The sequence below is a fragment of the Pseudomonas sp. MCal1 genome (assembly GCF_026341415.1).
Taxonomy (GTDB): domain Bacteria; phylum Pseudomonadota; class Gammaproteobacteria; order Pseudomonadales; family Pseudomonadaceae; genus Aquipseudomonas.
The window spans coordinates 167,372-222,930 of the sequence record NZ_JAKUMP010000004.1; the positions used below are offsets into that span (position 1 = coordinate 167,372).

The 55,559-nt window shown below is 61.3% G+C and carries 55 protein-coding genes and 1 pseudogene (2 of these 56 running past the window's edge); 32 read left to right on the top strand and 24 right to left on the bottom strand.

What is annotated here, in order from left to right; translation table 11 throughout:
- Positions 1–479, bottom strand: partial view of a cation diffusion facilitator family transporter gene (locus MKZ87_RS09045; RefSeq protein WP_266200671.1) — the 5' portion only. The gene continues 418 nt to the left of window position 1, outside the view; the window shows 479 of its 897 coding nt (coding positions 1–479); its start codon is at positions 477–479; the stop codon falls past the left edge of the window.
- Between the two features lie 15 nt (positions 480–494).
- On the bottom strand, positions 495–914 hold the full coding sequence (locus tag MKZ87_RS09050) for a polyribonucleotide nucleotidyltransferase (RefSeq protein WP_227233622.1): 420 nt from the start codon (positions 912–914) through the stop codon (positions 495–497).
- A gap of 108 nt (positions 915–1,022) precedes the next feature.
- Between MKZ87_RS09050 and hrpB the strand changes: the two genes are divergently transcribed.
- Positions 1,023–3,542, top strand: coding sequence for an ATP-dependent helicase HrpB (gene hrpB, locus MKZ87_RS09055; protein ID WP_266200672.1), 2,520 nt, complete (start codon positions 1,023–1,025; stop codon positions 3,540–3,542).
- Between the two features lie 3 nt (positions 3,543–3,545).
- Here the strand turns inward: hrpB and MKZ87_RS09060 are convergent, their stop codons facing one another.
- Positions 3,546–4,460, bottom strand: a complete 915-nt coding sequence (locus MKZ87_RS09060; RefSeq protein ID WP_085697589.1) for a LysR family transcriptional regulator — start codon at positions 4,458–4,460, stop codon at positions 3,546–3,548.
- Positions 4,461–4,700: 240 nt separating this feature from the next.
- Here MKZ87_RS09060 and MKZ87_RS09065 point away from each other — a divergent pair, with 240 nt between their 5' ends.
- The 5 genes from MKZ87_RS09065 (at position 4,701) to MKZ87_RS09085 (ending at position 10,614) form a co-directional block, all read left to right on the top strand.
- Positions 4,701–6,194 (top strand): aldehyde dehydrogenase, encoded by a 1,494-nt coding sequence (locus MKZ87_RS09065; RefSeq protein ID WP_266200673.1) that lies wholly within the window; start codon positions 4,701–4,703, stop codon positions 6,192–6,194.
- 32 nt (positions 6,195–6,226) lie between these two features.
- On the top strand, positions 6,227–7,597 hold the full coding sequence (locus MKZ87_RS09070; protein WP_266200674.1) for an aspartate aminotransferase family protein: 1,371 nt from the start codon (positions 6,227–6,229) through the stop codon (positions 7,595–7,597).
- 401 nt (positions 7,598–7,998) lie between these two features.
- Positions 7,999–8,976, top strand: coding sequence for an ABC transporter substrate-binding protein (locus tag MKZ87_RS09075; protein WP_085703124.1), 978 nt, complete (start codon positions 7,999–8,001; stop codon positions 8,974–8,976).
- A gap of 10 nt (positions 8,977–8,986) precedes the next feature.
- On the top strand, positions 8,987–9,790 hold the full coding sequence (locus MKZ87_RS09080; protein WP_227233617.1) for an ABC transporter permease: 804 nt from the start codon (positions 8,987–8,989) through the stop codon (positions 9,788–9,790).
- The gene (locus MKZ87_RS09085) at positions 9,778–10,614 is read left to right on the top strand and encodes an ABC transporter ATP-binding protein (RefSeq protein ID WP_085697584.1); all 837 of its coding nucleotides are present in this window, start codon (positions 9,778–9,780) and stop codon (positions 10,612–10,614) included. Before MKZ87_RS09080 ends, MKZ87_RS09085 begins: the two co-directional genes overlap by 13 nt.
- Positions 10,615–10,616: 2 nt before the next feature.
- Here MKZ87_RS09085 and MKZ87_RS09090 read toward each other — a convergent pair whose 3' ends face one another.
- Positions 10,617–11,693, bottom strand: a complete 1,077-nt coding sequence (locus MKZ87_RS09090) for an endonuclease/exonuclease/phosphatase family protein (protein ID WP_266200676.1) — start codon at positions 11,691–11,693, stop codon at positions 10,617–10,619.
- 74 nt (positions 11,694–11,767) lie between these two features.
- Positions 11,768–12,442: a YciC family protein gene (locus MKZ87_RS09095; protein WP_085697582.1), complete on the bottom strand. Its 675-nt coding sequence runs from the start codon at positions 12,440–12,442 to the stop codon at positions 11,768–11,770.
- 178 nt (positions 12,443–12,620) lie between these two features.
- Between MKZ87_RS09095 and MKZ87_RS09100 the strand changes: the two genes are divergently transcribed.
- The 3 genes from MKZ87_RS09100 (at position 12,621) to MKZ87_RS09110 (ending at position 14,771) form a co-directional block, all read left to right on the top strand.
- Complete coding sequence (locus MKZ87_RS09100; protein WP_085697581.1) at positions 12,621–13,379, top strand: DUF2076 domain-containing protein; 759 nt, start codon at positions 12,621–12,623, stop codon at positions 13,377–13,379.
- A gap of 266 nt (positions 13,380–13,645) precedes the next feature.
- On the top strand, positions 13,646–14,125 hold the full coding sequence (locus tag MKZ87_RS09105; protein WP_007958730.1) for an NYN domain-containing protein: 480 nt from the start codon (positions 13,646–13,648) through the stop codon (positions 14,123–14,125).
- Between the two features lie 40 nt (positions 14,126–14,165).
- Positions 14,166–14,771 carry a PolC-type DNA polymerase III gene (locus MKZ87_RS09110; RefSeq protein ID WP_085703127.1) on the top strand — a complete coding sequence of 202 codons (606 nt, stop codon included), beginning with the start codon at positions 14,166–14,168 and terminating at the stop codon, positions 14,769–14,771.
- Between the two features lie 149 nt (positions 14,772–14,920).
- Here the strand turns inward: MKZ87_RS09110 and MKZ87_RS09115 are convergent, their stop codons facing one another.
- Positions 14,921–15,373: an Lrp/AsnC family transcriptional regulator gene (locus MKZ87_RS09115; protein ID WP_085703128.1), complete on the bottom strand. Its 453-nt coding sequence runs from the start codon at positions 15,371–15,373 to the stop codon at positions 14,921–14,923.
- A 163-nt stretch (positions 15,374–15,536) separates the two neighbouring features.
- Between MKZ87_RS09115 and yedA the strand changes: the two genes are divergently transcribed.
- On the top strand, positions 15,537–16,487 hold the full coding sequence (gene yedA, locus MKZ87_RS09120) for a drug/metabolite exporter YedA (protein WP_085703129.1): 951 nt from the start codon (positions 15,537–15,539) through the stop codon (positions 16,485–16,487).
- A 65-nt stretch (positions 16,488–16,552) separates the two neighbouring features.
- Positions 16,553–17,893 carry a DEAD/DEAH box helicase gene (locus tag MKZ87_RS09125; RefSeq protein ID WP_085697577.1) on the top strand — a complete coding sequence of 447 codons (1,341 nt, stop codon included), beginning with the start codon at positions 16,553–16,555 and terminating at the stop codon, positions 17,891–17,893.
- 38 nt (positions 17,894–17,931) lie between these two features.
- On the opposite strand, the gene MKZ87_RS09130 is transcribed toward MKZ87_RS09125, so the two are convergent.
- Together MKZ87_RS09130 and MKZ87_RS09135 are read right to left on the bottom strand one after the other, a co-directional pair.
- A complete protein-coding gene (locus tag MKZ87_RS09130; protein ID WP_085703130.1) occupies positions 17,932–19,173 on the bottom strand; it encodes a TIGR03862 family flavoprotein in 1,242 nt (413 codons plus the stop codon).
- Positions 19,174–19,453: 280 nt separating this feature from the next.
- The gene (locus tag MKZ87_RS09135) at positions 19,454–20,374 is read right to left on the bottom strand and encodes a histone deacetylase (RefSeq protein WP_085703131.1); all 921 of its coding nucleotides are present in this window, start codon (positions 20,372–20,374) and stop codon (positions 19,454–19,456) included.
- Positions 20,375–20,456: 82 nt separating this feature from the next.
- On the opposite strand from MKZ87_RS09135, the gene MKZ87_RS09140 reads away from it, so the two are divergent.
- The 3 genes from MKZ87_RS09140 to MKZ87_RS09150 all read left to right on the top strand — a co-directional run bounded on the left by MKZ87_RS09140 (position 20,457) and on the right by MKZ87_RS09150 (position 22,595).
- Positions 20,457–21,026, top strand: a complete 570-nt coding sequence (locus tag MKZ87_RS09140; RefSeq protein ID WP_085703132.1) for a GNAT family N-acetyltransferase — start codon at positions 20,457–20,459, stop codon at positions 21,024–21,026.
- A gap of 109 nt (positions 21,027–21,135) precedes the next feature.
- The gene (gene tesB, locus MKZ87_RS09145; protein WP_039771793.1) at positions 21,136–22,005 is read left to right on the top strand and encodes an acyl-CoA thioesterase II; all 870 of its coding nucleotides are present in this window, start codon (positions 21,136–21,138) and stop codon (positions 22,003–22,005) included.
- The gene (locus MKZ87_RS09150) at positions 22,002–22,595 is read left to right on the top strand and encodes an HAD family hydrolase (protein ID WP_085703133.1); all 594 of its coding nucleotides are present in this window, start codon (positions 22,002–22,004) and stop codon (positions 22,593–22,595) included. Before tesB ends, MKZ87_RS09150 begins: the two co-directional genes overlap by 4 nt.
- Positions 22,596–22,664: 69 nt before the next feature.
- Here MKZ87_RS09150 and MKZ87_RS09155 read toward each other — a convergent pair whose 3' ends face one another.
- From MKZ87_RS09155 to MKZ87_RS09165, 3 genes are all read right to left on the bottom strand, one after another.
- Positions 22,665–23,618, bottom strand: coding sequence for a hypothetical protein (locus tag MKZ87_RS09155; RefSeq protein WP_085703134.1), 954 nt, complete (start codon positions 23,616–23,618; stop codon positions 22,665–22,667).
- Entirely contained in the window at positions 23,619–24,506 is an 888-nt protein-coding gene (locus MKZ87_RS09160; protein WP_207984009.1) for a neutral zinc metallopeptidase, read from the bottom strand.
- A 183-nt stretch (positions 24,507–24,689) separates the two neighbouring features.
- The gene (locus tag MKZ87_RS09165; protein WP_266200681.1) at positions 24,690–26,387 is read right to left on the bottom strand and encodes an FAD-dependent oxidoreductase; all 1,698 of its coding nucleotides are present in this window, start codon (positions 26,385–26,387) and stop codon (positions 24,690–24,692) included.
- 177 nt (positions 26,388–26,564) lie between these two features.
- Between MKZ87_RS09165 and MKZ87_RS09170 the strand changes: the two genes are divergently transcribed.
- The 3 genes from MKZ87_RS09170 to MKZ87_RS09180 all read left to right on the top strand — a co-directional run bounded on the left by MKZ87_RS09170 (position 26,565) and on the right by MKZ87_RS09180 (position 29,283).
- Positions 26,565–27,341 carry an IclR family transcriptional regulator gene (locus tag MKZ87_RS09170; RefSeq protein WP_085697569.1) on the top strand — a complete coding sequence of 259 codons (777 nt, stop codon included), beginning with the start codon at positions 26,565–26,567 and terminating at the stop codon, positions 27,339–27,341.
- 181 nt (positions 27,342–27,522) lie between these two features.
- The gene (locus tag MKZ87_RS09175) at positions 27,523–28,338 is read left to right on the top strand and encodes a sugar phosphate isomerase/epimerase family protein (protein WP_266200682.1); all 816 of its coding nucleotides are present in this window, start codon (positions 27,523–27,525) and stop codon (positions 28,336–28,338) included.
- Positions 28,339–28,404: 66 nt separating this feature from the next.
- Positions 28,405–29,283 carry a DMT family transporter gene (locus MKZ87_RS09180; RefSeq protein WP_085703138.1) on the top strand — a complete coding sequence of 293 codons (879 nt, stop codon included), beginning with the start codon at positions 28,405–28,407 and terminating at the stop codon, positions 29,281–29,283.
- 109 nt (positions 29,284–29,392) lie between these two features.
- On the opposite strand, the gene MKZ87_RS09185 is transcribed toward MKZ87_RS09180, so the two are convergent.
- Positions 29,393–30,730: an MFS transporter gene (locus MKZ87_RS09185; RefSeq protein ID WP_085687864.1), complete on the bottom strand. Its 1,338-nt coding sequence runs from the start codon at positions 30,728–30,730 to the stop codon at positions 29,393–29,395.
- A gap of 273 nt (positions 30,731–31,003) precedes the next feature.
- On the opposite strand from MKZ87_RS09185, the gene quiC reads away from it, so the two are divergent.
- Positions 31,004–32,905, top strand: a complete 1,902-nt coding sequence (quiC, locus tag MKZ87_RS09190) for a 3-dehydroshikimate dehydratase QuiC (protein WP_266200683.1) — start codon at positions 31,004–31,006, stop codon at positions 32,903–32,905.
- 102 nt (positions 32,906–33,007) lie between these two features.
- Positions 33,008–33,685 (top strand): TetR family transcriptional regulator, encoded by a 678-nt coding sequence (locus MKZ87_RS09195; protein ID WP_266200684.1) that lies wholly within the window; start codon positions 33,008–33,010, stop codon positions 33,683–33,685.
- Between the two features lie 117 nt (positions 33,686–33,802).
- Here the strand turns inward: MKZ87_RS09195 and MKZ87_RS09200 are convergent, their stop codons facing one another.
- From MKZ87_RS09200 to MKZ87_RS09210, 3 genes are all read right to left on the bottom strand, one after another.
- Positions 33,803–34,657 carry a shikimate dehydrogenase gene (locus tag MKZ87_RS09200; RefSeq protein WP_085703141.1) on the bottom strand — a complete coding sequence of 285 codons (855 nt, stop codon included), beginning with the start codon at positions 34,655–34,657 and terminating at the stop codon, positions 33,803–33,805.
- Positions 34,654–35,103, bottom strand: a complete 450-nt coding sequence (aroQ, locus tag MKZ87_RS09205) for a type II 3-dehydroquinate dehydratase (protein ID WP_064382130.1) — start codon at positions 35,101–35,103, stop codon at positions 34,654–34,656. Before aroQ ends, MKZ87_RS09200 begins: the two co-directional genes overlap by 4 nt.
- Before the next feature lie 138 nt (positions 35,104–35,241).
- Positions 35,242–36,153, bottom strand: coding sequence for a LysR family transcriptional regulator (locus MKZ87_RS09210; protein WP_085703142.1), 912 nt, complete (start codon positions 36,151–36,153; stop codon positions 35,242–35,244).
- Between the two features lie 202 nt (positions 36,154–36,355).
- Between MKZ87_RS09210 and MKZ87_RS09215 the strand changes: the two genes are divergently transcribed.
- The gene (locus MKZ87_RS09215; protein WP_085697562.1) at positions 36,356–36,784 is read left to right on the top strand and encodes a DUF4160 domain-containing protein; all 429 of its coding nucleotides are present in this window, start codon (positions 36,356–36,358) and stop codon (positions 36,782–36,784) included.
- A complete protein-coding gene (locus MKZ87_RS09220; RefSeq protein WP_085697561.1) occupies positions 36,781–37,227 on the top strand; it encodes a hypothetical protein in 447 nt (148 codons plus the stop codon). Before MKZ87_RS09215 ends, MKZ87_RS09220 begins: the two co-directional genes overlap by 4 nt.
- A 54-nt stretch (positions 37,228–37,281) precedes the next feature.
- Here MKZ87_RS09220 and trmA read toward each other — a convergent pair whose 3' ends face one another.
- Together trmA and MKZ87_RS09230 are read right to left on the bottom strand one after the other, a co-directional pair.
- Positions 37,282–38,361, bottom strand: a complete 1,080-nt coding sequence (gene trmA, locus MKZ87_RS09225; protein ID WP_266200687.1) for a tRNA (uridine(54)-C5)-methyltransferase TrmA — start codon at positions 38,359–38,361, stop codon at positions 37,282–37,284.
- Positions 38,358–39,653, bottom strand: a complete 1,296-nt coding sequence (locus tag MKZ87_RS09230) for an NCS2 family permease (RefSeq protein WP_085697559.1) — start codon at positions 39,651–39,653, stop codon at positions 38,358–38,360. The genes trmA and MKZ87_RS09230 overlap by 4 nt, the downstream gene beginning before the upstream one ends.
- A 220-nt stretch (positions 39,654–39,873) precedes the next feature.
- Between MKZ87_RS09230 and MKZ87_RS09235 the strand changes: the two genes are divergently transcribed.
- Both MKZ87_RS09235 and MKZ87_RS09240 read left to right on the top strand, forming a co-directional pair.
- Entirely contained in the window at positions 39,874–40,323 is a 450-nt protein-coding gene (locus tag MKZ87_RS09235; RefSeq protein WP_085732881.1) for a DUF4879 domain-containing protein, read from the top strand.
- 67 nt (positions 40,324–40,390) lie between these two features.
- The gene (locus MKZ87_RS09240) at positions 40,391–40,942 is read left to right on the top strand and encodes a DJ-1 family glyoxalase III (protein WP_266200690.1); all 552 of its coding nucleotides are present in this window, start codon (positions 40,391–40,393) and stop codon (positions 40,940–40,942) included.
- A gap of 5 nt (positions 40,943–40,947) precedes the next feature.
- Here the strand turns inward: MKZ87_RS09240 and MKZ87_RS09245 are convergent, their stop codons facing one another.
- The 3 genes from MKZ87_RS09245 to MKZ87_RS09255 form a co-directional block, all read right to left on the bottom strand.
- Positions 40,948–41,235: a HigA family addiction module antitoxin gene (locus MKZ87_RS09245; RefSeq protein ID WP_045121630.1), complete on the bottom strand. Its 288-nt coding sequence runs from the start codon at positions 41,233–41,235 to the stop codon at positions 40,948–40,950.
- Between the two features lie 14 nt (positions 41,236–41,249).
- A complete protein-coding gene (locus MKZ87_RS09250; RefSeq protein ID WP_085697557.1) occupies positions 41,250–41,528 on the bottom strand; it encodes a type II toxin-antitoxin system RelE/ParE family toxin in 279 nt (92 codons plus the stop codon).
- Between the two features lie 107 nt (positions 41,529–41,635).
- Positions 41,636–42,874 (bottom strand): MFS transporter, encoded by a 1,239-nt coding sequence (locus MKZ87_RS09255; RefSeq protein ID WP_085697556.1) that lies wholly within the window; start codon positions 42,872–42,874, stop codon positions 41,636–41,638.
- 389 nt (positions 42,875–43,263) lie between these two features.
- Between MKZ87_RS09255 and MKZ87_RS09260 the strand changes: the two genes are divergently transcribed.
- The 3 genes from MKZ87_RS09260 to MKZ87_RS09270 are packed head-to-tail and all read left to right on the top strand — an operon-like array spanning position 43,264 to position 45,937.
- On the top strand, positions 43,264–44,700 hold the full coding sequence (locus MKZ87_RS09260; protein ID WP_085697555.1) for a cytochrome ubiquinol oxidase subunit I: 1,437 nt from the start codon (positions 43,264–43,266) through the stop codon (positions 44,698–44,700).
- A 3-nt stretch (positions 44,701–44,703) separates the two neighbouring features.
- On the top strand, positions 44,704–45,711 hold the full coding sequence (gene cydB, locus MKZ87_RS09265) for a cytochrome d ubiquinol oxidase subunit II (protein WP_085697554.1): 1,008 nt from the start codon (positions 44,704–44,706) through the stop codon (positions 45,709–45,711).
- 58 nt (positions 45,712–45,769) lie between these two features.
- A complete protein-coding gene (locus tag MKZ87_RS09270; protein ID WP_007950992.1) occupies positions 45,770–45,937 on the top strand; it encodes a DUF2474 domain-containing protein in 168 nt (55 codons plus the stop codon).
- A gap of 69 nt (positions 45,938–46,006) precedes the next feature.
- Here MKZ87_RS09270 and MKZ87_RS09275 read toward each other — a convergent pair whose 3' ends face one another.
- Together MKZ87_RS09275 and MKZ87_RS09280 are read right to left on the bottom strand one after the other, a co-directional pair.
- Entirely contained in the window at positions 46,007–47,131 is a 1,125-nt protein-coding gene (locus MKZ87_RS09275; protein WP_227233596.1) for a methyltransferase, read from the bottom strand.
- Between the two features lie 176 nt (positions 47,132–47,307).
- Positions 47,308–48,015: an autoinducer binding domain-containing protein gene (locus MKZ87_RS09280; protein ID WP_266200693.1), complete on the bottom strand. Its 708-nt coding sequence runs from the start codon at positions 48,013–48,015 to the stop codon at positions 47,308–47,310.
- Between the two features lie 295 nt (positions 48,016–48,310).
- On the opposite strand from MKZ87_RS09280, the gene MKZ87_RS09285 reads away from it, so the two are divergent.
- Entirely contained in the window at positions 48,311–49,087 is a 777-nt protein-coding gene (locus MKZ87_RS09285) for a ferredoxin--NADP reductase (protein WP_266200695.1), read from the top strand.
- A gap of 32 nt (positions 49,088–49,119) precedes the next feature.
- On the opposite strand, the gene mscL is transcribed toward MKZ87_RS09285, so the two are convergent.
- Entirely contained in the window at positions 49,120–49,533 is a 414-nt protein-coding gene (gene mscL, locus MKZ87_RS09290; protein WP_266200752.1) for a large-conductance mechanosensitive channel protein MscL, read from the bottom strand.
- A 400-nt stretch (positions 49,534–49,933) separates the two neighbouring features.
- On the opposite strand from mscL, the pseudogene MKZ87_RS09295 reads away from it, so the two are divergent.
- Positions 49,934–50,261 (top strand): annotated as a pseudogene (locus tag MKZ87_RS09295) (catalase); the annotation flags it as partial.
- A 146-nt stretch (positions 50,262–50,407) separates the two neighbouring features.
- Positions 50,408–51,775 carry a DNA repair protein RadA gene (radA, locus tag MKZ87_RS09300; protein ID WP_085689697.1) on the top strand — a complete coding sequence of 456 codons (1,368 nt, stop codon included), beginning with the start codon at positions 50,408–50,410 and terminating at the stop codon, positions 51,773–51,775.
- Here radA and MKZ87_RS09305 read toward each other — a convergent pair whose 3' ends face one another.
- Positions 51,776–52,132 (bottom strand): PilZ domain-containing protein, encoded by a 357-nt coding sequence (locus tag MKZ87_RS09305; protein WP_085697549.1) that lies wholly within the window; start codon positions 52,130–52,132, stop codon positions 51,776–51,778. It abuts the gene before it with no gap.
- A 159-nt stretch (positions 52,133–52,291) separates the two neighbouring features.
- Between MKZ87_RS09305 and MKZ87_RS09310 the strand changes: the two genes are divergently transcribed.
- The 3 genes from MKZ87_RS09310 to yjiA form a co-directional block, all read left to right on the top strand.
- The gene (locus MKZ87_RS09310; protein ID WP_085697548.1) at positions 52,292–54,358 is read left to right on the top strand and encodes a carbon starvation CstA family protein; all 2,067 of its coding nucleotides are present in this window, start codon (positions 52,292–52,294) and stop codon (positions 54,356–54,358) included.
- A 15-nt stretch (positions 54,359–54,373) separates the two neighbouring features.
- A complete protein-coding gene (locus MKZ87_RS09315) occupies positions 54,374–54,571 on the top strand; it encodes a YbdD/YjiX family protein (RefSeq protein WP_003228401.1) in 198 nt (65 codons plus the stop codon).
- Between the two features lie 161 nt (positions 54,572–54,732).
- Positions 54,733–55,559 carry the 5' portion of a GTPase gene (gene yjiA, locus MKZ87_RS09320; RefSeq protein WP_176247737.1) on the top strand. Its footprint extends 148 nt past the window's final position, so 827 of the gene's 975 nt are visible here — the first part of the coding sequence; it begins with the start codon at positions 54,733–54,735; its stop codon lies beyond the right edge, outside the window.

The window sequence follows — 55,559 nt, forward strand, 5'->3', positions numbered from 1 at the left end:
AGGTCCGAACGATAATGCAGCGAGTCCGCCCGCACCGCGTTGGAGCCGGTCTGCTTGATTACCCGATGCTGCAACATCAACAGCGCCGCCGTCAGAAGCACGGAAAACAGGATCACGCCGATGCTTAACCACGGCGCGCCGAGCGGTTCAGGATTGTTCAAGCGCTCATAAGCCTGGAACGCGATCAGCACCGCACTGCCGCCGATGAACAGCGCTTGCGCCATGCCCGCCAAGGATTCGGCCTTGCCGTGGCCATAACGATGATCGTCATCCGCCGGGCGCAGCGCGTAATGCACTGCCAGCAGATTGAGCAACGAAGTGATGCCATCGAGGGCCGAGTCGGTGAGGCCGGCGAGCATGCTCACCGAACCGCTCAGCCACCAGGCGATGGCTTTGGCGATGATCAGCGTACAGGCCACCGCCACCGAGGCGCGGGTCGCCAGCCGCAGCAGGCGGGCGTGTTCGGTGCTTGTGGTCATGGGGGCGTCGATTCCTTATGCGGCAGGTTGCAGGCCGAACATCGCCAGTTGCTGGGTGCTGCCCTTGTGCCGGATCAGGCGCGGGTCGTCCAGCGGCAGGTTGCGGCCCAGTTCTGTTTCGAGAATAGCCTGCAACTTGAGGTTATCGACCTGGCCGTCCGGGCCGATGGCTTGCTTGAGTTTGGCCGGATCGACCTGCGCCGTGTGGCCCGGTTCGAAATAGATCGCGCCGGTGGCGAAGTCCACGGCAAACGCGATTACGCCGGGAAGGATATAGAACAGCAAGCCCACGGCATCGAGCACGGCAATCGCCGGGTCGATCTTGCCGTCGATCTGGCCGCGCCGGTCGGGATAGAAAATCGAACCGCACGCAGTGATCTGGGTGAGCAGGGTGGCAACCAGTACACCGCCGATCAGGCGAAAAGGTAAGCGCATGGGAATCTCCTGAGTCATCTGTTAACGAAGCGTCATCGTGTGAAGTTAAGACCCTGACGAACGCCTGGCAGTTCGCCGTTATACTCGGCCCTCTGTTTGGGAGCCAGCATGAATTTTTTGCCAATCGATGAAGTTTTACCCGCCCTGCGTGAAGCGTTGGCGACACGCCATGAAGCCGTGCTCGAAGCACCGCCCGGCGCAGGTAAAACCACCCGCGTACCTTTGGCCCTGCTCAATGAAGCGTGGTTGAACGGGCAGACCATTCTGATGCTCGAACCGCGTCGGCTGGCCGCCCGCGCAGCGGCGGAACGGCTGGCCAGCGAGCTGGGCGAGAAGGTCGGTGAAACCGTCGGTTATCGCATCCGCCTCGACAGCAAGGTCGGCCCCGACACGCGCATCGAAGTGGTCACCGAAGGCATCCTCACCCGGCGCTTGCAGGACGACCCGGCGCTGGAGGGCGTGGGTCTGCTGATCTTCGACGAATTCCACGAGCGCAGCCTCGACGCCGATCTGGCGCTGGCCCTCAGTCTGAACGGTCGCGAGCTGTTTCGAGCTGAACAGCCGCTGAAGATTCTGCTGATGTCCGCCACCCTTGAGGGCGAACGTCTTGCCGGCTTGCTCGACGACGCGCCGATCCTGCGCAGCGAAGGCCGGATGTTCCCGGTGACGATGCGCTGGGGCCGGCCGTTCCAGCCTGGCGAATACATCGATCAACGCGTTACGCAAACGGTGCTCGAAGCCCTGCACGATGAAACCGGCAGCCTGTTGGTGTTCCTGCCGGGGCAGGCGGAAATCCGGCGTGTTCATCAGCAACTGTCGGACGCCATCGGTGAGCGCAGCGACATCCTGCTCTGTCCGTTGCACGGCGAACTCGACCTGAATGCGCAACGCGCCGCCATCGACCCGGCGCCCGCTGGCCAGCGCAAAGTGGTGCTGGCCACCAACATCGCCGAGACCAGCCTGACCATCAACGGCGTGCGCGTGGTAATCGACGCCGGGCTGGCGCGGGTGCCGCGTTTCGATCCGGGCAGCGGCATGACTCGCCTCGACACTCAACGTATCTCCAAAGCCAGTGCCACCCAGCGCGCGGGCCGGGCCGGGCGTCTGGAGCCGGGCGTGTGTTATCGCCTGTGGTCGCAGGATCAGCACGAACAACTGGCGGCTTATGGCAGTGCGGAAATCCTCTCGGCGGATCTGGCCGGGCTGGCCTTGCAACTCGGACGCTGGGGCGTGGCGCCGAGTGATCTGATCTGGCTCGACGTACCGCCAGCCGCCGCGTATGCACAGGCTCAGGATTTGTTGCAGCGCCTCGGTGCGCTGGACGGCGAAAGTCTCAACCGTCATGGTCAGGCCATGGCTGAATTGCCGGCCCATCCGCGCATCGCCCATTTGCTGTTGCGCGGTCAGGCGCTGGGGCTGGCGGACATGGCGTGCGACGTTGCCGCGTTGCTCGGTGAGCGCGACATTTTGCGCGGCGCCGGAGCGGATCTGCACAGTCGTCTGGCGCTGCTGTCCGGCGAAGAACGTGCGGCGCGCGGTGCCCAGGGCGGCGTGCAGCGCGCCCGGCAACTGGCGCGGCAATATCGCGGCTACCTGCGCGGGCAACCGAGCAAACCGGTCAGCGATCCCGATCATCCACGCTGGCTCGGCGCCTTGCTGGCACTGGCCTACCCGGATCGCGTCGCCCAGCAGCGGCGTGCCGGAGGTGCCGAATATCGTCTGGCCAACGGCCGCGCGGCGTTGTTCGCCGAAGCCGACAGCCTTATGAAGGAGCCGTGGATCGTCATCGCCGACCTCGGCAGCCGCCAAGGTCAACGTGAAGAACGGATTTATCTGGCGGCGGATTTCGATCCGGTGCTGTTCGATTCGGTGCTGGCCGAACAGGTGCACACCGTCGATCAACTGGACTGGGACGAACGCGAAGGCGTGTTGCGCGCCGAGCGTCAGCGCAAGGTCGGCGAACTGATCCTCAGCCGTGAACCGCTGACCGGTCTCGACGAAAACGCCCGCAGCCAGGCGCTGGTCAATCTGGTGCGCCGCAAAGGTCTGGAACTGCTGCCGTGGACCCCGGAACTGCGCCAATGGCAGGCGCGAGTCGCGCTGTTGCGCCAGCTCGATCTGGACGCCAGGGGCGACAGCCAATGGCCGGATGTCAGCGACGCGACGCTGCTGAAAACCCTCGAAGACTGGCTGATGCCTTATCTGGGCAAAGTCTCGCGCCTCAGCCATTTCGCCAACCTCGACCTGTCGAGCATCGTGCGTAATCTGCTGCCATGGCCACTGCCGCAACAGCTCGACGAACAGGCACCGCATCACCTGAGCGTGCCGTCGGGCTCGTCGATTCGCCTCGACTACAGCGAGCAACCACCGATTCTCGCCGTGCGCTTGCAGGAGTTGTTCGGCCTCGCCGACACACCGCGCATTGCTGGCGGCCGGCAAGTGGTCAAGCTGCACCTGCTATCCCCGGCTCGGCGCCCGGTTCAGGTGACGCAGGATCTGGCCAACTTCTGGCGCAGCACCTATGCCGAGGTGAAGAAGGATTTGAAGGGGCGGTATCCAAAACACTATTGGCCGGATGACCCATTGGTGGCCGAAGCCACTGCACGAGCCAAACCGCGCGGTACGTGAGGGTCAGCGACCAGCCTTCGCCGTCAGCTGCTCCCGACAATAATCGGCAAACAACTGCGCCGGTTTGGTCAGTTGCCCGCGTTTGAGCCACGCCGCCACGAGGCCTGAACCGGTGACGTCTTCGACGATGTCGACGCACACGACTTTCTTGCCGTCGTAGGTGCATTCCGAATGCGGGCGGGTGACCAGGATCGAGAAGCCGAAGCCCTGGCCGACCATGCCGCGCACCATTTCGATCGAGGGCGAGCTGAACTCGATGCGTGGCGACAGGCCTAGTTCTTCGAACAGGCTGACGAAGTAGGTGCGGCTCGGTTGTACGTCGAGCAGGATCATCGGTTCCAGGCACAAGTCCCGCAGCGAAACCTGCTTGAGCTGGGCGAAGCGGTGATCTGCCGGGAGCAGCGCGTAAGGCCGCTGGGCCGGCATCAAGGGCTCGGTTTCGATGGTGGCGTCGAGGTCGTGCTTGTACAGGATTGCCAGGTCGAAGGTGCCCGAGGTCAGGCCCTGCACCAGTTCCTGTTGTTCGCCGTCGCGGATGCGGATTTTCACCCCCGGATAGAGCGCCGAGAAGCCGGCAATCAGTTGCGGCAAATACAGCGGCGCCACCGTTTCAAAACAGCCGATATCGATCTGCCCGGCCACCACATCGTTGTCGGCGAGGGCGTTCTGTTCGAACTCCTTGGCCATGCGCAGCAGTTCCTGGGCCTTGCGGAAAAAACGCGCGCCGCTCGGTGTCAGAGACACGCCCTGAGCGTGATGGCGGATCAGCAGTTGCACGCCGAAGCTGTCTTCCAGCCCCTTGATTGCCGTGGAAATCGCCGGTTGCGCGATGTACAGCTTGCGCGACGCTTCGGCGACGCTGCCGCATTCGACGGTAGTGATGAAGTATTTCAACTGACGCAGGTTGTAAGCGGCCACGGTGAACCTCAAAGCGAACGGATTTCACATCCAAGCAATTTGTAAGCCGCCGGCCTCCGTTCTGTCAGCGGTTTTTTTTGTCCCTGAACAATAGCCCCATACGCGCGCGAAGGGGCTGTCGGCTGGTTACCTTTTTTATTGTCTGCGAAGACATTTTTACTGGTTTTAGCGCGCGCGGGCCTGAGCGACTATCGATCCCGCACTGTTTACAAAAGAACAAAAGTCCAAGGAGCAACCACCGTGTTCGAGCTTGCAGACTGGCAGCGCAAGGCCGCTGCTTTGAGCTATCCGTACCAGGCCGTGATCGACGGCAAACTGCGTGCGGCGCAGTCGGGGCAGACCTTTGCCGCGATCAACCCGGCCACCGGCCAGTTTCTGGCAGACGTCGCCGCGTGCGGTGAAAAGGATGTCGACTCGGCGGTGCAGAATGCGCGACAGGTGTTCGAAGCTGGCACGTGGGCCGGGCGTTCACCGACCGAGCGCAAGCAGGTGCTGCTGCGGCTGGCGGATCTGATTCTGGCCCATCGCGAAGAGCTGGCCCTGCTCGATTCGCTGAACATGGGCAAACCGGTGACGGACGCTTACAACATCGACGTGCCGGGCGCCGCCGGGGTGTTCCGCTGGTACGCCGAAAGCCTCGACAAACTCTACGATCAGGTCGCTCCCAGTGCGTCGAACGTGCTGGCGACCATCACCCGCGAGGCGCTGGGCGTGGTCGCTGCGGTGGTGCCTTGGAATTTCCCGCTGGACATGGCCGCGTGGAAACTTGCACCGGCGCTGGCGGCGGGCAACTCGGTGATCCTCAAACCTGCCGAGCAATCGCCGTTCTCCGCCTTGCGTCTGGCCGAGCTGGCGCTGGAAGCCGGGCTACCGGCCGGCGTATTGAACGTGCTGCCGGGTCTCGGCGAACAGGCCGGCAAAGCGTTGGGCCTGCACCCAAATGTGGATTGTCTGGTGTTCACCGGCTCGACTCAGGTCGGCAAATATTTCATGCAGTACTCCGCGCAGTCGAACCTCAAGCAGGTGTGGCTGGAGTGCGGCGGCAAGAGTGCCAACCTGGTGTTTGCCGACTGCAAGGATCTGGATCTGGCGGCGCAGAAAGCCGCGTTCGGGATCTTCTTCAATCAGGGCGAAGTCTGCTCGGCCAACTCGCGATTGCTGGTGGAGCGCTCGATTCACGATGAGTTCGTCGAGCGACTGAAAGCTCAGGCCGAGCGCTGGCAGCCGGGCGATCCGCTGGACCCGGCGAGTGCGGCCGGGGCGATCGTCGATACCCGTCAGACCGAAAGCATTCTGCGCTTCATTCATCAGGCCGAGCGTGAAGGCGCGACCCGCGTCTGCGGCGGGCGGCAGCTGAGTTTCAACGGCTCGGACAACTTCGTTCAGCCGACGATTTTCACCGACGTGCAGCCGCACACGAGCCTGTTTCGCGAAGAAGTGTTCGGCCCGGTGTTGGCGGTGACTGCGTTCGATGACGAGGCCCACGCCTTGCAACTGGCCAACGACAGCGTCTACGGTCTGGCGGCGTCGCTGTGGACTGACGATCTGCACCGCGCCCATCGAGTGGCGCGGCAATTGCGAGCCGGTACGGTGTCGGTCAACAGCGTCGATGCGCTGGACGTGACCGTGCCGTTCGGCGGCGGCAAACAATCCGGTTTCGGCCGCGATCTGTCGCTGCACTCGTTCGACAAATACACCCAGTTGAAAACCACCTGGTTTCAACTGCGCTCATGACAGCCGCTCACAACAAAAAAGGAGATCCGGCGATGACCACCTCACGTGAAACCCGCGACTACCAGGCCGCCGATGCAGCGCACCACATTCATGCGTTCGTCGACCAGAAGGCCCTCAACGACGAAGGCCCACGGGTGATGGTGCGCGGTGATCGCCTGCACCTGTGGGACAACGACGGTCGGCGCTACCTCGACGGCATGTCCGGGCTGTGGTGCACCAACCTCGGTTACGGGCGAAAAGACCTGAACGCGGCGGCGAGCCGGCAGCTGGAGCAGTTGCCGTACTACAACATGTTTTTCCACACCACCCACCCGCAGGTGATCGAGCTCTCCGAGCTGTTGTTCAGCCTGCTGCCAGGGCACTACAGCCACGCGATCTACACCAACTCCGGCTCCGAGGCCAACGAGGTGCTGATCCGTACCGTGCGCCGTTACTGGCAGGTGCTGGGCAAGCCCGAGAAGAAAATCATGATCGGCCGCTGGAACGGCTACCACGGTTCGACCCTCGCGGCGACGGCCCTCGGCGGCATGAAGTTCATGCACGAAATGGGCGGGATGATTCCCGACATCGCGCACATCGACGAGCCGTACTTCTTCGCCCACGAAGGCAACCTGACCCCGGCGGAATTCGGCCTGCGGGCGGCGCAGCAGCTGGAAGCGAAGATCCTCGAACTGGGCGCCGACAAGGTCGCCGGCTTCATCGCCGAACCGTTCCAGGGCGCGGGCGGGATGATCTTCCCGCCGGAAAGCTACTGGCCGGAAATCCAGCGCATCTGCCGCAAGTACGACGTGCTGTTGTGCGCCGATGAAGTGATCGGCGGCTTCGGTCGTACCGGCGAATGGTTCGCTCACGAATACTTCGGTTTCGAGCCGGACACCCTGTCCATCGCCAAGGGTTTGACCTCCGGTTACATCCCGATGGGTGGCCTGATCCTGTCGAAGAAAATGGCCGACGTGCTGGTGGAGCAGGGCGGCGTGTTCGCCCACGGCCTGACCTATTCCGGGCACCCGGTGGCGGCAGCGGTGGCGATTGCCAACCTCAAGGCCTTGCGCGATGAAGGCGTGGTGACGCGGGTCAAGGATGACATCGGCCCGTACCTGCAGCAGTGCCTGCGCGAGGTGTTCGGCAATCATCCGCTGGTAGGTGACATTCAGGGCACTGGCATGGTCGCGGCGCTGCAACTGGCGCAAGACAAGGCCACGCGCAAACGCTTTGCCAATGAAAACGACATCGCCTGGCGCTGCCGCACGATCGGGTTTGAAGAGGGAGTGATCATTCGCTCGACCCTGGGGCGGATGATCATGGCGCCGGCGTTGATTGCCAGCCGTGAAGAGATTGACGAGCTGGTGGGCAAGACCTTGAAAGCGCTGGATCGTACGGCGCAGGAATACGGTCGCCTCTAACCCCCCGGATCGCTCGTTCCGTGTCCTGATCGTTCCCACGCTCTGCGTGGGAATGCCTCAAGGGACGCTCCGCGTTCCAGCTCTCGAATGGGACGCAGAGCGTCCTGGGCTGCATTCCCACGCAGAGCGTGGGAACGATCTCCGCCAGACTTTTTCCCAATCTGCACCCACCTCGGGCACCCCCGCCCGCCGCGCCCTTTCGCGGTGCGCACTACCCAGTTTTTTCATCGTTCGCGTCTAACTATTTCCTCGTTTTCCTGACGCCAAGCCTGGGTCAACATCGATTTCGCCAGCCAGGGCATTGCCCGCCAGAGTCCGACAGAGACCGCAGCGTGCAATCGCGACACCACGGCTGGCCGTACTGCCCATGACAACTAAATCAACAGCGTTGGGAGTGCTCCATGAACAAGTCCTTGTTTACCCGTCTTGCATGTCCTCTGGCGATTTCCGCCCTTTGTGTCACCGCCGCTCAGGCCGGCACCTTGTCGATCGGCCATACCACGTGGGTCGGTTACGGCACTCTGTACCTGGCTCAGGATCTGGGCTACTTCAAGGAAAACGGCCTGACCGTCGAATTGCCGGTGGTCGAAGAGGCGTCGATGTACATGGCCGCCCAGGCGTCCGGGCAATTGTCCGGCTCGGCTTCGACCATTGATGAAGTGCTCAAGTACCGTCCGCAGTTCTGCTTCAAGGCCGTGGCGGCGCTGGATGACAGTCATGGCGGCGATGGCGTGCTGGTCGGTAAAAACGTGAAGAGCCTGCAAGAGCTCAAGGGCCAGGCCGTGGCCGTCAACGAAGGGTCGACCTCGCAGTTCTGGCTCTCGTACCTGCTGAAAAAGAACGGCATGAGCATGAGCGACATCACCGTGCAGAACATGACCGCCGACGATGCCGCCACCGCATTCATCGCCGGTCGCGTGCCGGCCGCCGTGACCTGGGAGCCGCATCTGTCGATGGTGCGCGACAAGCAGCAGGGCAAAGTGCTGATCGACAGCAGCAGTACGCCGGGCGTGATCGTCGATGTGGTGGCGCTCAACTGCACGGTGATCGAGAAGCAGCCTGAGGACGTCAAGGCGCTGGTCGCCGGTCTCTACAAAGCCGTGCAGTACACCAAGGATCATCCACAGAAAGCCTACGAAATCATGGCCAAGGGCGTCGGTGGTTACCTGTCCGATCCGAAGGAACTGGCCGCCGCCGCGCAAGGCGTGCGCTTCTACGATCAGGCCATGAGCGAGAAGTTGCTGGGCAAACCGGGCGCGCCGGGTGACAGCGCACCGCTGATCAAACTGGCCAACGAAACCGCCAGCGAATTGCAGGGCAAGCCCTACAACGTCAGCAACGACGATCTGGTGGATAACCGTTTCGTCAGCCCGCTCTAGGAGACTGGTCATGTTCAAGCGCAATTCATGGCTGAGCCGCTGCATCACGCCGAAGACCGGATTGCCGGTGCCGGTGGTGTGGAGCGCCAGCGGTCTGGCCTGGGTGTTGCTGGTCGGCCTGTGGGCCGGGTTGTCCTACGGCGGCATCGTGCCGGGGATGTTCCTGCCCACGCCCGGCGGGGTGGTTGAGGCCGCCGTGCGCCTCAGCCGCGACGGCACTCTTGGCCAGCATGTCTGGGCCAGTGTCGAAGTGGTGATGGTCGGTTTCATCGTGTCGTCGCTGGTGGCTGTGCCGCTGGGCTTGCTGATGGGCAGCTTCCGCATCGTCCAGGCGTTCCTCGAACCGCTGGTCAACTTCATCCGCTACCTGCCGGTGACCTCGTTCGTGCCGCTGTTCATCCTGTGGATCGGCATCGGTCTGGAGCAACGGGTGTCGGTGATCATCTTCGGCGTGTTCTTCCAGCAACTGGTGATGATCGCCGACGTGTCCAAAGGCATCTCCAAGGACTTGATCAACGCCTCCTACACCCTCGGCTCCAACCGGCGTGACGCGGTGCTGCATGTGATCGCCCCGGCGTCGTTACCCGGCGTGCTCGACACCTTGCGGGTGACCATGGGCTGGGCCTGGACCTATCTGGTGGTCGCCGAACTGGTCGCCGCGTCCAGCGGCCTCGGCTACTTGAGTCTCAAGGCCATGCGCGGCTTTCAGGTGGATGTGATTTTTCTCGCCATCGCGATCATCGGCCTGCTCGGCCTGGTCACCGATCAACTGTTTCGCTTCTTGCGTTTGAGGATTGCCGCATGGGCTCAGTAACCGCTGCCAACCGTCGTTTCATCGAGCCGGTCGCTGTACCGGCACACGCTGCGCCAAGGTTGCAGGTGGACAAGGTCAGCCTGCGCTACACCAAGCCCGGCGGCGGAACCTTCACCGCGCTTGAAGAAGTGTCGTTCGAAGTGCCGGATCAGCAGTTCGCGGTGCTGGTCGGGCCATCGGGCTGCGGCAAGTCGAGCCTGCTGTACCTCACCGCCGGCCTGGCCGAGCCAACCTCTGGCGAGATTTATGTCGGCGGCCAGCAAGTGCAGGGCCCCGGCGCGGATCGCGGGATGGTGTTCCAGAGCTACACGCTGTTCCCGTGGCTGACCGTGCGGCAGAACGTCGAGTTCGGCCTCAAGCGCCGGGGCATGCCGGCAGCGAAACGCAAGGAGATCGTCGATCACTATGTGCACGAAGTCGGCCTGTCGGGATTTGCCGACAACTACGCCAAGCAGTTGTCCGGCGGCATGATGCAGCGGGTGGCGATTGCCCGGGCCCTGGCCAACGACCCGCAGATCCTGCTGATGGACGAACCCTTCGGTGCCCTCGACAGCCAGACCCGTCTGCAAATGCAGCAACTGTTATTGCGGGTGTGGGGCAACAGCAAGAAGACCGTGCTGTTCGTCACCCACGACATCGACGAAGCGATCCTGCTGGGCGACCGGGTGTATGTGATGGGCGCCAGGCCTGGGCGGATCAAGCAGATTCTCGATGTGCCGATCGAACGTCCGCGCACGCTGGACATGGTGATGGAGCGCTCGTTCATCGACATGAAACGGCAGATCTTCGGGTTGTTGCACGACGATCTCGAAGAGGCTCATTGAGGTCAGTTGGGTGGCAGGAGGAACTTCGCAATCACCGGCAAATGATCGGAAATGCGCAAGGTATCGTCTTGCCGCACCGTGGCTTCGACCCGTTTGATCTTCGGGCTGTAGAACAGGTAATCGACCGTGCGATCCGGACCATTCAAGCCGGGATCGTTGGGGTAGTGGGTCAACCATTTGGCGCGGTCGATGCCGCCGGCTTCATTGTTGGTCGGGATCATCGGGTATCTGTCCCACAACAGGTGCAGCGCACTGTCCACGGAGTAGGGCGTGCGCTGTTCGACCGGCAGACGCCGGTACTGGCCGAGCGGCAACAGGTTGAAGTCGCCACCGATCAGCCACGGCGTGCCTTGGCTTTCGTGTTTGTCGAGGACCTTGGCCACCGCTGTCACCTGTGCCTGCAAGGTGTCGTCCGGCTGCGTGGCGCGATCCAGATGGGTGTTGAACACCACCAGTTGCCCGCCATCGCTGAGCGGCAGAGTGGTGGCGAGCAAGGCGTCTTTCGGCTGGAACTGACGGCTGATGATGTTCGCCGGCTGCACCGGCAATTGCAGGCGTTCGGCGTGTTCGATGCGGTAGCGGCTGAGGGTGGCGAGTTGCCGGCCGACGCTGCCGAAAATGTGCGGATCCGGGACGAAATCGGCCTTCCAGTCAAAGGCGTGAGCGCTGCACGGGTAGAGGTCGGTCAGGCGCTCCTGCAGCAGCTTGAGCTGGTTCTGATAGTCGCTGGCCTTGGCGCCGTCATCGAGTTCCTGCAACAGCACCACGTCGGGCTGTTCGTCGCGGATAACCCGCGCCACTTCATCGAGGCTGAACGCCATGTCTTCCGGGGTCGGGGCTTCGTCGTCGCCTTGCGCCAGATCATTCCAGAACACGTAGCGCTTGCCGGCCAGGTATTGCACGTTCCAGGTCATGACCTTCAAAGCCTGGCCGGGCACCAGCGTCGGCGGTTGCCCGGTGCAGCTGACCGGCAGGGTTTCCCGGGCGTCCGGGCGCCAGGTCAGGCTGTAAATCAGCGTGCCGATCAGGGCGAAGGCGAGCAATAGGGGCAACAGGATGTAGCGCAGTAGACGGGTCATGGCTCGGCTTGTAGCGATACGGAAGTGGTCCCGAGCATACCCGAGACCTGCCGCGTCACCCAAGCGCCGAGCGGTCAGACCATTCCGTCACGTTTGTCGGGCAATTCGCTGATCAGCATGAACAGGCGGAACAGCACCACGCTGGTGAACAGTTGCAGGAAGCTGTGGCCACTGTCGATCAGCACCGCGATCAACGGATTCTGCGGATCGGGATAGACCTGCAGGGTCAGGCCCTTGAGCAGCCACAACGGCCCCATCACACACAGGATGCACACCAGAATCCGCAGAAAATGCCCACGGCTCAGACGCAGGCTTTCCTTCATCGCCTGCAACGGACCATAGCCGCGCAGCACCAGCAGGTATTCACCGAAAGCCAGAGTGACCATCAGCCACAGCCCCGGCAGGAAATACAGCGACAGTCCGAGCAGGATCAGCAACGTGTTCAGCGCGGTAAGAACGGCAAAGCGCGGCCACAGGCGAGCGGCCATCGCCAGCAAATCGCGGGTTTGCGGGGATTCGCCGCGGGTGCGGGCATCGAGAAACAGGATCAGCGCGGCGGTGTACAACGGATACACCAGCAGGCCGACGATCACGCTGATGGCCGAGTAACCGTCCGGGTCGCTGGCATGGTCGACCACCTGTTGCAGCGCGGCTTCGAAAATCACCAGCGGCAGACACAACTGGACGATCCGGCCCAGATTGCGTTTGAAGAAATACAGGGAGTCGCGCAGCACATCGAAGGCATTCATCAGTCGGTATCGCAGGTCAAAAACAGTGGCTCACTTTAACCGATGATCCGTTTCGCTGCGCAAACGTAAACGTTCGGTAAAGGTTATTGAAACATTCTGTTGCTGCCTCCATTACAGAGGGGCGCCTCCTCCGACGTGGACGAGGGCAACGTTATCCCCGGCAATCTACGAGGTCGCCATGAACAGCGAAGAACAAACCCTGATCGATGGACTGTTTTCCCGGCTGCAGCAGGCCGAAACGGAGGCAGCCCCGCGCGACGCCCAGGCTGAGGCGCGGATCAAGGAACACCTGACGCGCCAGCCGGCCGCAGGTTATTTCATGACCCAGGCGATTCTGGTGCAGGAGGCTGCCCTCAAGAGCCTCGACGAACAAAACAAGCAACTGACTCAACAGGTCAAGCAATTGCAGGCCGAACTGCAATCGGCCAAGGCGCAGAGCGCGCCGCCGGCCTCCAGCGGCGGTGGCTTCCTGTCGAGCATCTTCGGTGGCAGCAGCTCGCGCCCGGCGCCGACCCAGAGCGCCCCGACGTCCTCCGGCGGCTGGCGTGAGCCGGCACCGCAGCAGAACTTCGGTGCGCCCGCGCCGCAACAGAACTTCGGCGCGCCACCACCGGGTTATGGCCAGCAGCAAGCAGCCCCGGCGGCCGGCAGCAGCTTTCTCGGCGGCGCCCTGAAAACCGCTGCCGGCGTGGCGGGTGGCGTGATGCTGGCACAAGGTATCAGCAGCCTGTTCCATCACAACCAGCAGCCGCAGGAAATCGTCGAAGTCATCAAGGAAGAGCCGGCTCAGGTCAATGACCAGAGCAGCAATGGCTGGGGCGATGACCAGCGCATGGCCAACAACGACTCCTGGGGTAATGACCAGGGCGGCTTTGCCGACACCGACTACAGCGATGACAACTCATCGTTCTTCGATGACGACGATTCCTTCGTCTGATCCGTCTTCCAGGGCGTGACATTGACCTGTGGGAGCGAGCTTGCTCGCGATGGCGTCCGTTCAGCCGATGTTTTCGGCGACTGAAGCGTGGCTATCGCGAGCAAGCTCGCTCCCACAGGGACAAGTCTTCTCACCATTCGTCCGGGGCGCCTGAGCGCCCCGGGCCGATTATTCGCGGAACCTTCCTTCGGGCTGGCATACTGAGCGCCTTTTTCGGGCCTGGTGCCTGATCCGGCTCATGCGCGTCAGCGCTCACAGGAACTCCGGTGAAAAAAATCGCAGTGTTCGCCGATGTGCAGAACCTCTACTACACCGTCCGCCAGGCCTACGGTTGCCACTTCAACTACGCGGCGCTGTGGGCGGATGTCAGCCAGCACGGGCAGATCGTCGAGGCCTACGCCTATGCCATCGACCGGGGCGACAGCAAACAGCAGCAGTTCCAGCAGATCCTGCGCAACCTCGGTTTCACCGTGAAACTCAAACCCTACATCCAGCGCAGCGACGGCTCGGCCAAGGGCGACTGGGACGTGGGCATCACCCTCGACATCATGGACGCCGCCGACCACGTCGACGAAATCGTCCTGGCTTCCGGTGACGGCGATTTCGACATGCTGCTCGAACGCATCATCAACAAACACGGCGTGCAAGCGGTGGCCTACGGCGTTCCCGGCCTGACCGCCAACTCGCTGATCCGCGCCGCCAGCCGTTACGTGCCGATCGAAGGCGCGCTGCTGTTGAAAAACTGAGCCCTGCTCAAGAATTGATCTGGACGGAGTACCACCCGGTTTGGAACGCATTGCAGTCATCGACTTTGAAACCACCGGCATCTCGCCGAGCAGCAGTTGCCGGGCCACGGAAATCGCCGTGGTCATGCTGGAAAACGGCCGCATCGTCGAGCGTTACCAGAGCCTGATGAACGCCGGCGTACGCGTCCCGGCCTTTATCGAACAACTCACCGGCATCAGCAACGCCATGCTGCGCACCGCGCCGTCGGCCGAACAGGTGATGAACGAAGTCAACGAATTCGTCGGCTGCACCCCGCTGTTGGCGCACAACGCCGCGTTCGACCAGAAGTTCTGGGACTTCGAACTGGGCCGGATCAAACGCACCCGTTTGCAGAACTTTGCCTGCTCGCTGCTGCTGGCCCGCCGCCTGATGCCGGCGGCGCCGAACCACAAGCTCGGCACGCTCACCACGTTTGCCCAATTGCCGCACACCGGCCAGGCGCACCGGGCGATGGCGGATGCGGAGATGGCGGCGAACTTGCTGGCGCATCTGGCGGATGAGTTGCGGCACAAGCACGGCGTGCGGGAGCTATCGCACGACCTGCTGTGCAAATTGCAGAAAGTGCCGGCCGCTAAAGTCGGCGAACACCTCCAGCGCTATCGCTGATTTTCAGGCAAACACATTTCCCTGTTGATCGTTCCCACGCTCCGCGTGGGAATGCAGCCCGGGACGCTCCGCGTCCCTTCCAAAGCCGAACGCAGAGCGTCCGTTGAGGCATTCCCACGCAGAGCGTGGGAACGAGCGGGACGGGAAGGTTACTTTCCGTTGCCCTCGATATGCCCCAGCGGCACCCGCTTCTCTATCGCACTCGACAACACGATCGACGTCTTGCTGAACCCGAATTTCGCCACCCGATTGATCAGCTCTTCCAGCTCGGTCATCGAGCCCACGGCGGCCTGCATGATCACGCACGGGTCGCCGGTGACGCGGTGGCATTCGGTCAGTTGCGGGATACTGATCAGCTCCTCGTACACCTTCGGATTGCCGTGCTGGTTCAGGCGCAGTTCGATGACGCACTGGATCGGCAGGCCGAGCCTGGCCATGTCGACTTTGGCCGAGTAGCCGGTGATGACGCCGCTGGCCTCGAGTTTGGCCACGCGCTCGGCGACGGCGGGGGCGGAGAGGTTCACTTTGCGGGCGAGGTCGGCGTAGGACGCGCGACCGTTTTCGAGCAGGGCGCTGAGCAGCATGCGGTCGTATTTGTCCAAGGTCGGACTCCTGAAAATGGCAGACTTTCGAAATCGCGGTTTCGGCCGTCGATCTCCGTGTTTTCAAAAGTGTACCGGCGCTATAAACAGGTTTTGTAACTTATTTTTAGCGGTTGGCCTTTCTAGAATAACCAATCCCCTGAATCTGACTTTCGAGTTGCCCATGTCTGCCCTGCGCCGTTTTTCCTTGCCGTTGATCGCTGCGTTTTTTGCGTTGTACGTGATTTGGGGATCGACCTATCTGGTGATCCGCATCGGTGTCGAATACTGGCCGCCGCTGATGCTCGGCGGTGTGCGCTTCGTGATTGCCGGCAGCCTGATGTACGCCTTCCTGCGCTGGCGCGGGGCACCGGCGCCGACCTGGGCGCAGTGGAAAGCGGCGGGGATCATCGGGATTCTGTTGCTGAGTTTCGGTAACGGCGCGGTGACGCTGGCTGAACACAGCGGCGTGGCATCGGGCGTTGCTGCGCTGGCGGTGGCGACGGTGCCGCTGTTCACTTTGCTCTGCGGTTATTTCTGGGGGGCGCGCAACACCCGTCTGGAGTGGGCCGGGGTGGTGATGGGGATTATCGGCATCGCGATGCTCAACATGGGCTCCAACCTGCAATCGAGCCCGCTGGGCGCAGCGCTGCTGATTTTTGCCGCGGCGAGCTGGGCGTTCGGCTCGGTGTGGAGCAAACACCTGCCATTGCCCCAGGGCGCGATGGCCAGTGCCGTGGAAATGCTGGTGGGCGGTGCGGTGCTGCTGATCGGCAGCGCGGCCAGCGGCGAACACCTGCAAGCCATGCCGCCGCTGGAAGGCTGGCTGGCGCTGGCGTACCTGATCTTCTTCGGCTCGATCATCGCCTTCAACGCCTACATGTATCTGTTGAAAAACGTTCGCCCGGCGGCGGCCACCAGTTATGCCTATGTGAACCCGGCGGTGGCGGTGTTGCTGGGGATTGTGTTTGTCGGCGAGACCATCGGCATCGAAGAGGCGCTGGCGATGCTGGTGATCATCGGCGCGGTGGTGCTGATCGGTCTGCCGCAGTGGCGGCGTCCTCGGCAGTTGCCGGTGGTCAGCGAGCCGGCTGCCCCAACGACGGCCATAGCGACGGAGCAGCGTGGGAATTAGGGTAAACTGCGCGTCATCGCATACTTGTTTTGCACAACCGCTCTGATTTTTCCTACGGTACTCCCATGACTTTCGCCAACCTTGGCCTGATCGAACCCTTGCTGCGCTCCCTCGAGAAGCTCGGCTACCAGACCCCGACGCCGGTGCAGGCGCAAGCCATTCCGGCGGTGCTGGCCGGTCGCGACCTGATGGCCGCGGCCCAGACCGGGACCGGCAAGACCGCCGGTTTTGCCTTGCCGCTGCTGCAATTGCTGGCGATGGAAGGGCCGAAAGTCGCTGCCAACTCGGTTCGCGCGCTGATTCTGGTGCCGACCCGCGAACTGGCCGAACAAGTCCACGAAGCCGTGCGCCAGTACGCTGAAAACCTGCCATTGCGCACTTATGCGGTGTACGGCGGCGTCAGCATCAACCCGCAGATGATGAAGCTGCGCGGCGGCGTCGATCTGCTGGTCGCCACTCCGGGCCGTCTGCTCGACCTGTTCCGTCAGAACGCGCTCAAGTTCAACCAGTTGCAGACCCTGGTGCTGGACGAAGCCGACCGCATGCTCGACCTGGGCTTTTCCGAAGAGCTGGCGAACATTTACCGCGCGTTGCCGAAAAAACGTCAGACGCTGCTGTTCTCCGCGACCTTCTCCGATGACATCCGCCTGCTGGCCGGGCAGATGCTCAACGATCCGCTGAGCATCGAAGTCAGCCCGCGCAACGTGGCCGCCAATACCGTCAAGCAGTGGATTGTCACGGTGGACAAGAAGCGCAAGCCGGAACTGTTCGTGCACCTGATGCGCAAGAACAAGTGGAAGCAGGTGCTGGTGTTCGCCAAGACTCGCAACGGTGTGGATGCGTTGGTCGAAAAACTTCAAGGTCTGGGCGTTAACGCCGACGGCATCCACGGCGACAAGCCGCAGGCGACCCGGCAGCGGGCGCTGGACCGTTTCAAAATGAGCGAAGTGCAGATTCTGGTGGCCACCGACGTGGCGGCCCGTGGTCTGGATATCGAAGACCTGCCATTGGTGGTCAACTTCGATCTGCCGATCGTTGCCGAGGATTACATTCACCGTATCGGCCGCACTGGCCGCGCGGGTTCGACTGGTCAGGCGATCTCGCTGGTGTGTGCCGATGAAGTGAACATGTTGTCGGCGATCGAGATGCTGACCCGCAGTACGTTGAAGCGTGAGGTCGAGCCAGATTTCGTGCCCGAGCACCGTGTGCCGGACACCGATGCCAGTGGCCAGGTGATCAAGAAGCCGAAAAAACCGAAGAAGCCGAAAGCTTCCGGTGGCGGCGGTGGCAAGCGCAATCTGGGCAAGTGGGTGGACAGCGGCGAGACTCAGGCGCCGGAGCCTTCGATCAAGCCTGTGCGCAAGGTGCCGGTGTTCAACACCGGGCCGCGCAAGCGTAAGCCTTAAGCGTCAGATCGGATCGTTCCCGCGCCATGCGGGAACGATCAGTTACGCTGTTTCAACCAGTCCAGCATTCCAGCTCCGGCCGCCCGGCCACTGGCAAAACACGCCGTCAGCAGATACCCCCCAGTCGGCGCTTCCCAATCCAGCATTTCCCCCGCACAAAACACCCCCGGCAACGCCTTGAGCATCAAGCGCTCATCCATCGCCTCGAATGTCACGCCACCAGCACTGCTGATCGCCTCGTCCAGCGGTCGGGTTTTCACCAGCATCAGCGGCAACGCCTTGATCGCCCTGGCCAACAGCGCCGGATCGGCAAACGTCGCAGCATCAGTGAGCTCGCGCAACAACGCCGCTTTCACCCCATCAATTCCGACCTGACTATGCAGATGCTTGGCCATCGAGCGCGAACCCCGCGGTTTGCTCAACGCCGCCTGCAATTTATCCACAGGCCGGCCGGGCAGCAGGTCGATGTGAACAGTCGCTGCACCGTGCACATTGATCGCTTCACGAATCGGTGCCGACAGCGCATAGATCAGACTGCCTTCGATGCCGGTCGCGGTAATCACGCATTCGCCAAGGCGAGGAACATCATCGTTCAAACCGATGGCGATATTTTTCAGCGGTGCGCCGGCGAATTTGCTGACCATCACTTCGCTCCAGGCCTGCACCTCGAAGCCACAATTGCTTGGCTGCAATGGCGCCAGTCCTACGCCGCGTTGCTCCAGCGCCAGCATCCACGCGCCGTCGGAGCCCAGTCGCGACCAACTGCCACCGCCGAGGGCGAGCAGGGTGGCGTCGGGGTTGAGGGTTTTCTCGCCTTCCGGGCTGTCGATGCGCAGCGCGCCGTTTTCATCCCAGCCGAGCCAGCGGTGGCGGGTGTGGATAACCACGCCGCTGTCGCGCAGGCGCTTGAGCCAGGCGCGCAGCAGCGGCGCGGCTTTCATGTCGGTGGGGAACACCCGGCCGGAGCTGCCGATGAAGGTTTCGATGCCCAGCTCCTGAATCCACCGGCACAGTGCGTCGGCGTCGAAGGCGCGCAGCAGCGGGGCGATGTTCGGGGCACGTTCGGCGTAGCGCGAGAGGAACGCCGGGTAGGTTTCGGAATGGGTGATGTTCATGCCGCCAACCCCGGCCAGCAGGAACTTGCGGCCCACCGAGGGCATGCCGTCGTACAGATCGACGCGGACTCCGGCCTGGCTCAGCACTTCGGCGGCCATCAGGCCGGCGGGACCACCGCCGATGATGGCGACGTGAGCGGGATAGGTGGCGTGAATCTGGGTCATGGCGTGCGCTGCGGTCTGACGAAATATGGCGCGCATTCTAACAGCGCAGAAACCGGGTGGGAGCGAGCTTGCTCGCGAAAGCGGTGAGTCATTCAGTTAAATGTTGAATGTACTGACGCCATCGCGAGCAAGCTCGCTCCCACAGGGATTTGTGATGATCGAAAGGCCTGATCAAAAAACAACCAGCGCGCTGCAGGCCATGTTCAGCTTGGGCTGTAGTCCCTTTCGCTCAGGTTATCCACAGGCCGTTCCACAGCCATTGTGGGTAACGCAGCACAACTCAATGACAACCCGATGACTGCCAGACGCGCTGCGCACTGTGATGCAGGATGCCGTGGCGGCGGGCCAGGGCGTGGCGATCCTTGCTGTAACCGCCGCCGATCACTCCGACCACCGGGATGTCGCGGCCCAGGCAATGGCGCATCACGCTTTCATCGCGGGCGGCAACGCCTTCGTCGGTCAGTTGCAGGTAACCGAGGGCGTCGTCCTTGTGCACGTCGACGCCGGCGTCATACAGCACCAGATCCGGTTGATACAGCGGCAGCAGGTAGTTGAGCGCATCGTCGACCACTTTCAGGTAATCGGCGTCGCCCATGCCGTTGGGCAGCGGAATGTCCCAGTCGCTTTCGGCCTTGCGTGCAGGAAAGTTCTTTTCGCAATGCAGGGAAACGGTGATCGCTTCCGGGGTGTCGTGCAGAATCCGCGCAGTGCCGTCGCCCTGATGCACGTCGCAGTCGAAGATCAGCACCCGGTTCACCCGGCCGCTTTGCAGCAGGTAGTGGCTGATGATCGCCAGGTCATTGAAGATGCAGAAGCCGGCGGGGTAGTCGTAATGGGCGTGATGGGTGCCGCCGGCCAGGTGACAGGCCAGACCATGTTCCAGCGCTTTCTCGGCCGCCAGAATCGAACCGCCGACGGCCCGCACCGTGCGTCGGGCCAGGGCTTCGTTCCATGGCAGGCCGAGGCGCCGCTGGTCCTCGCGAGACAACTCGCCGCTCATGTAGCGTTCGATATAACTGCGGTCATGGGCCAGGGCGAGAATGTCGGCCGGGCACAGTTCAGGGCGCAGCAGGTCTTCATCGCGGGTGAGGCCGCTGTCCACCAGGTGATCGCGCAGCAGGCGGAACTTGTCCATGGGGAAGCGGTGATCCGCCGGAAATTCCGGGCTGTAGTCTTCGTGGTAGATCAGCGGCAACGGCATGGTGGACTATTCATAGAGGCTGCAGGAAAGAGTGCAAAGCCTAACAGCGATGTAGACTGGCGGCATCAAGCGGAGGGGCAGGATGGAACCGATACTGGAGCTGGAAAGCGCAAGGCTGTTGATGCGCCAATGGCAGGACGAGGATTTGCCGGCGTTTGCGGCGATGTGCGCCGACCCGCAGGTGATGCGCTACTTCCCCGCGCCCTTGAGCCGGCTGGAAAGCGCCGCGCTGATCGGTCGGGTGCGCGGGCATTTTGCCGAACACGGTTATGGCCTGTGGGCGCTGGAGCGCAAGGACACTGGCGAGTTCATCGGTTTTACCGGGCTCGGCGTGGTCGGCTTCGATGCGCCGTTCACCCCGGCGGTGGAAATCGGCTGGCGCCTGGCCAAGGAACACTGGGGCCTGGGTTATGCCAGCGAAGCGGCCTGGACCGCTCTGCGTTGCGGCTTTGACCGGGTGGCGCTGGATGAAGTGGTGTCGTTCACCAGCGAGACCAATCTGCCGTCGCAGAAAGTCATGCAGGCGATCGGCATGCACCACGCCCCGCAGGATGATTTCGACCACCCGCGTCTCGCGGACGGTCACCCGTTACGGCGGCATGTGTTGTACCGCATCACGAGGGAGCAGTGGCTGGAAACCTTGCATGGATAAGCAGGCGCGGACGTTTACAATGGCCGGCACCCTGAGGGGCCGGGCCAGAACCTGAATCCCCCGCCGCAGCCAAGACTGCGCGGCATTGCTTTGTGTGAGGAGAGTCTGAATGAGCCAAGTGTTGGAAGATCTGGTGGATCTGCTGACCCTCGAACCGATCGAGGAAAATCTGTTCCGTGGTCGCAGCCAGGATCTGGGCTTTCGCCAGTTGTTCGGCGGCCAGGTGCTCGGCCAGTCGCTGTCGGCGGCCAGTCAGACCGTTGAAGAAGCGCGTCATGTGCATTCGATGCACGGTTATTTCCTGCGTCCGGGCGATGCCAAGTTGCCGGTGGTCTACTCGGTTGACCGCGTGCGTGACGGCGGCAGTTTCAGCACCCGCCGGGTGACCGCGATCCAGAAGGGCCACCCGATTTTCACCTGCAGCGCGTCGTTCCAGTACGACGAAGAAGGCTTTGAACACCAGAGCCAGATGCCGCAAGTGGTCGGCCCGGAAAACCTGCCGTCGGAGCTGGAACTGACCCAGCAACGCGCGCACCTGATCCCGGAGCACATGCGCGAAAAGCTGCTGTGCCCGAAACCGATCGAAGTGCGCCCGGTCACCGAAAAAGATCCGTACAACCCGCAACCGGCGGATCCGATCAAATACGTGTGGTTCCGTGCCGACGGCGCATTGGCCGACATCCCGGCGCTGCACAAATATTTGCTGGCTTATGCCTCGGACTTCGGTCTGCTGACCACCTCGATGCTGCCCCACGGCAAATCGGTCTGGCAGAAAGACATGCAGGTCGCCAGCCTCGACCACGCGCTGTGGTTCCACAATGATCTGCGTGCCGATGACTGGTTGCTCTACGCCATGGACAGCCCGTGGGCCGGCAACTCTCGCGGGTTCTCCCGTGGCAGCGTGTTCAACCGCGCCGGGCAACTGGTGGCGTCGGTGACGCAGGAAGGCCTGATCCGTCATCGCAAGGACTGGGCATGAACCTGGCGGATGTGCGGCACTGGGTGTTCGACATGGACGGCACCCTGACCGTCGCCGTGCACGACTTCGCGGCGATCCGCGTGGCGCTTTCGATCCCGCCGGAGGACGACATCCTCACCCACCTCGCGGCGCTGCCCGCCGATGAAGCGGCGGCGAAACACGCTTGGCTGCTGGAACATGAGCGCGATCTGGCGCTCGGCTCGACCCCGGCAGACGGTGCGGTGGAACTGGTGCGCGACCTGCACGCGCGCGGTTATCGTCTCGGCGTCCTGACCCGCAATGCGCGGGAGCTGGCCCATGTGACGCTGGAGGCCATCGGCCTGGCCGACTGCTTCGCGGTGGAGGATGTGCTCGGCCGCGATGAAGCACAGCCAAAACCGCATCCCGAGGGCCTGCTGAAACTGGCCGATGCCTGGCAAGTGTCGGCGAGCGAGATGGTGATGGTCGGTGATTACCGGTTTGATCTTGATTGCGGCCGGGCGGCGGGCACCCACACGGTGCTGGTGAACCTGCCGGACAATCCGTGGCCGGAGTTGACGGACTGGCATGCGAAGGATTGTGTCGAGTTGCGGCGGATGTTGTTCGCTTGATTCATGGATTGTCGGAGCGGGTCCCATCGCTGGCTTGCCGGCGATGGGGCCAGATCAAGCCACACCAGACTATTGCTCGAATAGGGCTTTCTGGCCTTCCGGCGAGGTCAGCATGCCGTTGCCGTCATGCCCGACGCCGGGCACTTCGATCAGGCGCTGATTGACCCCTTCAGGGTGACGACGCAGCAAGTAACCGAAAAACAGCTTGCCGCGCTCCAGTCGATAAGCCCCCTGGGCTTTGGCGGCGCAGCTTTTGTCCAGCGCCGGGTGTTGCGGGTCGGTGTCCTGCTGGCCCAGCAGATAAATCACCTCGCGTTTGACGTAACGGCCTTCAAGCTGCGCGGGCGTTTGCCCACCCGAATAGATCGGCGGATCCATCAGACCGTACTTCCAGCGGTTGAAACCCGGACACTTCGCATGATCGAAGGCCACCGGGCGTTGCTCATTGAAGTACGCGTAAGACGACGGGTTGGCCACCACGTAACGCAAGCGAATGCCTTCGGCCTTGAGCGCCGGTTGTTCCTGGGCCAGCAGTGCATAACGCTGCACCACCTGCGCGCCACCGGAATGACCGAAGATCACGATCTGCTTCACGTCCGGAAACTGCTTGCGATCGCTCAGCCGCCCGACGATTTCGTCCAGTGCAGCGTAGGAGCTCAGCGGTTTCGGCCCTGTGGATAATCCGCCGCCCATCCAGTCGTTGCCTTGCCAGCGCAGCACGCTGGCGGGTAACGAGTAGAGCGACACATCGCTTTCGTTGAGAAACTGCGGGGCGATTACCAGGGTGTTGGCGGTTTGCCCGGCCAGTTCCGCCGCGATTTCACCGCTTTTGCGATAGGTCTCGGCGTTGCGCAGACGGCCATGAATGACGATCAGCACGCGCTCGATTTTCGCCGGCGCCGGGCCGATGCCCACCGCCATTTCGCCGGCCTGCAATTGCAGGCGCCCGGGACTGATTGCGTCGACGCCGGCCGCTTGGGCGGTGCCGCCGATGAACAGTAAAGCCAACAGCCATTTATGCATTTACAGGTTTTTCGCCGCAAAGGTATCGCACTGGCCGACCTGGCCCTGGGCGAATCCGGTTTTGAACCAGCGCACCCTTTGCGCCGACGTACCGTGGGTAAACGAGTCCGGCACCACACGGCCCTGACCCTGTTGTTGCAGGCGATCATCACCGATGGCGTTTGCCGCGTTCAAGGCTTCTTCGATGTCGCCCGGTTCCAGCCAGTTCAGACGTTTCTGCGCGTTGTAAGCCCAGACCCCGGCCAGACAATCGGCTTGCAGTTCCTGACGCACCAGCAGACCGCCGTCACCTTCCATCTGCCGGCCTTGCTGGCGGGCTGCCTGAATTTTCGCCGAGACGCCGAGCAGCGTCTGCACATGGTGTCCGACTTCGTGAGCGATCACGTAGGCCTGGGCGAAGTCGCCGGCGGCTTTGAAGCGCTGGGCCATTTCCTGGAAGAACGCCATGTCCAGATAGACCTTCTGGTCCGCCGGGCAATAGAACGGGCCGGTGGCCGAGGTCGCCAGACCACAGGCTGAATTGACCCGATTGCTGAACAGCACCAGGGTCGGATCCTTATACTGACGACCGGCCTGCTGGAAGATCGCGCCCCAGGTGTCTTCGGTGTCGCCAAGGATCGAGCGCACGAATTCGGCCTGTTCATCGTTGGCCGGTGGTGCCTGACGGGTTTGCGAAGTAGGGGCCGATTGTTCGGTCATCTGCCCTGTGAGCTGGCCGAGGATCTGCAGCGGGTCCTGGCCGGTGATCCAGCCGATACCGACAATCAGCAGGATCGCCCCGAGGCTCAGGCCCTTGCCGCCGCCGAAGCGCATACCGCCACCACCGCCCATATCATCGCCACGGGCATCGACGACGTTGTCACTGCGTCGGCCTTTTTTCCATAGCATGTGGGAATCCTCTTTCTGATCGTGGTGATGAGTGTTGCTGGTGTGTGAGTGTGGCGCCAGTCCGGTCGTCCGTCCATTCGCACACACGCACAAAGGCCCGGCCTCGGAGTGACGAGGTCGGGCCTGTTATTGACGAGCGCGGGCGCCGGGAATTCAATTCGCCGGCGGTTTTCTTTCGCCGGGTCAGGTGCCCGCCATGTGCCGGGCTGCGACGTAACCGAAAGTCAGGGCCGGGCCGAGGTTGATCCCGCCCGCCGGGTAATGCCCGCCCATGATGCTGGCCATGTCGCCACCCGCCGCGTAAAGCCCCGCGATAGGTTGATCATTGGCGTCGAGCACTTGCGCGTGCGGATTGACCTTGAGCCCGGCGAAGGTGCCGAAGCAGCCCGGCTGCACCTTCACCGCGTAGAACGGGCCTTGTTCGATAGGCGCCACGCACGGGTTGGGTTTTTGCGCCGGGTCGCCCTGTTTGCGGTTGTACGGGGTCGAACCGCGACCGAACAGCGGATCTTCGCCGTGACGGGCATGGTGGTTGTAGTCATGGAGAGTGGCGCGTAATCCATCCGGATCGATGCCGCAAGCAGTGGCCAATTCGTCAAGGGTATTTCCGGTTTTCAGATAGCCGCTGCGGATAAAGCCTGACACCGGAACCGGAAACGGCCGAGACATGCCGAGCCCGTAGCGACGCTGGAAGGCGCGGGTGCAGATCAGCCAGGACGCAACCTCTTCACCTTCGGGGGCGGCGGCGACCATGGCGCTGACATAGTCGTAATAGCCGTTGGCTTCGTTGACGAAGCGCTGGCCGTTGCGCAGTACGCCGATGATCCCCGGTTTGCCGCGTTCGATGATGTGTGGGAAATGGCCGATGCTGCCGTCGGAATGCGGCACTTGCGAGACGGGCGCCCAGGCCACTGGTGAGGCCACATCGGTGTTGACCCGGCCTCCGGCGATTTCACCCAGTCGCAGGCCATCGCCATTGACGGCCAGCGGAGGCAACGCCCAATGTTCATGGCCGGTGGGCGTGCGGGGAAACAGCGCTTTGCGCCGCTCGACGTCATTGGCAAATCCGCCCGCGGCGAGCACCACGGCTTTGCGGGTATGGACATTGACCGGGCCTTTCGCGGTGTTCACACGAGCGCCGGTGATGCGTGATTCGTCGCGCAGCAGTTCGGTTACCGGCGCCGATTCCCACAGCAGTACGCCGAGGTCTTCGGCGGATTTCGCCAGCCGCGCCACCAGCGCCACGCCGTTGACCAATTGCATCGCCCGGCCGTGCAGCGCCAGGTCCAGCAGATGGCGGGTGAAGCGTCGGGTCACGTGCCAGGCCGCCGACAACGAGCGAGTCAGATTGAGAAACGCCGACAGATCCGCCCCCGCCATGATCGGCATGCCCATGAACGAAGTTTCGCGCATCGTTGTACGAAGACGCTTGAGCAGGCGTCCGGCCTTTCGTCCGTCATAGGGTGCCGCAATTACCGAACGTCCACCGGTACCGGCGCCCGGAGTTTCGCCGTGGATGTCGGCGATGGCGTTGCCGTCGGCGAATTGCAGCGCGGTGTGCTGTTCGAAGAACGCGACCATGCGTGGGCCGGCTTCAAGGAAGGCGTCGATCATGGCCGGGTCGTAGTGCTCGCCGAGTTCGTGGCGTAGGTAAGTGCGCGGCAATTCCACGTCTTCCACGATCCCGGCGCGCCGGGCCAGCGGATTGCACGGCACCCACGCCCAGCCGCCAGACCATGCGGTGGCGCCGCCGAACACCGGATCCTTTTCCACCACGATGACCTTCAAGCCATGCCAGGCGGCGGTTACGGCGGCCGACAAACCGGCGGCGCCGGAGCCGACCACCAGAACGTCGCAGTCGATATCGGGAAGGGCAGGCATCAGGAAAGGCTCCAGTAATCAATTATTTTTAGAATCGGGTTCCAGAAAATAACCAGCGCGGGCGAAGCAGATCAACCGACTGACGCGCAAAGTGGGCGGTTATCGGACGCCGGGTTCCAGATTTCGCATTCCTCGGGATGTCTTCTAGAATCGGCGAAATTTCACCGAGAGCGCACCATGGCCGGCAGTCAAATCGAACGGGTTTTCAGCGTGCTGGAAAGCCTTACCAGTGATCCGCGCGGGCTGCCGATGCAGGCGCTGGCCGATCAACTGGACATTCCGAAGAGCGCGACGCACCGCCTGCTCGCCGAGCTGATCCGTCTGGGTTACGTGCGGCAGAACCCGGAGACGTTGCGTTATCACCTGTCGACCAAACTGGTTGCGATGGGCTTTCAGTACCTGTCCAGCAGCGGGGCCGACATTGTGCAACCAGTGCTCGATCGCCTGGCTCAGGAAACCGGTGAACTGGTGCGTCTGGGGGTGATCGACGGCGAGCGCCAGACTTGGATCGCCAAGGCCCAGGGTGCCCGTATCGGCCTGCGTTACGACCCGGACATGGGCCGCGATGCGCCGCTGTTTTACACCGCGTCGGGCCATGCATGGCTGGCGTGCATGAGCGACGCCGAAGCGTTGTCGCTGGTCGAGCGCCAGGGTGCGGAAGTGCCGGCGGATATCGGGCCCAATGCGCCGCGCTCCAATATTGAACTGCTCGAACGCCTGCGCGTCGCCCGGGAACAGGGCTATGCGTGTGTAGAGGAAAGTTCGGCGGTGGGCACTTCGGCGATTGCCGCCGTGGTGAAACATCCCGCCGATGGTCGTGTGATTGGCGTGCTCAGCATCGCCGGGCCGAGCGCCCGAATGCCGGGGGCGCGGTTGCATGAACTGGCGCCGCTGTTGCTGACGTTTACCGAGGAGTTGTCGGCGGCCAGCCTGGCGTCGGAGTTGTTCGTTTAAACAATGTTGTGCGCTGTTCGCCCACTTTTCAGTCGAGCGGGTGGGAGAATCTGGAACCGGGTTCTAAATTGTTGCGGGAGTGACTTTTCCCACAACAATCACAAGAGGATCGCCCCTTGAACCCGCCCCTTCGAATCGGCATTCGCTCCGCTACGTCACCCGGATTGGCTGAGGCGCGGCCATGAGCGAGCGAATTCTGTCCCTGGCCAGCCTGACCGTGCTGGAGCTCTCGCCACCCGAGATGGTCGAGGTCGCCGCCCGTGCCGGGTACAGCCATGTCGGTCTGCGTCTGGAGCCGGCGACGCCAGAGGAATATCACTTTGCGCTGGTAGCCGATGGCGATTTGCGGCGTCAGACGCTGGCGCGTTTGCGTGACACCGGAATTGGCGTGCTCGACGTGGAAATCCTGCGTTTGAAACCGCAGACAGTGGTCGCGGATTTCGAGAAGCTGCTCAGCGTCGGCGCGGAGTTCGGTGCCAGCGAGTTGCTGGTCGCCGGCAACGACCCCGACGAACAACGGCTCACCGATCATTTTGCGGCACTCTGCGATCTGGCGGCGCCGTACGGTCTGCATCCTCATCTGGAGTTCATGCCCTGGACCGATACGCGCAATCTCGAACAGGCGTTGCGCATCGTCGACAATGCCGGGCGCGAAAATGGGGCGGTGCTGGTCGATGCGTTTCACTTCGACCGTTCCGGATCGCGGCTGGAAGATCTGGCCGGTGTGCCGGCCTCGCGGCTGCGCTATGCACAGTTGTGCGATGTGGCCGGGCCGAGGCCGACGGACATGGCCGAGATCTTGCGTCAGGCCCGCCATGAACGACGGTTTCCCGGCGAGGGCGATTGTGACTTGATCGGCTTGTTGCACAGTCTTGCGGCTAACCTTCCCCTGAGCCTGGAAATTCCCACGGTCAAATTGCTGGAGCAAGGCGTGAGTGGTTTGCAGCGGGCGCAAATGGCAATCGACCGGACGCGGGAATTGTTGGCCCGGCTTTAAGTCTGCTTCAAGGGGCGAGGGCAACTGCGTCCTCGTCACCGTTTATTTTTTATTCAGAGAGAGCCAATGACCGTCAGCACTCCGCTTTCCGGTGTCAACCAACCCTTCAAGGGGATCTTGCTGATTGTCGTGGCAACCTTCCTGTTCTCCAGCCACGACGCGCTGTCGAAATACCTTTCGGGTTTTTATCCGATCGTCATGGTGGTGTGGGCGCGGTATCTGGTGCACACGCTGCTGATGGCGGGAATTTTCCTGCCGCAGTCCGGGCTGCGTGTGCTGCGCACCAAACGCCCGTTATGGCAGTTGGCGCGGGCGTTGTGCCTGTTGGGCACGAGCCTGTTTTTCACCACGGCGTTGCTGTACATCCCGCTGGCCGAGGCCACGGCAGTCAACTTTCTTGCGCCGGTGCTGGTGACGGCGTTGTCGGTGCCGCTGCTCAAGGAACGGGTGACGGGCGGTCAGTGGATCGCGGTGGTGTGCGGGTTCATCGGTGTGCTGATCATCGTCCATCCGGGCGGTGACTTGTTTACTCCGGCGATTCTCTTGCCGTTCTGTTCGGCGCTGTTTTTCTGCTTCTATCAGTTGCTCACCCGCAAACTCTCGGAAGTCGACAGCCCGACCACCAGTAATTTTTTTGCCGGGTTGTGCAACACGCTGGTGATGAGTGCGCTGGTGCCGTTCTTCTGGCAGGTGCCAAGCCTGGGGCACGGGTTGTTGATGCTGGCGCTGGGCAGTTGCGGGATGACCGCACACCTGTTTCTGACCCAGGCGTTCCGCCATGCCGCGCCGGCGCTGCTGGCACCGTTCGGTTATTGCCAGATCGTGTTCGCGGGGTTGTTGGGCTGGTTGCTGTTTGCGCACACGCCGACCCTGATGACGGTGATCGGGATTGCGGTGATCTGTTGCAGCGGACTGGCGGCAGCGTGGCAGCAGAGCCGGCGCTGAAAAACACTGTGGGAGTGAGCTTGCTCACGAAGGCGGTGTGTCATTCAACGTCAGTGCTGAATGTCAGTCCGCATTCGCGAGCAAGCTCGCTCCCACAAGGAAGGGCAGGTTACTCGGTAACGGTAGGAATCTTGCGCGGTGCCACGAAGTACATCCAGGTCAGGGCAATGAAGTACATCGCCGGGATCAGGGTGAACAACACGGTGTAGTTGTTGTTGGTGACGGTCAGGATGTGGCCGACGATCTGGGTCATGAACATCCCGCCGATCGCCGCGCACATGCCGCCGAAACCGAAGACCGTGCTCATCATGTGCTTGGGCGTGTAGTCCATCACCAGGCTCCAGATGTTGGCAGTCCAGGCCTGATGCGCGCCGATGGCCAGGGAGATGGCGGCGACGGCGATCCACAGGTTGGCGGATCCGGCAGCCATCACCACGCCGATGATGCAGCAGGCGAACAGGAACATCGACAGCAGCCGCGCCTTGATCGAGTTCATGCCGCGACCGATCAGGAACGAAGACAGAATCCCGCCGCCCACGCTGCCGAAGTCAGCGGTGACGTAAATGATGATCAGCGGAATGCCCATCTGGGTGACGTTGATGCCCAGGTTGTATTGCTGATTGAGAAATGGCGGCAGCCAGTACAGGTAGAACCAGAACACCGGCGCGGTCAGCGCGTAGGCGAGGGCGAAGGCCCAGGTGCCGCGCATGCGCAGGATTCGCGAGAACGGTACGCGGGCCTGTTCCGGTTCGACTTCTTTCTGAATGTAGTCCAGCTCCGACTGCTTCACGCTCGGGTGATCTTCCGGGTTGAAATACTTCAGGCCCCAGAACAGCAGCCAGATCCCGCCCAGTGCCGACATGCACAGGAATGCGGCCTGCCAGCCCCACACGTGAAGGATCAGCGGCAGCAGCATCGGGGTGAACATCGCGCCGACGTTGGTGCCGGCGTTGAAGATGCCGGTGGCCACGGCGCGCTCGCCGGCCGGGAACCACAGGCGCGTGGTCTTCACACAGGCCGGGTAGTTGGCCGCTTCGGTCAGGCCGAGGATGAACCGGCAGACCATGAAGCCCACCGCCGAGGTCGCCAGACCATGGGCGCCGGTGGCCAGGCTCCAGAGCAGCACCGCGCAGAAGAACACGCGTTTGACGCCGACCCGGTCGATCAGCCTTCCCTGCAGCACGAAGCCGATCGCGTAGCCGACCTGAAACCAGAAGTTGATGTTGGCGTAGTCCATCGCCGTCCAGCTCATTTCCTTGGCGAGGATCGGCTGCATGACGCCGAGGGCGGCGCGGTCGATGTAGTTCAGGGTGGTGGCGAAAAACACCAGCGCCAGCATGCCCCAACGGGTCTTGCCGACGGCCATGGCGCCGCGGATCTTGTCGCCGATGCCACCCGTGGCAGTGCTCATGGCCGGAGCCATGCGGGAAGTCTGTGAAGGAATCATGTGTTCCACCCGTTTTTGGATTTGTTATTTGGTGTGCTTTTGTTGTGCACGCTGCGACCGGTGGTTCAGTTCCGGACTCAAGGTGAGACGGATGTTGGGCAGTGGACGAAAAATCGTCAATTCGCCAAACCGGCATTGTGTTCGATAATCGCACGCAAAACTAACCGGGTAGTACAGTTTAAATTGCTCAATGAAAAACCGGGACCAATAATTCGCTCACTCTATAAAAGCGGCGCAATTTCCGTAGCCGACGTCTCCACCGGGAGTTGAAACATGCAGCGATCCATTGCCACCGTCTCCTTGAGCGGAACCCTGCCGGAAAAACTCGAAGCCATTGCCGCCGCCGGGTTCGACGGGGTGGAGATTTTCGAGAACGATCTTCTGTATTACGACGGCAGTCCCCGGGAAATCCGGCAGATGTGCGCCGACCTTGGAATCGCCATCACCCTGTTCCAGCCGTTCCGCGATTTCGAAGGCTGCCGCCGCGATCGTCTGGAGCGCAATCTGGAGCGGGCCGAGCGCAAGTTCGACCTGATGCAGGAACTGGGCACCGACCTGGTGCTGGTCTGCAGCAATGCCTCCCCCGACAGTATCGGCGATCAACAGATCCTCATCGACGACCTGCGTCTGCTGGCCGAGCGCGCCGGCGCTCGTAGTCTGCGCATCGGTTATGAAGCGCTGGCCTGGGGCCGTCATGTGAACACTTATCAACAGGTCTGGGACATCGTGCGTCAGGCTGATCATCCGGCCCTCGGCGTGTTGCTCGACAGTTTCCACACACTGTCGCTCAAGGGCGATCCGCGGGCGATTGCCGAGATTCCCGGCGACAGGATTTTCTTCGTGCAAATGGCCGACGCGCCGATCCTGGCGATGGACGTACTGGAGTGGAGCCGGCATTTCCGCTGCTTCCCGGGGCAGGGCGAGTTTGATCTGCCGGGCTTCCTCGCACCCATCATCCAGAGCGGCTACACCGGGCCGCTGTCGCTGGAAATCTTCAACGACGGCTTCCGTGCCGCGCCGCCTCGGGCCAATGCGGCCGACGGTCTGCGTTCGCTGCTGTACCTGGAGGAGAAAACCCGCCAGCGTCTGGAGCAGGAAATCCGTCCTGTGGATAACCGCGAAATCCTCTTCGAAACGCCGAAGGCCAGCGAATACAACGGCATCGAGTTTCTGGAGTTCGCCGTCGACGAAGCCCTCGGCGCCAAGCTGTCGAACTGGCTGGAACGGCTGGGTTTCGTCAAGGCCGGCCAGCATCGCTCCAAGAGCGTCAGCCTGTTGCGTCAGGGCGATATCAACCTGATCCTCAACTCCGAACCCTATTCGTTCGGCCACAGTTTTTTCGAGGCTCACGGCCCGTCGCTGTGCGCCACTGCCGTGCGGGTCAAGGACAGCGCCAGCGCGCTGGCCCGCGCTGTCGCCTATAAAGGTCAGCCATATCGCGGACTGGTCGGCCCCAACGAGCTGGAACTGGCGGCGGTGCGTGCGCCGGACGGCAGCCTGATTTATCTGGTGGATCAGGAGGCGGATGTCTATGGCACCGACTTCAATCTGCTGCCGGATGCAGTGGCGCGTGGCGGCCTCAAGCGCATCGATCACATGGCCATGGCGCTGCCTGCAGACAGCCTCGACAGTTGGGTGCTGTTCTACAAGAGCCTGCTGGATTTCGAGGCCGATGACGAAGTGGTGCTGCCGGATCCGTACGGGCTGGTGAAGAGTCGCGCGCTGCGCAGCCGCGACAGTTCGATCCGTCTGCCGCTGAACATTTCCGAGAACCGCAACACGGCGATCTCACATGCGCTGTCGAGTTATCGCGGCTCCGGGGTGCATCACATCGCCTTCGATTGCGACGATATCTTCGCCGAAGTCAGCCGGGCGAAAGAGGCGGGGGTGCCGCTGCTGGACATCCCGCTGAACTATTACGACGACCTCGCAGCGCGTTTCGATTTCGATGACGAATTCCTCAGCGAGCTGGCGTACTACAACGTGCTGTATGACCGCGACGCTCAGGGTGGCGAGTTGTTTCACGTCTATACCGAGCCGTTCGAAGGGCGCTTCTTCTTCGAGATCATCCAGCGCAAGAACGGTTATGCCGGTTACGGCGCGGCCAACGTTGCGGTGCGGTTGGCGGCGATGGCCAAATCACGCAGTGGCGCAGTTCGCCAGGCGAAGTTGTAGGAAATTCGTAAACGCGGGATTAAACCCGGGTCGCGCGGCTTCCTTCACTGTGCCGCGCGGCCCATAATCGCCAGCCTGTGCAGTGATGGCCGTGAGCCCGCAATGACAATGACTTCAGAACTTTCCGCAGCCCCCGTTTCAGCAGCGGTAGAGCCGCGCAAGAGTCGCAAGAACAACCCGGAAAAAACCCGCGAGAACATTCTGCAGGAGGCGATCGTCGAGTTCGTCCAGCAGGGGCTGTCCGGTGCTCGCGTGGACGCGATCGCCGAGCGCATCCACACCTCCAAACGCATGATCTATTACTACTTCGGCAGCAAGGAGCAGTTGTATGTCGAGGTGCTGGAGAAGCTCTACGGCGATATCCGCAACACCGAAAACCGCCTGCACCTGGCCGAGCTGCAGCCGGTGGAGGCGATCCGGCGCCTGGTGGAATTCACCTTCGATCACCACGATCGCAACGTCGATTTCGTGCGGATCGTCAGCATCGAAAACATCCACAACGCCGAGTACGTGAAGCGTTCCGACGCAATCAAGGCGATGAACAACACCATCCTCGATTCCCTGGGCGAGATTCTGCGCCGTGGTGCTGAAGAAGGGGTTTTCCGCGCCGGGCTCGACGCGCTGGACGTGCATCTGTTGATCAGTTCGTTCTGCTTCTATCGCGTGTCGAACCGTCACACGTTCGGTGAGATCTTTCAGATCGACCTGCCGGACGAAAGCATCAAGCAGCGTCATCGCGAGATGATTTGCGAATCGGTACTGCGCTACTTGCAGGCGTGACGGGGCCCTTTGTGGGAGCGAGCTTGCTCGCGAAAGCGGTGTGTCAGACAGCACATTTATTGGCTGACGGTAAGCGTTCGCGAGCAAGCTCGCTCCCACAGGGAGCAGAGGTGCGATTCAACCTTTCATGCTTTGAAAATGCGCGAGCATCCGTTGCGCATCCGGCACCCTGCCGCTGAACAACTCAAACGCCTTCACTGCCTGAAACACCGCCATGTTGCCGCCATCCAGGGTTCGGCAACCCAGGGCGCGGGCGTTGCGCAGCAGTTCGGTTTCCAGCGGGAAATACACGATCTCCGCTACCCACAACTCGGGTCGCAACAATGCCGCCGGCACGGGCATGCCGGGTAATTTGGCCATGCCCATCGGCGTGGTGTTTACCAAGCCGTCGGCCCGACTCAACGTGCTCGCCAGATCAAGCCCGGCAACCGCCCGACCGGCACCCAAATGCTGGTTGAGGTTGTCGGCCAGACATTCGGCGCGCTCCATGTCCACATCAAAAATGCTCAGTTGCTGTACGCCTTCGCTCAACAAGGCGTGGGCCACTGCCGCGCCTGCGCCACCAGCGCCCATCTGGACTACACGTTCGCGGGCGACGTCTGGCAGGCCGCGACGAAAACCTTCGGCGAAACCCAGGCAATCGGTGTTGTGGCCGACACGTTTGCCGTCCTTCAGCACCACCGTATTCACGGCACCGATGCCTCGGGCTTCCGGGGACAATTCATCGAGCAGCGGGATGATTGCCTGCTTGCAAGGGAAGGTGATGTTCAGCCCGGTGTAGTTCATCCGCTCGGCGGCCAGCAGCAGGTCGGGCAGGGCGTTGCTGTCCAGTTGCAGTTGATCGAGATCGATCAGCCGGTACAGGTAACGCAGGCCCTGTTCGTCCCCCTCATGCTCATGCAGGGCCGGGGTGCGGGAGGCCTGGATGCCGGCGCCGATCAGTCCGGCGAGTATCACGTTGTTGCGATTCATGCGGATCGCCCCTTCAGCCGCTGGCTGAAATGTTCCAGGGCCAGGCGATAGCCGTGGCTGCCGAAGCCGCACATCACCGCCGTGGCGATGGCCGAGACGAACGAGTGATGACGGAACGGCTCGCGGGCGTGGACGTTGGACAGGTGCACTTCGATCACCGGCAATTCGCTGGCAACCAGGGCGTCGCGGATCGCGACCGAAGTGTGTGTCCAGGCGGCCGGGTTGATGACGATGCCGGCGCAGCGCTGACGGGCGCCGTGAATCCAGTCGAGCAGTTCGCCTTCGTGGTTGGTCTGGCGAAACTCCACGGCCAGGCCGAATTCTTCAGCGGCGCGCCCGCACAGGGCTGAGATGTCGGCCAGGGTTTCGTGACCGTAGGTCGCCGGTTCACGGGTGCCGAGCAGGTTCAGGTTCGGGCCGTTGAGCACCAGAACGATAGGGGGCATGAGGCAAACTCCACTTATTGTTTTTGGCTTGGGCCGAGTTTTCGACCTGTGGAGTTAAATTGTACTAGATGGTTACTTTAATCAATTGCTCTGCATCGACAGCCCAGTTTTGTGTGCGGTGATCGCACACAGGCGAGATCAGTTCGGCAACTGCTCGACCAGAAAATCGATGAAAGCCCTGACACGCAGCGGCATGTGGCGATTCTGCGGGTACAGCAAGGTGAATGGGCGCGAGCGTCCGCTGTAGGGTTTGAGCACTTCAATCAGCGAGCCGTCGGCCAGTTCCTTTTCGACGATAAAGCGATAGGTCTGGAACAACCCGGCACCGTGCCTGGCCAGGGTCACGCCACCGAGCACATCGTCCGAGCAGCAGAAATTGCCCTCGGCGAGGATTTCCCGTGGCGCGTCTTCGTCGTAAAACAGCCAGGTGATCCGCCGCCCGCTGCTGGGCAGTTCGTACTGGATGCACTCGTGCTGTTCGAGGTCTTCGAGGGTCTGCGGCGTGCCGGCACGTTTCAGGTAGTCGGGGCTGGCGACCATCACCAGCGCCGCGTCTTCCAGATGGCGGGCGATCAGGCCTGAGTCCGGAATCGCACGCACACGGATCGCCATGTCGTAACCCTCGCCGACGAAGTCGATGTTGCGATTGCTGATGTGCATGTCGACTTTCACCTGCGGGAATCGCGCACGAAAGGCAGGCAGCAGCGGCAGGATCCGGTGATGGGCATAGGTCGTAGGAATACTGATACGCAGGGTGCCGGACGGTTCCTGCTGTCGGCCCATGACTTCCCGTTGCGCCTCCACCAGTTGCGCCAGCGCCTGACGGCATTCTTCGTAATAGCGCCGGCCGCTGTCGGTCAGTTTCACGCTGCGGGTGGTGCGCGCGAACAACCGCACGCCCAGGCGTTCTTCCATGCGTGATACCGAGCGGCTCACCGCTGCCGGCGTCACCGAAGCCGCCTGCGCCGCACCGGTGAAACTGCCGCACTCGGCGGCCAGGCAAAACAACTCGATGCTGCCCAGCTGAAGATCGTCGAAGTGTCGCTGCATGATTGATTACACCGGGGAATGAGTCTTCGTATGTAGCAAATACGCGGTCGCTGCGAAAGAACTGCTTACCATTTTGCGCGGGGCTTTTGCGGCTCCCGCACTAGGCTCGAAAGGTAGCGGCTGCCGCAGGCCTGGGCGCCGGTGGTCGGATTTGCCAGGGAATGGCAAGTGTTGAAACTTTTAAACCTAACGGATGGGTAGCATGAAGGTATGCAGTTACAAAGGACTGTCAGTGGTGATCATGTTGCATGACGAACATTGTCCGCCCCACGCACATGTGGATGCGGGCGCCTGGAGCGCCCGCTTCAAATTCAGTTTCTGGCACAACGGCGTTGAACTGTGGGATGTGGTGCCGTTGTCGCATCGACCGCCGGTCAGCCTGCTTGAAGGGCTGCGCCAGTCGCTGCGTGAAACCGATCATCTGCGGCGGGCGCGCTGGATCTGGTGGACTCGATTGCGCACCGCCTGCCTCGACAATCAGTGGTGGGACGGGCAGTCGAATCAGGTGGCGGTGCTGCGGGAGGTCACCAGCACGAGTTTCAGGATCGGATCGGCGCATTACGAGCCTGAGGTCAACAAAACCCTGTTGGCCCTGGTCGGCGCCAACGAAGGAGTGGAAATAGAATTATGAAAACAGTCAAAGCCACGCTGCACGCGGATCGGCCCGTCACCGAAAAACGTCTGGACGAAGCGGTCGACCGTGGTGGCGTGCGCCGACGCAGCAGCCTGCAAGCCGTGTCGGTGGCCTTTGAGAAACCGTGTCTGGTGATTCGCTTCGAGGACGACAGTGGCGTGCTGCTGCCAGTGAATCTCTACCGTGAATTCGATGATTTCGAACCCGAAGACTTCAGCGGGTTGAACGTAGGCTTCGCCGGCACCGCCCTTTGCCACGACGGCAAGGACTTGCAGGTTTCCATCGCCGGCATGATCTCCGCCAGTCAGCCATTGATGGCCATGGCCGCCTCGGTGATCGCCTCCCGTAATGGCCGCCAGAGCAGCACCGCGAAAGCTGAGGCCGCACGGGCCAACGGCAGGAAGGGCGGGCGCCCGCGCAAGATCGATCCCGTGCCTTGAGCAGGTACAAAAAAGCCGTCGATGAGGACGGCTTTCTCGTATCTGCACCTGCGATCAACGCCGGGTCAGCAGCACACCGGATTCCATGTGGTGGGTCCACGGGAACTGGTCGAACAGCGCGCAGCGAGTGATGCGGTGCGTGTCGTGCAACTGGGCGATGTTGGCCGCCAGGGTCTCCGGGTTGCAGGAGATGTACAGGACGTTGTCGAAGCGACGGGTCAGCTCGCAGGTGTCCGGATCCATGCCGGCCCGTGGCGGGTCGACGAACACGCTGCCGAACTCGTAGCTTTTCAGGTCGATGCCGTGCAGGCGACGGAACGGACGAACTTCGTTCAGGGCTTCGGTCAGCTCTTCGGCGGACAGGCGCACCAGCGTAACGTTGTCCACAGCGTTTTCAGCCAGGTTGCTCAACGCAGCGTTGACCGAGGTCTTGCTGATTTCGGTGGCCAGCACTTTGCGCACGCGTGTTGCCAGCGGCAGTGTGAAGTTGCCGTTGCCGCAATACAGCTCCAGCAGATCGTCGCTGCGATCGCCCAGTGCTTCATATGCCCAGTTGAGCATTTTCTGATTCACGGTGCCGTTGGGCTGGGTGAACGCACCTTCCGGCTGGCGATAGCTGAAGGTGCGACCGCCGACGTCGAGTTTCTCGACCACATAATCGAGGCCGAGCACTTCGCGCTTGCCCTTGGAGCGACCGATGATGCTGACGCCCAGGTCCGCCGAGAGCTTGGTGGCCGCCGCGTGCCAGTGTTCGTCCAGTGGACGGTGGTAGCACAGGGTGATCATCGCGTCGCCGGCCAGGGTGGTCAGAAACTCCACCTGAAACAGCTTGTGGCTCAGCGCTGCACTGGCCTGCCAGGCCGCTTTCAATTGCGGCATCAACTGGTTGATGCGCAGGCTGGCGATCGGGAACTCTTCGATGAGGATCGGCGTGCGTTTGTCGTCCTGGGAAAACATCGCGTAATGCCGCTCACCGCCCTCGCGCCACAGGCGGAATTCGGCGCGCAGGCGGAAGTTCTGCAGCGGCGAATCGAACACCGTTGGCTCCGGCGCATCGAACGGGGCCAGCAGGTCACGCAGGCGCGTGACCTTGTCTTCGAGTTGTGCGGCGTAGGCCTGGGAATCAAAAGTCATGCGTTGAACCAACCCAGCTTGATCACGAACAGAATCGACAGGATCACCAGCGCCGGGTTCAGCTCACGGGCGCGGCCGGACAGCAGTTTGATCGCAGTCCAGGCGATGAAGCCGAAGGCGATGCCGTTGGCGATGGAATAGGTGAAAGGCATCGCCAGGGCGGTGACCACGACTGGCGCGGCGACGGTGATGTCTTCCCAGTCTATTTCCGCCAGGCCCGAAGTCATCAGCACGGCGACGAACAGCAGCGCCGGCGCGGTGGCAAACGCCGGTACGCTGGCGGCCAGTGGCGAGAAGAACAGCGCCAGCAGGAACAGTATCGCGACGACGATGGCGGTCAGGCCGGTGCGGCCGCCGGCACTCACGCCCGCAGCGGATTCGATGTAGCTGGTGGTGGTCGAGGTGCCCAGCAGCGAGCCGGCCATCGCAGCGGTACTGTCGGCGATCAGCGCACGGCCCATTTTCGGCATGTGGCCGTCCTTGCCCATCAGGCCGGCACGCTTGGCGACACCGATCAGGGTGCCGGAGTTGTCGAACAGGTCGACAAACAGGAAGGCGAAAATCACGCTGACCAGACCGATGTCCAGCGCACCCTTGATGTCCAGTTGCAGGAACGTCGGGGCCAGCGAAGGTGGCATCGAAGTCACGCCGCCGAACGGGGTGAAGCCCATTACGATCGAGACGATGGTCACCACCAGAATGCCGATCAGCACCGCGCCGCGCACTTTCAGCGCTTCAAGGGCAACGATCAGGGCAAAACCGAGGGTGGCGAGGATCGGGGCCGGTTGTTTCAGGTCACCGAGGCCGACCATGGTCGCCGGGTTGCCGACCACGATGCCGGCGTTGTGCAGGGCGATCAGCGCCAGGAACAGGCCGATACCGGCGGCAATCGCCGAACGTAGCGGCAGCGGAATGCTGTTGATGATCCATTCACGGATGCGGAAGATCGACAGCAGGAAGAAGCACACGGCCGAAATGAACACCGCGCCCAGCGCCACTTGCCAGGTATGGCCCATGTGCAGCACGACGGTGTAGGTAAAGAAGGCGTTCAGACCCATGCCTGGCGCAAGGGCGATCGGGTAGTTGGCGATCAGGCCCATGACCGTGGAGCCGATGGCGGCTGCCAGACACGTGGCGACGAACACCGCGCCTTTGTCCATGCCGGTCTCGCCGAGGATGCTCGGGTTGACGAACAGAATGTAGGCCATGGCCAGGAAGGTCGTGACGCCCGCCAGAATCTCGGTCCGCACGTTGGTGTTGTGTGCCTTGAGTTGAAACAGCCTTTCCAGCATGTCTGCTCCCCGTGGCGCGCGTGGCGCCGTGAATGTATCGACCTCAACAGCAAAGCACAGACCGTCGCAAGCGCCTGGAAAATTGTGGTGGGCCGGAAAAAGCCGCGCATCATACCAGCAGCGTGAGGAAGATGGCGGATGTTGGTGTCGATCGTCGGCGAAGTTTTGCACCACGGCCAAGTACGCCATACTGCGCGCTGTTTTTTCGGGGATGGATCGCATGACCAAGGGTTGGATGAAGAGCGCTGGATTGATGGCCTTGCTGCTGGCCGGTGCATCGGCGGCACTCGCGGCGTCGGCACCGCCATTGAGCGAGGTGAAAGTCATCAAGGTTCAGTCGTCGTCCTGCGGGCTCGAAGACATTACCGATGGCCAGGTGCAGACCCGTTGCGATCACAGCGCGCCGGGCATCAAAGTCTATGTGCTGGAAATCGGCTACGGCCAGAGCCAGCCTCAGGCAGCGCTGGACGGTTTCGAAGTGAACGGCACCCGGAGCCCGGTCTGTGCTTTTGATAACGGCAACCTGACCGAATGTACGCCAGGTGCGAAAACCGTCGGTTCGCTGTACACCTTCGATCTGGCGGCCCGTCAGGAAGGCACCTTTACCTTCAGCAACACGTCGATCAACGCCCCGCGCAACACGATGTCGACCCAGCTTTACATCAAGTAACGGCTGTCGCCGACCAAGGCAGGGCAAAGCTGACTACGCTTTAAAGATCACCCAGCGGATGGCGCCCATGACCTTTAGAGCCCTGATTACCCTCGCCGAGGGCATCGATGATCTGCAATGCGTAACCCTGATCGACGTGCTGCGCCGCGCCGGCGTCGAAGTGATGGCGGCCAGCATCGAGGGCCGGCGCATGCTGACCTGTGCCCGAGGCACGCGCCTGACTGCCGACGGCATGCTCATTGATGTGCTGGCCCAGACCTTCGACCTGATCGTCCTGCCCGGTGGCGCGGTCGGCGCACAACACCTTGCCGCGCACCAGCCCTTGCAGCAATTGCTCAAGGATCAAGCCAGCGCCGGACGCCTGTTCGCCGCAATCGCCGACGCTCCGGCGATCGCGCTGCAAAGCTTCGGTGTATTGCGACAACGCCGCATGACCTGCCTGCCCGCCACCAGCCATAACCTCTCCGGTTGCACGTTTGTCGATCAACCGGTGGTGGTCGACGGCAATTGCATCACCGCCCAGGGTTCCGGCGCAGCACTGGCGTTCGCCCTGACACTGGTCGAGCAACTGGCGGGCAAGGCCGTCAGAGCGAAGGTGGCGGGGGAGTTATTGGCCTGAGAGCGTCAGGCGTGAGCAGCGATTGGTTGAATGGCTGGCTGCTCACGGTGCTCGGCTTGCCAAAGGTCGTAATCGGTTTGAACGCCTAGCCACATACGAGCCTTGCCAATCCCCGCGCGTTCCAGACGGACGGCCAGATCCGGGCTGATCGGCGCATGCCCGTGCAGGACACGAGAAAGGTGGGGACGAGCGAATCCAAGATGCCGAGCCAATTCGGTGACGCTGATACCAAGCTCCGGCAATACATCCATCAGCAGCGTTTCACCGGGGTGTGGCGGGTTGTGCATGGGCATGAGCCTGCCTCCTGTCAGTGGTAATCCAGATAATCAACCAGTTCGATATCCGACCCTGCAAATCGAAAGATAACCCGCCAGTTCCCGGACACACTGAGTGACCAGTATTCGCAAAGCTCCCCTTTCAGTGGATGCAGACGCCAACCGGGAAGATCCAGATCCCCCGGAACGGCGGCCCGATCCATGAACTGCAGCATGCGCGACAGCCGTTTAGCGTGATCGGCACGAATCCCGCGAGTCGAACCGGTTTCATAGAAGCCGCGAAGGCCTTTGTGCTGAAAGGATTTGATCATGAAGCGAGTGTAAGGCGATACATTACACTCAATGCGGTATCTATGTACCGCATCTTTTCGAGCTGATTATGCTTGGCGGGTTTATTCCGCAGGTGGCAGCGGTGCAGCTAAGCCTTCACCTCTTCCACCGGCACATGCATTCGGTCGCGGTTGGCCAGGGTCGGGAACAGTTTGATCCAGGTCCCGGTTACCACCAGCGTACCGATCCCGCCCATCACCACTGCCGGTACAGTGCCGAACCAGTGGGCGGTGAGGCCGGATTCGAATTCGCCCAGTTGGTTCGAGGCGCCGATGAACAGGCCGTTCACGGCGCTGACCCGGCCGCGCATTTCATCCGGGGTTTCCAGTTGCACGAACGAGGCGCGGATCACCATGCTGATCATGTCCGCCGCGCCGAGCACCACCAGCACCGCCAACGAGAACCAGAACGAAGTCGACAGACCGAACGCGATGGTGGCGACACCGAATACGCCGACGGCAGTGAACATCACCCGACCGACGTTGCGTTCAACGGCAAACCGCGCCAGAAACAACGACATCATCAACGCCCCGACCGCCGGCGCCGAGCGCAGCAATCCCAATCCCCACGGCCCGGTCAGCAGAATGTCCTTGGCGAACACCGGCAACAGGGCCGTTGCACCGCCGAGCAGCACCGCGAACAGGTCCAGCGAAATCGCCCCGAGAATGTCCGGGCGGCTGCGAATGAAGCGAATCCCCGCCAGCAACGAATCCAGTGTCGCCTTGCCTTTGTTCAGCGGTGTTTGCCGCGCGGGCAGGTTGAGCATCAAGGTACACGCGATGACGTACAGAACGACGGTGGGGCCATAGACCCAAACGCTGCCGAAGGCATAAAGCAGACCGCCAAGCGCCGGGGCGACGATGGTGGCCGATTGCTGCGCCGACTGCGCGGCAGCGACGGCCCGTGGGAACAGCGTGCCGGGCACGATGCTCGGCAGCAGCGCCTGGGTGGTCGGCATTTCGAAGGAGCGCGCGGCGCCCAGCAGGAACGCCAGGATAAAGATCATTTCCCGGGTGACATGGTCGGTGGCGCTGCCGATGGCCAGTGCCAGAGCGATCAAGGCTTGCAACGACTGACAGATCGCCGCGACCTTGCGTCGGTCATAGCGATCGGCAACGTGGCCGGTGTGCAGCATGAACAACACCCGTGGGGCGAACTCCACCAAACCGACCAAGCCAAGGTCGAGCACGTTGCCGGTCAGTTGATAGAGGTTCCAGCCGATCGCCACGGTGAGCATTTGAAAACCGCTGGCGGTGAAGATCCGGGCAAACCAGAAAGCAAGAAAGGGACGGTGGTGACGTAACAGCAAGGGCTCTTGGCTGGGCATTTGCGGGCCGGTCTTGATCGAGGGGAATCGCGAGATTATCACCAGTCTGTAACAGGAAGTTGCTATGACAGAAAATTTAGTTAGCCAGACATCGATTTTTCCGAGAGTACGTGGCCAAGGATGTTTCGCGGCGTTGCCGGGGCTGTGAGGCAACTTGTCACGCGGCAAAAGACCACGCGGTTCTCCGTCGGAAATGGGACTACTCTTTCAACGTTGATTGATCCAGATCAAGACCCTTCGTGGAGATGATCGCGGACCCGTCGGCAGACTCCCTGCGTCGCGATGCCTGTAAAAAGAAGAACGAATCCGAGTTCGCCGCACTCCATACCCGTGGGGGCAGTGGTTCAAGGCCGCCAGTCCTGGAACCGTTATCTGATAGAGGAAAGCTTATGTTCGGTTTAGAGGCCCTGGATCTCGCCCGAATTCAGTTCGCGTTCACCATCTCGTTCCACATCCTGTTCCCGGCGATCACCATCGGTCTTGCGAGCTATCTCGCGGTGCTGGAAGGCCTGTGGCTGAAAACCCGCAACGACACCTACCGTGACCTCTACCATTTCTGGTCGAAGATCTTTGCCGTCAACTTCGGCATGGGCGTGGTCTCGGGCCTGGTCATGGCCTACCAGTTCGGCACCAACTGGAGCCGCTTCTCGGACTTCGCAGGTTCCGTTACCGGGCCGTTGCTGACGTATGAAGTGCTCACGGCGTTCTTCCTCGAGGCCGGTTTCCTCGGCGTGATGCTGTTCGGCTGGAACAAGGTCGGGCGCGGCCTGCACTTTTTCTCCACGGTGATGGTGGCCATCGGCACGTTGATTTCGACCTTCTGGATTCTCGCTTCCAACAGCTGGATGCAGACCCCGCAGGGCTTCGAGATCGTCAACGGGCAGGTCATTCCAACCGACTGGCTGGCAATCGTTTTCAACCCTTCGTTCCCGTATCGCCTGATGCACATGGCGACTGCCGCGTTCGTCGCAACGGCGTTCTTCGTCGGTTCCTCGGCGGCCTGGCACCTGTTGCGCGGCAAGGACAACCCGGCGATTCGCACCATGTTGTCGATGGCGATGTGGATGGCGTTGATCGTTGCGCCGATCCAGGCGGTCATCGGTGACTTCCACGGCCTCAACACCCTTAAGCACCAGCCGGCGAAAATCGCTGCGATCGAAGGCCACTGGGAAAACGTCGGCAACGAGGCGACGCCGCTGATCCTGTTCGGCTGGCCGGACATGAAGGAAGAGAAAACCAAATACGCGGTCGAGATCCCGTACCTCGGCAGCCTGATTCTGACCCACTCGCTGGACAAGCAGGTGCCGGCGCTCAAGGAATTCCCGCCTGAAGACCGGCCGAATTCGACCATCGTGTTCTGGTCGTTCCGGATCATGGTCGGCCTCGGTTTCCTGATGATCTTCACCGGCCTCTGGAGCCTGTGGCTGCGCAAGCGCGACACGCTCTACACGTCGCGGCCGTTCCTGTACCTGGCGTTGTGGATGGGGCCGTCCGGCCTGATCGCGATCCTGGCGGGCTGGTTCACCACTGAAATCGGTCGTCAGCCGTGGGTGGTCTACGGGCTGATGCGCACGGCGGATGCGTCCTCCAACCACAGCTTCATGCAGATGAGCATCACGCTGATCATGTTCGTGGTGGTGTATTTCGCGCTGTTCGGTGCGGGGCTGGGCTACATGATGCGCCTCGTGCGCAAAGGACCGAAAACCGACGAAGGCAAGGAAACCAACGAAGGTGGCCCTGGCCAGAAACGCACGCCGGCCCGTCCGTTGTCCGCTGCCGACGACGATGGCGCCGAACACGACCGCAGCCTGACCAAGGAGATTTGAGTCATGGGTATTGATCTTCCGCTGATCTGGGCCGTGATCATCATCTTCGGGATCATGATGTACGTGGTGATGGACGGTTTCGACCTGGGGATCGGGATTCTCTTCCCGTTCATCCCCGGCAAGACCGACCGGGACGTAATGATGAACACCGTCGCCCCGGTATGGGACGGCAATGAAACCTGGCTGGTACTGGGCGGCGCGGCGTTGTTCGGCGCGTTCCCGCTGGCCTATTCGGTGGTGCTGTCGGCGCTGTACCTGCCGCTGATCTTCATGCTGATCGGGCTGATTTTCCGCGGCGTGGCGTTCGAGTTCCGCTTCAAGGCCAAGGACGACAAGCGTCATTTGTGGGACAAGGCATTCATCGGTGGTTCGGTGGCGGCGACGTTCTTCCAGGGCGTGGCGCTGGGCGCGTTCATCGATGGCTTGCCCGTGGTCAACCGGCAATACGCCGGCGGCTCACTGGACTGGCTGACGCCGTTCACGCTGTTCTGCGGCGCCGCGCTGGTGGTGGCGTACGCGTTGCTCGGCTGCACCTGGCTCATCATGAAGACCGAAGGCAAGCTGCAGGAACAGATGCATGACCTGGCGCGTCCGCTGGCCTTCGTGCTGTTGGCGGTAATTGGCATCGTCAGTCTGTGGACGCCGCTGGCCCACCCGGAAATTGCGACGCGCTGGTTCAGCATGCCGAACCTGTTCTGGTTCATGCCGGTGCCGATTCTGGTGCTGGTGACGATGTACGGTCTGATTCGCGCGGTGGCACGCAATGCCAACTACATGCCGTTCCTGCTGACCCTGGTGCTGATCTTCCTCGGCTACAGCGGTCTGGGCATCAGCCTGTGGCCGAACATCGTGCCGCCGTCGATCTCGATCTGGGACGCCGCCGCACCGCCGCAAAGCCAGGGATTCATGCTGGTGGGCACGCTGTTCATCATCCCGTTCATCCTGGGTTACACCTTCTGGAGCTACTACGTGTTCCGCGGCAAGGTCACCCACGAAGACGGTTATCACTAGGCGTGATCACGATGGCGCCGAGAGCGGCGCCATCTCCCCTCAACCGGAGGATGCAAGCATGACCGGCAAACATTCCCTGCACGACATTGAAGAAGCCGAAAAAAAGCCGCTGTGGCAGCGGCTTGGCTGGTTGGCCATGATTTGGGTCGGCAGCGTCGGCGCATTGTTCATCGTCGCCAGCCTGATGCGCATGTTCATGAATGCAGCAGGCCTGACCACGCACTGAGACTTCCCATCCCGTTGCCTTGCGGCACGGATTCTCGACCCTCCGACCGGAGGGTTTTTTTTGCCCGGATTATTTGCGCGCCTTGAGGATCACGAACTTTGGTGTGGCCGCGACTTGCTCGACGCCCCGGAACAGCCGCGCCAGTTTGCTGTGATAACCCAAATGACGGTTGCCGACGATGTACAGCGCACCGCCAACCACCAGCGCTTCGCGGGCCTGCTGGAACATGCGCCAGGCGAGGAAGTCGCCAACCACCTGTTGCTGATGGAATGGCGGGTTGCACAGTACTACGTCCAGCGATTGCGCTTGCTGCCCGGCCAGACCGTCGCCGGCGCGCACGATCACTTCACGTTCGCCCAGCGCCGCACGCCAGTTTTCGGCGGCGGATTGCACGGCCATGAACGATTCGTCCACCAGCGTGTAATGCGCCTCGGGGTTTTGCAGGGCGCTGGCGATGGCCAGTACGCCGTTGCCGCAGCCTAGGTCGGCAACTCGTGCCGAGCCGAGGTTTTTTGGTAGATGCGGAAGGAAGGCGCGGGTGCCGATGTCCAGCCCTTCACGGCAGAACACGTTGGCGTGGTTGAGCAGTTCGATGGCCGGCTCGTCGAGGCGATAACGGGTCGGGTAGGGCGAGACGGCGGGTGCCTTGGCCTCGGGCGTGGCAATCAGCAAGCGCGCCTTCTTCACTGCCAGCGAAGCCTGGACCGGCCCGATGTAGCGCTCCAGAAGATCACCGGCGGCGCGGGGCAAATGCTTGACCATCGCCGCTGCTACCACTTGCGCACCGGGTGCCAATTGGCCTTGCAGGCGAATCAATTGCTCTTCCAGCAGCGCCAGGGTTTTCGGTACGCGGATCAGTACCCGGTCGAACGGCCCGACCAATGGTTCGCTGGCGGGAACGCCTCGGAGAGCATCAAACACCTGGCCATTGCGCAGCAGGTTTTTTTCCAGCCCCTGAAACGCCAGGAACGAATCACCGCTGGTGCTGATCTGCACTTTGCCTGCGAGGCTGATGGCCAGCGCGCCGAAACTGTCGTTGAGCACCAATACTCGGGTATCCGCCGGCAGATTCTGTTCGGCCAGATGATTGAGCAGGTATTCGTCAGCCGCATCGAAAGCTTGCAGCGGTTCGTTCTGCTGTTCGGGCTGGCGGATCAGATCAAGCTGGGCGAAGGGCGTATCGAGCAAAGGCATGGGGCGGGGACTCTGGGTAATCGAGGGGTGTCCCGCGGCTCAGGGTATCGTGCGGCGGAACCGACCGAGTGGACAGCGGCGCGAAAGACCTGCGACATCACTCAGGAAGGCTGCAAATGGTACGTTTTTTTTGTTGGTAATACTCGTCTGATTTCAGGGCGGTGTTCGAGATTGATCTAGAGATATCCGGCCTTGGCGGCGGCGATGACGGCTGAAATCTTGTTGCAGGTATTGAACTTGATGATCAGGTTTTTGATGTGATAGTTCACGGTTCGTTCGGCTACATTCAGAATCTGGCCGATTTCCCAGGCGGTCTTGCCCAAGGCACACAGCCTGACGATCTCGATCTCGCGTATGGACAATCGCACGGGTGGTGGTTTGGCCGGCATTGGCGGGAGGGCAGTGACGAACAACTCACTCAAATGCTGCAAGACGTATTGCAACACTCCGTATTCGTTATACAACTCAAGGGCATAAATTTCGCAATGGGTTCTTGCCAGACTGATTGTGCAGCACAGGCCATGTTCTTCGTTGTGATACGACTGCGACCAGCCATGCCCCATTCCATGATTTTGAAGCGCGCTCCACATGAGGGGGGCCTTTGAGAACGCTTTTCTGCTCCAGAGAAATGGCAACATAGACTGATAGCAATATGCTGTTATTGGATCATCAATGCTGTAAATTTCTTCGTATTCTGCGTTCCATTCAGGCGTGAAGTTATTGATGCAAAACGGTTTAAAAGATTGAGAGGCAGGCCGCGATATTGTAATGCCACAAAACTGGAAGCCAATATTGTTGGCAAAATTTTTCAAAATCGGGAAAGCATTCTCGATTTCCTTCGCGCGCGTCAGTTGTTCAATCTGAAATTCCTTCCACCTTTCCATTTTGGCTCTTCTCCAAAAAACGCTGGGGTGCTGGTTGTTGGATCCAATTTATTCAGCACGGATTGGAGTGTAGGACGCTTCCTGCGTAGCCGTTTAGTTTTTTTTGTTCTTGGGCGGGGTGTCTAATTGGAATATCTAAAAAATATCTATATGTCAGAAATCATTTAATCATCTTTGATTTTTGAGTTAATTAGATTTTTTAGAGCAGTGACACTATTGCATGCCATTACAAACTGTCAGTGTTTCAATATTGATTAATGCGTGACAATCGGGTCCTTGTTGATGGAGTGACCCAATGACAGCCAGCAGCGAAAAATACAGCCGTCAGACATTGCTCGATGTTCAACCGCTGACCCCGAACCTGTTTACCCTTCGTACCACGCGGGATGTCGGTTTCCGTTTCCGCGCCGGGCAATTCGCGCGGATCGGAGTCACTCGTGAGGACGGCAGCACGGTGTGGCGCGCCTACTCGATGGTGTCTTCGCCTTACGACGAGTTTCTTGAATTTTTCTCCATCGTGGTACCAGGCGGCGAATTCACCAGCGAACTGAGCCGGCTGAAGGCGGGCGACAGCTTGCTGATCGAGCGCCAGGCCTTTGGATATCTGACGCTGGATCGCTTCATTGATGGCCGCGATCTCTGGTTGTTATCCACAGGAACGGGGGTGGCGCCGTTTCTGTCGATCCTTCAGGACTTTGAGGTGTGGGAGAAGTTTGAACGAATCATCCTGGTCTACAGCGTGCGAGAAGCTCGGGAACTGGCCTATCAGCAGCTGATTGCCGAGCTGACGCAGCGCGACTATCTGACTGAATATGCTCATAAATTCCAGTTTATTCCGGTGGTCACCCGTGAACCGTATGCCGGCGCTCTCAACGGGCGCATCACCACGCTGATCGAAAATGGCGAGCTGGAGAGGATGGCAGGCGTCGAGCTGACGCCGGCGCATTCGCGAGTCATGCTCTGCGGTAATCCACAGATGATCGATGACACCCGGGCCTTGCTCAAGCAACGCGGCATGGCCTTGAGCCTGACTCGGCGACCGGGGCAGGTAGCGGTGGAAAACTACTGGTAAGAAAACGGCGCCCTCAGGCGCCGTTTCAGTCTTCAAGGCCGGTTGTTCCGGGCCTTCAGCAGATCGCGGATCTCGCCCAGCAGTTCTTCTTCCTTGGTCGGTACCGGCGGCAAGGTAGGCGCCACGGCTTCTTCGCGCTTCAAGCGATTGATGACTTTGACGCCCATGAAAATCGCGAAGGCGACGATCACGAAATCAAGAACGCTCTGGATGAATTTACCGTAAGCCAGCACCACCGCAGGGGCACTGCCCTCGGCGGCTTTCAGCGTAATGGCCAGGTCAGTGAAATCCACCCCGCCGATCAGCAGGCCGATTGGCGGCATGATTACATCGCCGACGAACGACGAAACGATCTTGCCAAAGGCTGCGCCGATGATGATACCAACGGCCATGTCGACCACATTGCCTTTGACCGCGAAGGCCTTGAACTCGCTGAGCACGCCCATAGTTATTTCCTTGTTACAGATGAGTTTGGTGTACGCAGTGTAAATCAGCATAACGCGTCCTGCGCGTAACACCTTCTTACAAAGCCCGTTTTTATCGACACATCAATTCTCGATTAGTTTGCAAAGTGCCACCAATCGCGCGCGGAATACGCTGCAAGCGGCTGATCCTGAAGAAAAAACGTTCAATCACGGCGTAGCGATCTTTCTCAGGTGTGGCGAACCGAGCTCCTGGCCTGTGTCTGGCGCACCTGGATGCGCCTCAAAAACAAAGGAATCTGAAGTTAATTCCACACTTTATTCAGGGGTTTATTCCGCGCAGCGTTGGTGTATTGGTCGCCAGCTTATTGACCTTTTCCGTGAACGCTACACCGCTGCCCGTGACAACGGTCCGGCGGTCGGCGACTTCTTCTCCCATGTACCGAAACCACCCGCACATTGATCCAGTTGTATTCCAACTCAGGGGCACCAGCCCGTTATCGGGAGGTGGACGGGAACAGTGTGCATGCCTACAGATTGGTCAATAACAAAGGCGATTTGCACTATTTGAAGTTTCACTGGAAAAGCTTGCAGGGCATCCGCAACAAGTTGTGCAAGTTGAGGGCCGGAATTACAGAAGTGTGACTGACAATTGGTAACAAATATTTACAAGGAAAACTTTTAAATAAAATTTGTACATTCAAGTTTTGAATTCGCAAGATTTGTCCAAGTTTGATTTCGATTCTCTTGAGTTGGTCGAGTGACGGCGAGATCTTTCAATTTCCGGCAATTGACCGGCAGCACCGTCGCGCGTCTGGCCGGCGGAGAAATCTGTCCCGATGCGCCGCGCTGATGGGTGATGGCTGCGTTATCATCGCGGTTTTTGCCGGGGGTTCAGATGGCCAAGGCCAAGCGCATGTACGGCTGCACCGAGTGCGGCGCAACCTTTCCCAAGTGGGCCGGGCAGTGCGGCGAATGCGGCGCCTGGAATACCCTGACCGAAACCATGGTCGAGAGCGGCGGTGCCGCCGCTCCGAGCGGGCGCACCGGCTGGGCCGGGCAGCAGGCCCAGATCAAGACCCTGGCCGAAGTCAGCATCGAAGAAATTCCACGTTTTTCCACAGCCTCCGGCGAACTCGACCGAGTGCTCGGCGGTGGCCTGGTGGACGGTTCGGTGGTACTGATCGGCGGTGATCCTGGCATCGGCAAATCGACGATTCTGTTACAGACCCTGTGCAACCTCGCCAAGAACATGCCGGCGCTGTATGTCACTGGCGAAGAATCCCAACAACAGGTTGCCATGCGCGCCCGTCGCCTGGGCCTGCCCCAGGATCAATTGCGGGTCATGACCGAAACCTGCATCGAAACCATCATCGCCACCGCCCGCCAGGAAAAGCCCAAGGTGATGGTGATCGACTCGATCCAGACGATCTTCACCGAACAACTGCAATCGGCACCGGGTGGCGTGTCCCAGGTGCGCGAAAGTGCGGCACTGCTGGTGCGGTACGCCAAGCAAAGCGGTACGGCGATTTTCCTGGTCGGCCACGTGACCAAGGAAGGCGCGCTCGCAGGGCCGCGCGTTCTGGAGCATATGGTCGACACCGTGCTGTATTTCGAAGGCGAATCCGACGGTCGGTTGCGTTTGCTGCGGGCGGTGAAAAACCGTTTCGGCGCGGTCAATGAACTCGGCGTATTCGGCATGACCGACAAGGGCCTGAAAGAAGTCTCCAACCCTTCGGCGATTTTTCTCACACGTGCTCAGGAAGAAGTCCCGGGCAGCGTGGTCATGGCGACGTGGGAAGGCACCCGGCCGATGCTGGTGGAGGTCCAGGCGCTGGTGGATGACAGTCACTTGGCCAACCCGCGTCGAGTCACCCTGGGTCTGGACCAGAATCGTCTGGCGATGTTGTTGGCTGTTCTGCATCGTCATGGCGGCATTCCGACCCACGATCAGGACGTGTTCCTCAACGTGGTCGGCGGGGTGAAAGTACTGGAAACCGCCTCCGACCTGGCGTTGATGGCCGCCGTCATGTCGAGCCTGCGTAATCGTCCGCTGCCCCACGACTTGCTGGTGTTCGGTGAAGTCGGTCTGTCCGGCGAAGTGCGCCCGGTGCCGAGCGGTCAGGAGCGTCTGAAGGAGGCCGCCAAGCACGGCTTCAAGCGCGCGATCGTGCCAAAGGGCAACGCGCCGAAGGAAGCGCCGGCAGGGTTGCAGATCATAGCGGTGACGCGGCTGGAGCAGGCGCTGGACTCGTTGTTCGAGTAATCAGAGTTCCATCAACGCGCCAAGCTCCCGTTCGAGCTCGGCCTCATCCCCGAGGTTGAGTTCGATCAGGCGTCGCAGGCGCTGGATCGATTCCAGGCTGATGTGCCGGCACTGGAAACCCAGTTGGCCATGATCGTCGTGCGCCAGTTGCACATCCATCTGAATGTCGATGTCGTTGCTCAAATGAATGTCGACGTTAAAGTCCTGCGTTTCATCCCCCAGCCACGGTTCCGGTTTTTCGATCAATAGGCCCTTGAGCGACAGGTCGATCAATTTCACCGGCCAGATGTACTCGCCCTGGCTCAATTCGGTCTTGGCATCGAACGCAATACGTTTGAAGCGGCGACGCTCGCTCATGGCGCAATCCTCTTGAAAGTACGCTGACTATAGACCCGCCTCATCGAGCGCTGCCAGTACGGCGGGGCGTCAGACCAATGTCGGGGTATGGCCTTTGCCGCCAGTAGCGCTAAACTCGGGGTGGCTGTCTTTCTTGTCCACCCTGGCTGGAATAATAAAATGAAAAATAATAATAGCCTGCTACGCCACTTACCCTGGCTGCTGCTGGCAATCGTAGGAGCGTGCGCCCTGGGCGTAGTGGCATTGCGCCGAGGCGAGGCGATCAACGCCTTGTGGATTGTGGTCGCCGCCGTGGCCATCTATCTGGTTGCGTATCGTTACTACAGTCTGTTCATCGCTAACAATGTGATGCAACTCGATCCGCGTCGGGCCACCCCCGCCGTGCTCAACAATGACGGTCTGGACTACGTTCCGACCAACAAACACATTCTCTTCGGTCACCACTTTGCGGCCATCGCCGGCGCGGGGCCGCTGGTCGGCCCGGTACTGGCGGCGCAGATGGGCTATCTGCCCGGTACGCTGTGGCTGATCGCCGGCGTGGTGCTGGCGGGCGCGGTGCAGGACTTCATGGTCCTGTTCATGTCCACCCGTCGCAACGGCCGTTCCCTGGGCGACATGGTGCGTGAAGAAATGGGCCGCATCCCCGGCACCATCGCCCTGTTCGGCTGCTTCCTGATCATGATCATCATCCTCGCGGTGCTGGCGCTGATCGTGGTGAAAGCCTTGGCGGAGAGCCCGTGGGGCATCTTCACCGTAATGGCGACCATCCCTATCGCGATGTTCATGGGCATCTACATGCGCTACATCCGTCCGGGCCGCATCGGCGAGATTTCGGTCATCGGCGTTTTGCTGCTGCTCGGTTCTATCTGGCTGGGCGGGCAGATTGCCGCCGATCCGGTCTGGGCCAAGGCCTTCAGCTTCACCGGCGTGCAAATCACCTGGATGCTGATCGGTTATGGCTTCGTCGCCGCCGTTCTTCCGGTGTGGCTGATCCTTGCCCCGCGTGACTACCTCTCCACCTTCCTCAAGATCGGTACCATCGTCGCCCTGGCGATCGGCATCCTGGTGACCATGCCCGAGCTGAAAATGCCGGCCCTGACCCAGTTCGTCGACGGCACCGGCCCGGTATGGAAGGGCGGCCTGTTCCCGTTCCTGTTCATCACCATCGCGTGCGGTGCGGTATCGGGTTTCCACGCGCTGATCTCGTCCGGCACCACGCCGAAGCTGCTGGATAACGAAACCAACGCCCGTTACATCGGTTACGGCGGCATGCTGATGGAATCGTTCGTGGCCATCATGGCCATGGTCGCGGCCTCGGTGATCGAGCCAGGCGTGTACTTTGCCATGAACAGCCCGGCTGCCGTGGTCGGCGGTGATGTGGTGGCTGTAGCGACTGCAGTCAGCAACTGGGGCTTCGCGATTACCCCGGATGCCCTGCAAGCCGTAGCGCATGACATCGGCGAAACCACCATTCTGGCCCGTGCCGGTGGTGCGCCGACCCTGGCGGTCGGTATCGCGCAGATCCTGCACAGTGTCCTGCCGGGTGAAAACACCATGGCGTTCTGGTACCACTTCGCGATCCTGTTCGAAGCGCTGTTCATCCTGACCGCTGTCGATGCCGGTACCCGCGCCGGTCGCTTCATGCTGCAGGACCTGCTCGGTTCCTTCGTACCCGCACTGAAACGTACCGAATCCTGGACTGCCAACCTGATCGCCACCGCCGGTTGTGTGGCGATGTGGGGCTGGTTGCTGTATCAGGGCGTGATCGATCCGCTGGGTGGTATCAACACCCTGTGGCCGCTGTTCGGTATCTCCAACCAGATGCTGGCCGGTATCGCGCTGATGCTCGGCACCGTGGTTCTGATCAAGATGAAGCGCCAGCGCTACATCTGGGTCACCCTGTTGCCGGCCACCTGGCTGCTGATCTGCACCACGACGGCGGGCTTCATCAAGCTGTTCGACGCCAACCCGGCGATCGGCTTCCTGTCGCTGGCCAAGAAGTACAACGATGCGCTGGCCGCAGGCCAGGTGCTCGCACCAGCCAAGAGCGTCGAGCAGATGCAGCACGTGATCTTCAACGCCTACACCAACGCAACACTGACCGCGCTGTTCCTGTTCGTGGTATTCAGCATCCTGTTCTATGCGCTCAAGGTCGGCATCGCCGCCTGGGGCAAAAAAGAGCGTACGGACAAAGAATCGCCATTCCAGGCCCTGCCGGACGCGTAACCAGAGGATTGCAGCATGTTCAATGACCTGAGTCGCCTCGGTAAATACCTCGGTCAGGCCGCGCGCCTGATGGTCGGCATGCCCGACTACGACACCTACGTCGAGCATATGCAGACCAAACACCCGGACAAGCCGGTGATGAGCTACGAGATGTTCTTTCGCGAACGTCAGGAAGCCCGTTACGGTGGCAAGGGTGGGCCGAAGTGCTGTTGATCTGACAGCCTTCGGTTGATGTAGTCCCCAACTGTGGGAGCGGGCTTGCCCGCGAAAGCGGTGTGTCATTGAGCAATGATGTCGACTGACACGACCCCTTCGCGAGCAAGCCCGCTCCCACATTTGTTTTGTGTTGTTCATCAATTTTGTGAAGGGGATCGATGTTGTCTTCTCCAATACCTGTAACGGTGCTCAGCGGTTTCCTCGGCGCCGGCAAGACCACCTTGCTGCGCCACCTGTTGAAAGCCGAGCACGGCCTGAAAATCGCCGTGATCGAAAACGAATTCAGCGACGCCGGCATCGACGCCCAATTGCTCGGCGACGAGCCGGTGCAAGTCATGACCCTGGCCAACGGCTGCGTCTGCTGCACCATTCACACCGATCTGACCAAGGCCCTGTACCTGCTGCTCGAACGGCTGGACAGCGGCGAAATCGCTTTCGATCGCCTGGTCATTGAATGCACCGGCCTGGCTGACCCGGCGCCAGTGGCACAGACCTTTTTCATCGACGAAGAATTGCGCGAGCGCTATTTGCTCGACGGCATCATCACTCTCGTCGACGCAGCTCATGCCGAGTTGCACCTGACCCAGACCATCGCCCAGGCGCAGATCGGTTTTGCCGACCGCTTGCTGGTGAGCAAGACCGATCTGGTGGACGAGGCAGCGTTCACTGCGCTCAGCGAACGCCTGACCCGCATCAACCGTCGTGCGCCGATTCGCGTGGTCGAACACGGCAACATCGATCTGGCTGAATTGCTCGATGTGCGCGGTTTCAATCTGAATGCCGATCTCGGCGGCGGGGTGAGTCTGCGGCCGGTGAGCAAGGCGCCGTCCATCGACCGGATTTCCAGTCTGGTGCTGCGTACCGATCAGCCGCTGGATATCGATCAGCTCAGCGAATTCATGAATGAATTGCTGGAAGAGCACGGCAAGCAATTGCTGCGCTACAAAGGCGTGTTGAACATAGCGGGCGAAGATCGTCGGCTGGT

Coding starts and splice junctions, on each gene's coding strand:
- MKZ87_RS09270 (WP_007950992.1), top strand. CDS start 45,770: ATGACCGGCAAACATTCCCTGCACGACATTGAAGAAGCCGAAAAAAAG.
- quiC (WP_266200683.1), top strand. CDS start 31,004: ATGCAGCGATCCATTGCCACCGTCTCCTTGAGCGGAACCCTGCCGGAA.
- MKZ87_RS09275 (WP_227233596.1), bottom strand. CDS start 47,131: ATGCCTTTGCTCGATACGCCCTTCGCCCAGCTTGATCTGATCCGCCAG.
- MKZ87_RS09245 (WP_045121630.1), bottom strand. CDS start 41,235: ATGCCCATGCACAACCCGCCACACCCCGGTGAAACGCTGCTGATGGAT.
- MKZ87_RS09235 (WP_085732881.1), top strand. CDS start 39,874: ATGACCAAGGGTTGGATGAAGAGCGCTGGATTGATGGCCTTGCTGCTG.
- MKZ87_RS09095 (WP_085697582.1), bottom strand. CDS start 12,442: ATGAATGCCTTCGATGTGCTGCGCGACTCCCTGTATTTCTTCAAACGC.
- MKZ87_RS09255 (WP_085697556.1), bottom strand. CDS start 42,874: ATGCCCAGCCAAGAGCCCTTGCTGTTACGTCACCACCGTCCCTTTCTT.
- MKZ87_RS09075 (WP_085703124.1), top strand. CDS start 7,999: ATGAACAAGTCCTTGTTTACCCGTCTTGCATGTCCTCTGGCGATTTCC.
- radA (WP_085689697.1), top strand. CDS start 50,408: ATGGCCAAGGCCAAGCGCATGTACGGCTGCACCGAGTGCGGCGCAACC.
- MKZ87_RS09315 (WP_003228401.1), top strand. CDS start 54,374: ATGTTCAATGACCTGAGTCGCCTCGGTAAATACCTCGGTCAGGCCGCG.
- MKZ87_RS09280 (WP_266200693.1), bottom strand. CDS start 48,015: ATGGAAAGGTGGAAGGAATTTCAGATTGAACAACTGACGCGCGCGAAG.
- tesB (WP_039771793.1), top strand. CDS start 21,136: ATGAGCCAAGTGTTGGAAGATCTGGTGGATCTGCTGACCCTCGAACCG.
- cydB (WP_085697554.1), top strand. CDS start 44,704: ATGGGTATTGATCTTCCGCTGATCTGGGCCGTGATCATCATCTTCGGG.
- MKZ87_RS09195 (WP_266200684.1), top strand. CDS start 33,008: ATGACAATGACTTCAGAACTTTCCGCAGCCCCCGTTTCAGCAGCGGTA.
- MKZ87_RS09090 (WP_266200676.1), bottom strand. CDS start 11,693: ATGACCCGTCTACTGCGCTACATCCTGTTGCCCCTATTGCTCGCCTTC.
- MKZ87_RS09260 (WP_085697555.1), top strand. CDS start 43,264: ATGTTCGGTTTAGAGGCCCTGGATCTCGCCCGAATTCAGTTCGCGTTC.
- MKZ87_RS09215 (WP_085697562.1), top strand. CDS start 36,356: ATGAAGGTATGCAGTTACAAAGGACTGTCAGTGGTGATCATGTTGCAT.
- MKZ87_RS09080 (WP_227233617.1), top strand. CDS start 8,987: ATGTTCAAGCGCAATTCATGGCTGAGCCGCTGCATCACGCCGAAGACC.
- MKZ87_RS09125 (WP_085697577.1), top strand. CDS start 16,553: ATGACTTTCGCCAACCTTGGCCTGATCGAACCCTTGCTGCGCTCCCTC.
- MKZ87_RS09135 (WP_085703131.1), bottom strand. CDS start 20,374: ATGCCGTTGCCGCTGATCTACCACGAAGACTACAGCCCGGAATTTCCG.
- hrpB (WP_266200672.1), top strand. CDS start 1,023: ATGAATTTTTTGCCAATCGATGAAGTTTTACCCGCCCTGCGTGAAGCG.
- MKZ87_RS09210 (WP_085703142.1), bottom strand. CDS start 36,153: ATGCAGCGACACTTCGACGATCTTCAGCTGGGCAGCATCGAGTTGTTT.
- MKZ87_RS09170 (WP_085697569.1), top strand. CDS start 26,565: ATGGCCGGCAGTCAAATCGAACGGGTTTTCAGCGTGCTGGAAAGCCTT.
- MKZ87_RS09140 (WP_085703132.1), top strand. CDS start 20,457: ATGGAACCGATACTGGAGCTGGAAAGCGCAAGGCTGTTGATGCGCCAA.
- yedA (WP_085703129.1), top strand. CDS start 15,537: ATGTCTGCCCTGCGCCGTTTTTCCTTGCCGTTGATCGCTGCGTTTTTT.
- MKZ87_RS09050 (WP_227233622.1), bottom strand. CDS start 914: ATGCGCTTACCTTTTCGCCTGATCGGCGGTGTACTGGTTGCCACCCTG.
- MKZ87_RS09160 (WP_207984009.1), bottom strand. CDS start 24,506: ATGCTATGGAAAAAAGGCCGACGCAGTGACAACGTCGTCGATGCCCGT.
- MKZ87_RS09155 (WP_085703134.1), bottom strand. CDS start 23,618: ATGCATAAATGGCTGTTGGCTTTACTGTTCATCGGCGGCACCGCCCAA.
- aroQ (WP_064382130.1), bottom strand. CDS start 35,103: ATGCCCCCTATCGTTCTGGTGCTCAACGGCCCGAACCTGAACCTGCTC.
- MKZ87_RS09305 (WP_085697549.1), bottom strand. CDS start 52,132: ATGAGCGAGCGTCGCCGCTTCAAACGTATTGCGTTCGATGCCAAGACC.
- trmA (WP_266200687.1), bottom strand. CDS start 38,361: ATGACTTTTGATTCCCAGGCCTACGCCGCACAACTCGAAGACAAGGTC.
- MKZ87_RS09100 (WP_085697581.1), top strand. CDS start 12,621: ATGAACAGCGAAGAACAAACCCTGATCGATGGACTGTTTTCCCGGCTG.
- MKZ87_RS09185 (WP_085687864.1), bottom strand. CDS start 30,730: ATGATTCCTTCACAGACTTCCCGCATGGCTCCGGCCATGAGCACTGCC.
- MKZ87_RS09165 (WP_266200681.1), bottom strand. CDS start 26,387: ATGCCTGCCCTTCCCGATATCGACTGCGACGTTCTGGTGGTCGGCTCC.
- MKZ87_RS09085 (WP_085697584.1), top strand. CDS start 9,778: ATGGGCTCAGTAACCGCTGCCAACCGTCGTTTCATCGAGCCGGTCGCT.
- MKZ87_RS09230 (WP_085697559.1), bottom strand. CDS start 39,653: ATGCTGGAAAGGCTGTTTCAACTCAAGGCACACAACACCAACGTGCGG.
- MKZ87_RS09070 (WP_266200674.1), top strand. CDS start 6,227: ATGACCACCTCACGTGAAACCCGCGACTACCAGGCCGCCGATGCAGCG.
- MKZ87_RS09250 (WP_085697557.1), bottom strand. CDS start 41,528: ATGATCAAATCCTTTCAGCACAAAGGCCTTCGCGGCTTCTATGAAACC.
- MKZ87_RS09200 (WP_085703141.1), bottom strand. CDS start 34,657: ATGAATCGCAACAACGTGATACTCGCCGGACTGATCGGCGCCGGCATC.
- MKZ87_RS09130 (WP_085703130.1), bottom strand. CDS start 19,173: ATGACCCAGATTCACGCCACCTATCCCGCTCACGTCGCCATCATCGGC.
- MKZ87_RS09240 (WP_266200690.1), top strand. CDS start 40,391: ATGACCTTTAGAGCCCTGATTACCCTCGCCGAGGGCATCGATGATCTG.
- MKZ87_RS09310 (WP_085697548.1), top strand. CDS start 52,292: ATGAAAAATAATAATAGCCTGCTACGCCACTTACCCTGGCTGCTGCTG.
- MKZ87_RS09285 (WP_266200695.1), top strand. CDS start 48,311: ATGACAGCCAGCAGCGAAAAATACAGCCGTCAGACATTGCTCGATGTT.
- mscL (WP_266200752.1), bottom strand. CDS start 49,533: ATGGGCGTGCTCAGCGAGTTCAAGGCCTTCGCGGTCAAAGGCAATGTG.
- MKZ87_RS09180 (WP_085703138.1), top strand. CDS start 28,405: ATGACCGTCAGCACTCCGCTTTCCGGTGTCAACCAACCCTTCAAGGGG.
- MKZ87_RS09220 (WP_085697561.1), top strand. CDS start 36,781: ATGAAAACAGTCAAAGCCACGCTGCACGCGGATCGGCCCGTCACCGAA.
- MKZ87_RS09150 (WP_085703133.1), top strand. CDS start 22,002: ATGAACCTGGCGGATGTGCGGCACTGGGTGTTCGACATGGACGGCACC.
- MKZ87_RS09175 (WP_266200682.1), top strand. CDS start 27,523: ATGAGCGAGCGAATTCTGTCCCTGGCCAGCCTGACCGTGCTGGAGCTC.